Source organism: Mesocryomonas lacus (assembly GCF_055730135.2).
In genome coordinates, this window is record NZ_JBUZWE020000012.1 from 1 (window position 1) to 55,611 (window position 55,611).

The following is a 55,611-nucleotide window of genomic DNA, read 5'->3' on the forward strand; positions in this document are numbered from 1 at the left end:
CCGGTAGTCCTGCTGAATCCGCTCGAAGGTAGCCTCAACGGCTGCCAGCGGGCCCTCCAATACCTGTGCGAAAACGCCGGCGTTAAATAGCAGCGCGCCGGTAATGCCGACGGCCTGGTTGTTGCGGCGGCTGGCCTCGAGGATGGAGTTTACCTCGGCCACGAAGTCCGCGTTGTCTTCCGAGATCTCGTTACGGCTGTAGTAAACGAGCTGGTACAGATTGTCTGACATTCTGGTTCTCACGAAGCGAGGAAACTGGCGATGCTGTCCGCCGACATCGGGCGGCCGGTGAAGAAGCCCTGGACGTGCGTGCAGTGCTCGCCACGGATATGTGCAAGCTGCTCCTGTGTCTCCACGCCCTCTGCGGTGATCGACATGCCAAGGCTCTGTCCAAGGCCAGCGATCGCCTTGAGTATCGCCTCGCTGTCTCCGCCTTCGCTGGCGCCCTGGACGAAGGAGCGGTCGATCTTGATCTTGCTGAAGGGAAACTTCTGGAGGTAGCTGAGCGAGGAATAGCCCGTACCGAAGTCGTCCATCGAGATCTTCACCCCGAGATCGCGGAGGGCGTGCAATGTTCGCAGCACGTTTTCTGTGTTGTCGAGGAGCGCACCTTCGGTGATCTCGATTTCCAGCCTGTGAGGCGGGAGTCCTGCATGAGCGAGCGCCGAGAGCACCGTTTCGACGAGGGCATCGGACTTGAACTGAACAGGTGAGACGTTGACCGCGACCGTCATGTCGTCCGGCCATGTCATGGCCGTGGAGCAAGCAGTGCGGAGCACCCATTCCCCGATCTTGCAGATAAGGCCCGTTTCTTCGGAAAGCGGAATAAAGTCGACCGGTGATACCCGTCCCCGGACGGGATGGTCCCAGCGTATAAGAGCCTCGAACCCCATGACCTTACTCGACTGAAGATCTACGAAGGGCTGGTAGTGGACGTCGAATTGTCGGAGGGCGAGCGCCCTGCGAAGGTCGATCTCAAGCTCCCGGCGGTCACGGAGGGCTGCATCCATCCCAGTTTCAAAGACGCGAAATCGACCGCGTCCAGCGCGCTTGGCTTCGTAGAGGGCGAGATCGCCGTTCCGGAGCAAGTCGCGGGGCCCGTTGCCAGGCTCGGCGATTGCGACACCGACGCTGGCGCCAATGTTTACAGTATGGCCGCCCAACACATAGGTCCTACCGATCAGGTCCACGAGCCGCAAGGCAAGCCGCTCCGTATCTTGCTGATCTACGATACCTGTCTGGACGACCACGAACTCGTCGCCGCCGATACGGGCGACGCAGTCGTCCTTTCGGCAGGCCGAGCGGATCCGGTCCGCCACCTTCTGCAGAAGCAGGTCGCCGATCCCATGGCCGAGAGTGTCGTTGACGATCTTGAACCTATCGAGATCGATACAGTGGACAGCTACGCGTCGCTGCTCTGAGGGAGCAACAGCAAGTGCGTTCTCAAGGCCAACGGTGAGACCGTTGCGTTTCAACAACCCGGTGAGTTCATCCTTCTCGACGACGACAGGTACTGCGTCTGTCTCGTCCGGAAACAGGCTCAACACGCGACCCGTTTTGGTGGCGGCACCAATAAACGCTTTGTAGCGGGAGTTTTCCTTCGAAGTGACCATGAATGGCTTCCCCTCGGCGGCCAGACGGTCGAGCGGGTCCTTGTGTTCGGGAAACACATCCCTGAAACGAAGGCCGACGATCCAGCCCCCGAGCATGCCTTGAGCCGACGCGTTCGCGTATGTCAGTTCCTCGTCGTGGTCCAAAGCCAGTACGGGATGGGACAGACTGTCCAGCACGACATCCGCTTCGGGCGGCAGTCGATTGTCGGTGGCTGCGAGGTGCAGGGCTGTCATGGGGGCCTCTTGTTTGCGATCATTGCTGATCTGCTCCCCATCGACTTTCCCAATCATGAATTAGCCATCGAATTCCTTGCTGAGAGACGGAAGAGAATTGGCGAGGTTAACGACAAGTTGCGCCCCGAAATTCCCGTTGCTTTGCGTAAATCGACCTCTATCTCGGGATAATCGTATATCTGGCTTAGACAGGTCTCTTCCTGGAGGCGTTTGGTGCCATTCGTTGCCGAGACCCGCAGGATTTAATAGTCCCTGGCGAAAACGTTCTTGTCTCACCGATAGATTGTCGATGCTACCGATGGCCTTGAATTGGAGCCGGACAGCCGCGACCTGCGAAGCGCAATGTCTGCTTTGGGAACACCATTGATTGCTCGACAATGACAATTTTGGGTCGAGAGCCGTCCGACCGCTTCCGGACGGCTGCTTCAATAAGCGCTCGAGACCGGACGGGGTGGAGAGCAGCCCCTCAGCCGCTCCCTATCGCCGACGCGTCTCAGCCGCTGATAGGGCGGAAATGTTTTCTGATCTTTGGCTGGGTGACCTTGGCCACGGCAACCGACTAGATGTCGTCTATTCCCGACACTCAACGAGACTGGTCGTGACGGCGGCGAACTAGCGGCACGGCTTCAGTGAAGCCGATCCACTACGCTATCCCTTCGATTACCCTGCCACCCCCACGTCAGCCTGGGTCAGGAAAGCCACGTCGGTAGATAGGCAGGAGCCCGCCCAGTAACGAGCGCTTCGGCGCAGTCGGCAAGGGTGCCAAGCCGCACAGCACAGCCCGACAACCCGGGTCCGTAATGGGCGTACTTGCCCGAGGTGGTGATCACCGTCTTCGCCTCGGCGGGAAACACGGGACGTGAGATCGAGCACCAGCAGAGGTCCGCGATCATCTCGACGCCTGAGGCTAACAGGCGTGATCGCGTGCCGTCGGCTTCGGCGGCGACGAGGACCTGCCGCCCTGCCGTGACGATCGCAGTGACGCGCGGATCCCGGCTTCTGCTTCCGAGCGCGTCCGCAAGGGCCCTGCACTCGTCCAGCGAGGCGTGCGGGCTGCCGATCGCGACGAGGTCGACGTTATCCGGACCCGCGTTCAGTCGCCGCCATCCTGCGGCAAGATCGGCCAGCGCGATGACGGCGTGGGCTGCGTCGGGCAGCGCTGCGCCCGCTGACTCGGGCGTCACGCCTTCGATGTGGAGCATTGGCGCTGCCGACGTCGTGCCGAAAGCCGCGCAGAGCGCCTTGAGGTCGTCTCGGCTCGGGTCGCCCTCGGAGAGACCTCGCAGGAGCGGCACCCCGTCCCGGGCGGCATGGCCGGCCAGATAGCCGATCAGCGGCCACACCGCCGCGTCCGCATCGCGCGGCAAGTGGACGTCGATCACCAAACGGGCGCGACGCTCCGCGTCCAGGAAAGCGCCCGCAAGAGGAGCACGTCCAGTGATGGCAATGCACAGGTCGAGGAAGTCGGGATGCTTGGCGGTGCGCGCGCCGAGGACGCTGTTTGCGAAGATGACGGCGTTGGATTCCGACCAGCCGATGGCCTCCCCTTCGATCGGAGCATCGTCGAGGAGGTAGGGCGCGCAGGTGAAGGTCGGTTGGCACCCCATCCGGACATAGGAGTCGGCAAGCGCTGCGGCCGGCGCGCCGAACGCAGGCGGCACGCCCTGCTGTTCCCAATGCCCACGGTCAACGGAAATGGCATTCATTGTCGTCGGCACGGTGACACGTGCGCCCATCGCTTCCATGGTCTCGGCGAATACGAGGTTGGCGGGGCCGGCATAAATGCAGCCGTCGATGTGAGCGCGCGAAACGTCGATCAGTTCGGTCGCACCTTGCTGGCGCCCCATCGCAACGAGGATACGCATGGCCTGGGCGGCGGCCTTGCCCTTCTCGCCCGCCAGCATTGCCTGGTCGTCCCAGGAGAGGGCCAGCGACGAGTCAGGGGCCGAAACGACCGGGATCTCGGTTCCGTCTGCTAGGATCGCCTGCGGCGTGATCCGCACGAAAGTGCTCGAGGCGACGACGTCGAAAGTGGCTCGGGGGACCCGTAGGACGGGGAGCGTGTGGCCGAACATCTCCACCGCCACGAGGGCACCCAGCGTCGCCACGTCCTCGGGTTCCGAGAAGATAAGGGCCGCCGGCACGCGTCCAGCCAGCGCCAGCTCTAGGATGACGCCCGAGCCCGAGCAGGATCCGCGGCTTGTTGGGACCACCACGACGGCGCCGGCAAGCTCGGCGCCGTGCTGTGGATGACGCGCGTCGATGATGCGGCCCGTCGAAGGATCCACGCCGCCCCAAAAGCTCAAAGCCTCGGACAACGCAACCACGGGTCCCTCCGCGTAGCCGGCCAGGATCGATAGGGCTTCTTGTGCATGGCTCATGTCATCGATCCGATCCCTGGCGCCGCTCGGTAATAGTCTTCAGATCGTGATGGGTGACGCCGGCGTCGTCGGCAAGGTGTCTCGTTCCGCTTCATATCGAGGAAGAGGTAAGGCCCACCGGAACGATGACGTGCCAAGACCCTTCTTACTCGGATCCTTGGAGAAAGCACGATGTCCAACCCAACCAGCACCCACACTACGCCCGACATGCAGAAGATCGGCGACGATCACGGTACGCCCGGTCACCAGGAGCGTCCAATGACGGATGACGAAAAGCTGGAGAAGTCTCTCGAAGACAGCTTTCCGACATCAGACCCGATCCAGCCAAGCCGGATCGATGGTCCCAACAACTGAGTAGAGCCATGGGGATGGATCGGGTGTCGCTCCAGCAACAGCAAAATGCGCTGACTCATGGAGCAAAACGTAACGAGGCTTCGTTGCAGATGAACGTAGGCCGTGGTCACATCGCAGGCCAAGTGTCGGTTTCGACGCCTGGCCTTCTCGCCATCGGCGGTCTGGTGTCGAGCATCCTGTTGTCGGCCGCGGTCATCGTCCTGGCGTCGACACGGAAGCTTCCGGACGGGAGGCTACCAAAGGACCTGCATCGCACCTAACGCGGGCTACGCGCTATTCCCATGAATTGGCCCGGGGACAGCGGTCTCGCCTTCCGGCTCTACGGGTGTCAGGAATATGGTTGCCGCATGCCGCGGACGGGAACGCAGGAATGAACGGGACTGCCGCCTCCACCTTGGCTCTCTTCGCCCTATGCACAGCCGCAGGCGCCGACTGCGGGAACGCAGGCGAGGTTTGGTCATCTATCAACGGTCCACTGGAGGTTCGCGCCTACAAGGGGCCGGGCGTCATCACCAGCGGCCCCTACTTCTTCGATGGTCGTGTCGGGGGCAAGCTCGCGTGGCGCGTGACCGCGGAGTACGCATGCTCGAACGGCGTCCCGTTCTGTTCGGTGACCGTCCCCATGTCGAGCGGCGATCCCGTCACCGCCCCCGAGACCGTGGTCGGGCCGGAAGGCAGCCCCGAATACGTCGTCTTCGCCGATCTCGCCCAGTGGATCGGCTACCGCCGCTTCCATGCGGTGGAGCCGCTGACCGTCAAAGCTGACGTCTTCGACGTGAAGGCGTTCGCCTCGCTCGGCGACGACCCACAGGTCTCGCTCCCCAACTTCCTGAAGATCGCAGGATGCTCCAAGGGGAACGGCGACTACGAGGCGGCTGCCCCGGCGAAGAGCGGGGAGGTGCAACGCTTCGGCGGGTCGATGCCCCCGCAGCCTCCAGGCCCCTTCGACGGCACCTGGAGGACAGGGGAACAGTCCTGCACCGCCACCGAGGGTGATGGGGTTCCCGTGCTCGTCGCGGGCACGAAGCTCAAGATGTACGAGAGCGATTGCGAGATCGGAAAGGCCGCGGCCCGCAAGGGATCCACCAAGGCCGCGATGACCTGCTCCGGCGAGGGCGAGGAGTGGGGCATGAGCCTTGAGCTCGTAAAGAAGGGCGACCGCCTGACGATCGCCTACGAGGGGGACAAGTCGAACGCCTACGAGAGATGCCCGGCGCCCTGAGGGCCTCGGGGTCACGCCAGTCCCAGCGACGGCGCTCTTACTGTTCCTGGTCTTCGCCGCGGTGGTGCCTCACCTTGGGCTCGCGGTCGACGGCGCGCTCCGCGTGGTGCCGATCTACGTCGCCTACGCCGTCTCCGCGCCGGTTATCGGCTGGTTTGTGGACCGGCTGGCGCGCCTGGACGCTCCCGGGGGCAAGGGCGACATCGTTCAGCTCGGCGGCGCGCAACTCCCTCGTCGTGCTGCCTCTGACTTTTGCCGTTCCCGGCGCCATGCCTCTCCTGCCGGCCGTGATCGTCGCCCAGACGGTCATCGAGCTAGTCGCGTCGCTGGTCTACATGCGGGTGATGCCAAGGATGGGACATAGGGAAGCCCTCACGTCCTCCTGAAAGAATGTCGGCTTAATCCGCGCAGAGGCTAGCTTGTGAGACTTCAAGGGGTCGGAAGCGGATAGTTGACCGTCGTTTGAGCTGTGATTGAAGCTCTGTTCAATGCAGCTTCATTGGGTCAAGCGGTCGGCCTTGATAGCTCTGGAGCGGGTTGCAACTTCTCCGATCATTCCGTCACTAAATCGACGAACGCACGAAGCGGCGCGGGCATGAAGCGGCTGGAGAAGTAGAGGCGAGGGCCGTCGTATCTCGGCCACCACTCGCGGAGCAGGGGCACGAGAGCCCCGGACGCAAAATGCGGGTCGAGCCAGTTGCGGAACGAATACAGGATGCCTTGGCCCATCAGGGCATGGTGCATCAAGGCCTCGACGCCGGCTGTGCCAAGGATGATCCGCGCGGGCGGGTCGACGCGGATGGTCTCGTCACCCTTCTCGAACTCCCAAGGGCTCAGCGCCGCCCCGGTGAAGCGGATCCGCAGACAAGCGTGGTTGAGAAGGTCACGCGGATGTTCCGGAACCGGATGTCGGGCAACGTAGGATGGGGCGGCGGCAAGGCCGCTTTCCTGCTGCCGGGGCCCGATCGGCACCGCGATCATGTCCTGTTCCAGGTGCTCCCCGTAGCGGATGCCCGCATCGCAGCCGGCGGCTGTGATGTCGACCAGCCGGTCTTCCACTACGATCTCTACCCGCACTTCGGGGTGGCGCTCGAGGAACCGGTCGATCAGCGGAGGCAGGATGTCCCGCATCACGGCGCCCGGAACGTTGAGCTTCAGACGACCGCGCACGGCGTCATTCGAGTTAGCGACGTCCGTCATGGCCGCAAGGGCCTCGCCGAAGAGGGGCGCCAGACGTGCCGCGAAGGCGGAGCCCGCTTCAGTCGGCACCACGCTGCGCGTCGTTCTCGCCAGGAGCGGGACGCCGATCTGTGCCTCGAGCCGCGATATAGTCTCACTGACCGTGGACGGTGAAAGGCCAAGGCGCCTTGCCGCGACGCGGAAGCCTGCGGCCTCGATCACGGTCAGAAATACTCGCAGGTCGTCGAAGGAAGGGGAGTGCTTATTGATCGGCATGGCGAACAGGCTATTCGCTGGGACGCCGATTATCAAATCCCTACCGAACAGGCAACTTACGCTCATCAGCAAGGAGACCTGGCATGTCCAATGCAACGACCCTACCGAACGCGGCCGCCGCTGGCTGCTTTACCTTTCCCGGCACGTCGCTCTCGGTGAACCGCATGGGCTATGGCGCCATGCAACTGGCCGGACCGCATGTCTTCGGAGAGCCGCGCGATCCCGAGGAAGCGAGGGCCGTCCTCCAGGAAGCGCGACGGCTCGGCATCGACCACATCGATACCAGTGACTTTTACGGGCCGCACGTCACAAACCGCCTCATCCGCGAAGCGCTGCATCCTTACGATGCCGACCTGACGATCATAACCAAGATCGGCGCCTATCGCGATGAGACCGGCGGCTGGATCCTTCAGCGCGACGCCGACTTCCTGCGGCGGTCGGTCGAGGACAACCTGCGCAACCTCGGTCTGGACCGAATGGCGATCGTGAACCTGCGCATGGGCGGCCCCGAGGACGATGTGGCCGCTCCTATGAAGGCTTTGCGCCGGATGCAGGAGGAGGGGCTCCTCGATCATATCGGCATCAGCACGGTGGACGAGCCGCAGCTTGCTATCGCCCGCGAGATCGCACCGATCGTCTGCGTGCAGAACCAGTACAACCTCGTCCACCGCGCCGACGAAGCGATGATCGACGCGCTGGCTGCGGACGGGATCGCCTATGTCCCCTACTTCCCACTCGGCGGCTTCACGCCGCTCCAGACGGATCGCCTCACGTCAGTCGCGACGTCGATGGGGGAGACATCCCAGGCGGTCGCCCTGGCATGGCTTCTCCAGCGCAGCGCCAACATTCTCGTCATCCCCGGCACCTCGCGCCGCGCCCATCTCCACGCAAACGTTGCGGCGGCATCGTTGAAGCTCTCGCCTGATCATGTCCGCCAATTGGACGGGCTTCTCGAAGCAAGTTGACGACGCGCGTAGGTCATGTCGTCGCGTAAGGCTTTTGCCCCTTCGCCTCAAATTCGGTGACATGAATGGCCGCTTCCGAGAATACAGCGGAAGCGGTCTAACTTCCGAGAAGGGTCGATAGCGGAAGGGCCGCTATCCGCCATAGCCACTGGGAAGCCGCAAGGCCGCTTTCGGTCCCGGCGGATGTTCAGTTATACTCGCTAGGTTCTTGCTTAGCAGCGACGCGCAGGCAGGTTACGACCGCCATTTCACATGCAATGACGATTTGCCTGGTGGATGTCGAAGCGCTTTGTCGGGTATTCAATCTGCGGCTTCGATTCCCGCCTGTGGTCAGGATGTTCGGCAGAGGTGTGGCGCAGGCTTGATGCAGTAAAGAACGCTCGGGAGCGTTTTGACGTCACACCGACGTCACATCCCACTGATCTCGCACGCGAACCCATGCGTTTGCGAGGTGTGTTCCAAGCACACTGGGAAGCGCGACTGCGTCCCGCGCTTCAAGGGCTCTCACCATATCGTCATGCTCAGCCACGGCCGCTGCCCACTTTTCCGGCCCTTCGTGCCCGATGAACCGGACGCGTTTCAACCTGGACTGGAGGAGTGCGTGAAGGTTGATGAGCGTGAAATTGTCCGAAGCAGCCACGATGGCCGAATGGATGTTCTGGTTCAGCTTGAAATATTCCAGCCGGTCGCCTTGCGCATAGGCCGCCAGCATCGCGTCGTGGAGGTTACGCACCATGGCAATGTCGGCGTCGCTGGCGTTTCTGCAGGCGAGGGCTCCGGCCAGTTCCTCCATCGCCTTGACGACGAGGAGCATGTCCTGGACCTCCTTGGCGCCAAATCGCTTGACCACGGCACCCTTGCCCAGAACCAGTTCCACCAGCCCCTCGCTCGCAAGGTATTTCAACGCCTCGCGCAGCGGCGTCCGGGAGACGCCGAGTTGCGTTCCCATCTGCGCCTCGTGAATGCGGGCCCCGGGTAGCAACTCACCCTCGATGATCATATCCCGCAGCCGGTTGACGACCTCGCCGTGCAGCGATTGGCGGGAGATTATCCCGGAGGACTTCATGTCGGAGATCAATGTTACGCTTTCGATATCCATCGTCTGCATCTAGGGCCTGGGTGTCATGCGCAGTAGCACGAGCAGAGCGCTAGAGCATCCAATCCCGTTTTCCGATTTCAAAATTTTGTATACCGAATACAAAATGCTTGCCAGTGCGGTGTGGTGTCGCTAGCGTCCGGGTCAGTCAATGGCATCTGGGAGGACGCTGCGATGGCGCTTACTGCAAATCTTCAGGCTCAGTCCGACCGGATCGTGATGGCGCTCGTCATGGGCGATCCGTCGGGCGTCAGCTCGGAGTTGGCCGCCCGCCTGCTGGCAGAAGAAGATCTCGCCCAGTCCGTGCAGTTCGTCGTCGTGGGCGATCGGCGCCTGATCGAGGACGGCGCGCGGACCGCCGGTGTCGATCTCGATCTCGATTACACCACCAATCGTGCGGACCTGACCCCGCGTTCCCACAAGCCGCTGTTCGTGGACCTGCAGAACCTGGCGCTCGCCGATGTCAGCCGCGGCGAGGCGACCCTTGCCGGCGGCAGCTTCGCCACAGAGAACTTCCGCTTCGGCCTAGAGATGGCTCATCGGGGCGAGGCGGCAGCGGTCTGCTTCACGCCCTTCAACAAAAAGGCGATGCGCTACGCCTATCCCGGATATGACGATGAGCTGCGCTTCGTCGCCGATGTGCTGTCCTTCACCGGCAAGGCGCGCGAGTTCAACGTGCTGCAGCAGATCTGGAATGCCCGCGTCACCTCGCATATCCCGCTCTCGGCCGTGTCCGCGGCCATTACCGAGGAGGCCATTCTCGCCGAGCTGGATCTCACGGCTTCCTGCCTGAAGCGGGCCGGTATCGAGCATCCCCGGATTGCCGTGGCCGGCCTCAACCCGCATGCGGGCGACGGCGGAAGCTTCGGCATGGAGGAGATCGACGTGATCGAGCCAGCTGTCGCCCGGGCCAAGGCACTGGGTTTCGACGTCGAGGGACCATTTCCCGCCGACACGGTCTTCCTGCGGGCCGTCAAGGAAGGATTCCACGCTGTGCTGACGATGTACCACGACCAGGGCCAGATCGCGATGAAGATGATGGGCTTCGACAAGGGCGTGACCATGATGGGCGGCCTGCCGTTCCCGCTGTGCACCCCGGCCCACGGCACCGCTTACGACATTGCCGGCAAGGGCATTGCCGATGTCGGCGCCTCGCGCGAGGCGGTGCTGCTGGCGGCCCGCATGGCGCGCCGGGCCAACGAGGGAAAGTCGACGTCGCACTGACGTCGACCCAAGCTGGCCGACCTGCGGGAGAAACCCGGGCGGCCGAAGTTTTGACCAGGGAGGAATGCCGATGCTCAGATCCATCACACTTGCGGCGACTTTTGCACTTGGCGCCGCGTTGCCCGCTCAGGCTTTCGAGCCGAGCCGCCCAGTCGAGTTCGTTGTCACCTCGGGTCCCGGGGGCGGCACCGACACCTTTGCCCGGACGATCCAGATGATCATCGGCAAGCACGACCTCATGAAGGCCTCGGTGATCGTCACGAACAAGGGTGGCGGCTCCGGGGCGGAAGGGTTCGCCTATAGCGCCGCGCATGCCGGCGACGTCCACAAGCTCACCTTCGGGACCAATAACGAGTACCTGCTGCCGAATGTCGCGAAGATGCCCTACAAGCCGGCTGATCTCGTGCCGGTCGCGTCTCTCGCCCTCGACGAATTCCTGATCTGGGTGAACGGCAAGTCCGAGTACAATGATGCCGGCGCCTTCATCGCCGCGGCGAAGGCCGGCAACATGCAGTTCGGCGGCAGCCAGTCCAAGGACACCGACCAGATCCTGGTCTCGATGCTGTCGCAGGCGACCGGTGTCAAGTTTCGCTACATCCCCTTCAATGGCGGCGGCGAGGCGCTGACCCAACTCGCGGGCGGCCACATCGACGCGAACGTCAACAACCCCAACGAAAACCGCGGCCAGTGGGAAGCCGGCCTGGTCAAGCCGCTCTGCGTCTTTCGCGAGGAGCGGCTGCCAAAGAGCGAACCGGTCTACGAAGGAAAGGGCTGGCACGATATCCAGACCTGCAAGGAGGCCGGCATCGCGCTCGACAACTACCGCATGCCGCGCACCGTCTGGCTGCCGGCCGGTGTCGATGCCGAGGTGGTGACCTACTATCGCGACGTGATGAAGAAGGTGTCGGAAACGCCTGAATGGGCGGAGTACATCACCAAGACAGCGCAGAGCGGCGAGTTCATGGCCGGCGACGAGTTCGCCGCCTATGCCGAGAAGGACAGCAAGCGGGTCATCGAGGTGCTCGACCGCGAGGGCTGGCTCGTCAAGTAGGATCCCCGCGGCCGGGGTGCGCTCGCCCTCCGGCCGCTCCCATCTTCAGCGAGGCAGTCATGGAAAATTCGGATCACGGCAAGGGCCTGTCGCGGCATGCGATGGAGATCGCCACCGCCTGCCTGACGGGCGTCGTTGGCCTCGTCGTCTGCTACGGCTCGTGGCAGATCGGCATCGCCTGGGAGGAGACCGGACCGGCGTCGGGTTATTTCCCGTTCTGGATCGGCGTGCTCATCGTCCTCGGCAGCCTCGGCAATCTCGGTCGGGCGCTGGTCCTTAAGCACCATGTCGGCGAGGTCTTCCTCGACCGGCGCCGGCTGGGGCTCGTCGCGTCCTTTTTCCTGCCTGTCCTCGCCTTTGCCGTGCTGTCGGTGTTCGTCGGTCTCTACGTGGGAACGCTGCTCTATATCACCGCGGCGATGATCTTCCAGGGCAAGTATGCGTGGTGGAAATCGCTGCTGTCGGGCCTCGGCGTCGCTCTCGCCTTCTACCTGATCTTCGAGATCGGCTTCCAGGTTCCCCTGCTCAAGGGCCCCGTCGAAGCGATGTTCGGCATCTACTGACGACGTTCGTCCGCCAGCGCCCGCGCTGCCTGCCGCCACGGACTCCGGCTCCCGGGAGGGGATGACATGACAGACAACCTCGGACACTTGATGGACGGCTTCGCCACCGTCCTCAGCACCTATCACCTGATGATCATGATGGTCGGCGTCATGCTGGGTGTCCTGGTCGGTGTCCTGCCGGGGCTCGGTGCCCCGAACGGCGTGTCGTTGCTGCTGCCGCTGACCTTCACCATGGATCCGATCTCGGCGATCATCCTTCTCTCCTGCATGTATTGGGGGGCGCTGTTCGGCGGCTCCACCACCTCCATTCTCTTCAACATCCCCGGCGAGCCGTCATCCGTGGCGACCACCTTTGATGGTTATCCGATGGCGCGACAGGGGCAGGCGACGCGGGCGCTGACGCTCGCCTTCGTCTCCGCCGGCATCGGCGCGCTGGCCGGCGTGGTGATGATCACGCTCCTTTCCGGGTGGGTCGCCGGCTTTGCGCTGCGCTTCTCCTCGCCTGAATTCTTCGGGGTCTACTTCCTCGCCTTTGCCAGCTTCATCGGCATGAGTTCCAATTCACCCTTCAAGACGCTGGTCTCGATGATGCTGGGCTTCGCCTTCGCCACCGTCGGGATGGACACCATGTCCGGCGGCATGCGGCTGACTTTCGGCATGACCGATCTCATCAAGGGCATCAGCTTCCTCATCGCCGTGATGGGCCTCTTCGGCATTGGCGAACTGATGCTCACCATGGAAGAGGGCCTTTCGTTCAAGGGCATCTCCGCCCGCGTTCGGGCCGTGGATGTCTGGAAGACGCTGAAGGAGATGCCCCGTTACTGGGCGCTGATGATCCGTTCGATCTTCATCGGCATCTGGATGGGCATCACTCCCGGCGGCCCGACGGCGGCCTCCTTCATGAGCTACGGCTTCGCCCGGCGCTTTGCCCGCGACCAGTCGCAGTTCGGCAAGGGCGATCCGCGCGGCATCGTCGCGCCGGAGACAGCCGACCACTCCGCCGGCACCTCGGCGCTGCTGCCGATGCTGGCGCTCGGCATCCCGGGCTCGGCCACCGCTGCGGTGATGATGGGCGGCCTGATGATCTGGGGTCTGACCCCGGGCCCCATGCTGTTCATCAACCGGCCTGACTTTGTCTGGAGCCTCGTTGCTTCGATGTATCTCGGCAATGTCGTCGCGGTCATCGTGGTGCTCGCCACGGTGCCGCTCTACGCCTCGATCTTGCGCGTGCCCTTCGCCATCATCGGCCCGATCATCGTCGCGGTGATCATGACCGGCGTCTATCAGGTTGCGAATTCGACCTTCGACTTCTGGCTGCTGCTGGGCTTCGGCCTGCTCGGCTACCTCTTCAAGAAGCTCGAATATCCAATCGCGCCGCTGGTTCTGGCCATGGTGCTGGGATCGAAGGCCGAGGCTGCCTTCCGCCAGTCGCTGCTGATGTCGGAGGGATCGCTCCTGGTGTTCTGGTCGAACCCTCTGGTGGCGACCATCATGAGCCTCGGCGTGATCATGCTGGTCTGGCCCCTGATCTCCAAGGTGATCGGTCTTCGCCGCTCCCGCACCCCGATCGAGAACTGAGAGCCCCTTGAATTATCACAGCTACTTCCCGGCCGGCGCGCGCACCGTCGAGACCTGCGTCGTCGGTACCGGTGGCTTCGGTCGCTCTTTCATCGCCCAGGGCTTGCATGTGCCGCTGATGAACGTCCGGATCGCGGTCGACGTGTCCGCTGCTGCGGCCGCAAGCGCGCTGCGGGCCGTCGGCATTGCCCCGGCGTCTATCGCCAAGTGCGAGGGCCCGTCGGAGGCGACAGCGGCCTGGGAGGCCGGGCACTTCATCGCCGCCGGCGACCTTACCGCAGTCCTGCACCTGCCGATCGATGTCGTCGTCGAGGCGACGGGCCATCCGGAGGCGGGCGCCCGGCATGCGCGCCTTGCCATCGAGGCCAGGCGTCACGTTGCCTTGGTGTCGAAGGAGGTCGACAGCGTCGTCGGTCCGGGCCTTGCCCATCTTGCCGCGGCCCACGGTGTCATCGTAACGCCGGTCGACGGGGACCAACCAAGCCTTCTGATCGGGCTCGTCACGTGGGCGGAAGTGCTGGGCTTCGACATCGTGGCCGCCGGCAAGTCGAGCGAATACGACTTCTGCTTTGATCCGGCGACCGGAGAACTCGCCAGCAACGGCACGACTATCCATGCCCCGGCCTTTGGCGATCTCCTCGACCTTGGCGATCGCCCGGCTGCCGAACTGGTGGCCGCCCGTGCCAAGGCCGCTGCCGCCCTGCCGCAACGCGCCGTTCCCGATCTCTGCGAACTCGGCGTCGCGGCCAATGCCGTCGATCTCGTGCCTGACGTTCCGGCCCTGCACTGCCCGATCCTGCGCACCGGCGAGGTCGCCAGCGTGTTCTCGACCATCGCGGACGGCGGCATTCTTTCCGGCGAGCGCCGCATCGACGTGTTCCATTGCCTGCGTCTGCCGGGCGAGATCAGCTTTGCCGGCGGTGTCTTCGTCGTCGTCCGCTGCCGGGACGGTGCAACGTGGGAAATGCTGCGCGAGAAAGGCCATATCCTGTCGCGCAACGGCCGCACCGCCATGCTCTACATCCCGCGCCATCTTCTCGGCCTGGAAGCGGCGACCAGCATCCTCGAGGTGGCGCTGCGCGGAGTGTCGAGCGGGGCCGAGCGACCATTGCCGCGCCTCGACCTCGTAGCTGTCGCCGAAGCGGACCTTGCGGCCGGGACGCTGCTCTCGGCCGTCGGACATCACCACACGATCGCCGGCGTCGGATCAGCCCTGCAGCCTGCTGGTCCCTTGTCGGTCGATCGCGCCGCCCCCTACTACCTCGTCGCCGACAGGCGCCTCGCACGGCCAGTCGCAGCCGGACAGTTGATCCGCCTCGGCGACATCGACACGGCGGAGAAGTCGGAGCTTCTGGCCCTCCGCCGCTACCAGGACGAAGCTTTGGCGGCAGGCGGTGAGTTGTAGTCAGGGCGCACATCGTCGGAAGCGGACAATCTGCTTTCGGCTCGAACTCACCCCGCTCGCAACCGCCGGCTTGGGTCGGACAGCGGAACGGCGGCTTTGAAGGCGGTTCATCAGAAAGCTGCCATCAAGTGTTCAGCGGACGGCTACGCTGGGTGCAGCGGTCGAAATGAACTGGTGGCAAAAGTGGTGAAACGCCACCAGTTGGTTGGGTGGTTGTTGTAATTGAAAGCACCGAGGGCACCTCCCGCCATTTAACTATCCCGCAACGTTACAACAAAAATCGCGCGAGGATAAATCACGTGCTCTACAGTTCGGCCGGCGACAGGCTCATACAGCATGCGAAGATTCGAAATATTGACCCTGGCGTGACCGCTGCTGTCAAAAAGCCCGAGTGATGTCCGATTGATGCGTCGAAGAACGGTCCAGTGATCGAGATAGCCCGACAATGACAAAATAACTGCGGACTTCGGGTCCTCGACTATCGGTGCAAGCCTTTCAAGGAGATGGGCGAGGGGAGGGCGGTCACCCGGTGACAGGAGACGTCTGCCTGAAATCAACAGGTCATGCTCATCGAGCAGGTGTCGAATGCCAGCGCGCATGATTGCAAACAATGGGTCAGCGTTCAGCCCGCACGCCATGGCCATCGAAAGGCCGACGGTGTCATCGGCAGCCACTGCTAACGCATATAACAACTCTTGCCAGTCTTCTTGGCCGAGCTCACAGCTAGCTGCGGTTGCCAACCGCACCGCGTTGATGATGCTGTATAGCCCGCATAGACCGTCGAGCGAGCCCTGTTGATATGGGGCGATGACCGTGCGTCCCTCGCGCGATCTTGCTCCACGAGAAGGCGGTTCAGCTCCAGGGTGATCCTGTACGGCTTGTTGAAAAAAGCTTGTGCAGCAGGCGGCGCTTGTCCTTCTAATATTCGTCAGCACGCATCACCGTCATAACTCTCGTTGTGACACGAGGATCGGCATTATCCGGAGATCGGTGTTGTCGACGCTTGTCGTAATAATCGATCTTCCAGATTATCTTAATGCCGTCGACCTCGACGATGGCACAATCATGTTCGCCGTATGGGTCGTTCTCGCTTGTGAAATCATCGAAGGCCGAGGTGGCTCTCAATATCCTCGACACCGTTGTCGCTCCTAGCTCTGCAACGCCACCGGTAATGACGACAATTCCTCCCTCGTTACGTTTTCGAAGTTTGTCATTAAGGGCCCTAACATGCTCCGTTCCCCGGACTAACGCGCGACGTGTTTCGGCCATTTCGTTTTCAAGGAACTCGTGTTCGTCCATGTTCATCTCCAAGTTACGGCGGTGGAAAGCGGCTTTCAGTTCATATGTTCATGTTTTGTTCTTGATAGAGCAATTTTAGAAGTCGCCGTTGAGCGTCGTTGTCACCTTCGATGTATCCCTGTGTTGTTTTGATTGAACGGTGACCAGCTAGTTCCTGGACGTCGCGCAGAGATCCACCCGCTCGGTGAATCGTTCGGGCGGCTTCGGTCACGAAGGTCCGACGACCTGAATGCGATGAGCAACCCTCCAACTCCAGGGATTGGTAAAGTCGAGCGAACCAATTGACGACCGATTTAGCCGTCATTGCGCTTCCGCGCTCCGAAAGAATGACATTCGAGGATGCCCTGTTGGAAACTCGTAGAAGCGCGACCAGTGCTTTTGAAAGATCCGCATGGATGGGAATACGGCGACCGCTGGTTCCCTTGGCCGCGCGGCTGGGGAGCTCGATGATGGTGCCAACCTTGCCGCTAGAGTTCGTCACCATCAGCCACGTTAAGTTAGATATTTCGCATGCTCTGAGACCGGCATTGACGCTGAGGCGAAACATCACCTCATTTCGCAGTGGATCACGATGGGACTTCAAGTCATACAAAACTTCTTTGATGTTCTCTCTTGCTAATATCTTAGCCGGAGTACCTTGCATTATGATTCTCCTGGTGTAATTGTCATACATAATAACATTTATTTCAAAAAAGTCAATAACCTCACTAAAATCAGTAATAAAGAGTTTTCTACTGCAAATTGCATAACGAATATTAGATCATAATGGACTCTCTAACTGTGGGTTTATCTTGCTGAACCAAATTTTATTGATCTGCTTTGTTATTGTGGCTTTTCAAATATTAATGTGCCACGATTGGCATCGTTTCGGCGGGCTGCTATTCACCCCTATGGCATGAATGCGCCCATTCGAGCCCTTCAGGCTATCGTCACGGTTGCCCGAAAGCTGCCAATGCTAGCTCTGTCGGAATGTCGGTATTGGGGCTGTTGAAAAGCCTTGCCCCACGAACTGCCCTCGCTCATGCTTCTGTTTTCGGAATGAGCGTTGGTGCTAGGGAATCGTGACAAAGCAAAACCGAGCACCGTCGACGGGCGAAACGACTGCCATAACCGGGTACTGGAAACAGTACGAGTATTCGGCAAGCGTCCTTTTTCGGCTCATGCAAGACGGCGCGCTCGAGGCCATATCGGTCTCTGAACCGGCTGCAGGCATATTCGACGATTTGGTTCTTCATGCCGAGGGGAGCGGCCTTGCCACTCAGGTGAAGAGTGGAAAAAATGCGATCTATGTCTCCCTCGCCACCGAGCTGAAGGGCGCATTGATCGCGGAGATGGCAGCGTCTTGGCTCACTCTGACGGAGCGTTTCCAGACAGGCAGCGTGCAGCTTCGATACATCTTCGCGGGACTGTTCAGCACCTCCGACACCGCTCTTTCGAACACTGATACCGAGGGCGCACGCCACAGTGCTGCGTTTGCCGACTTCATCTCGCACACCGATCTTAACGAATATGCCATCGCCAGCTCGATCTGGAGCGACGCGGTAGCTGATCTTCAAATTCGTTCTGGCCTGGATCAGGCTGCATTTTTGCATTTCTTGCGACACCTCGAAATGAAGGATGAACGGGCACTTCAGGCGAATGCCATTGCCAATTTCGACCGGGCCGACCGGGCAAAGGTCGGAGCGATCCAGAACCTGCTGCCGGCACTCATACGAGCCTCGACTGCCGGTCAGAGATATACCGAGCAGGAACTGATAGAGAAGCTGGGCTGGCGGTCGAGATTAGGGTCAGGACCCATTGATGTGAGGGCGACGATCTGATTCAGGCTCTGTGAGGAGACTGGATATGAGCAATCTGTATTGGCTGACGGACGAGCAGATGGAGCGCCTGCGCCCGTTCTTTCCCAAGAGCCACGGCAAGCCGAGGGTCGACGACCGGCGGGTTCTGAGCGGCATCATCTTCGTCAATCGCAATGGGCTGCGGTGGCGGGATGCGCCGAAGGACTATGGTCCTGCAAAGACGTTGTACAACCGTTGGAAACGCTGGGGTGCAATGGGGATCTTCGTGCGCATGATGGAAGGGTTGGCTGCCGCGGGGGCCGAGCCGAAGACGGTGATGATTGATGCGACCTACCTGAAAGCGCATCGCACGGCATCGAGCCTGCGGGTCAAAAAGGGGGGCTTGGACGCCTGATCGGCCGCACCAAAGGGGGCTTGAACACCAAGCTCCACGCCGTCACCGATGCGAACGGCCGCCCCTTGAGCTTCTTCATGACCGCGGCCAGGTCAGCGACTATACGGGTGCGGCAGCGCTGCTGGACGATGTGCCGAAGGCACAATGGCTGCTCGGTGATCGCGGCTATGATGCCGACTGGTTCAGAGATGCCCTGCAGGCAAAGGGCATCCAGGCCTGCATTCCAGGTCGCAGATCGCGGCTTGAGCCCGTCAGGTACGACAAGCGTCGCTACAGGCGCCGCAGCCGTATCGAGATCATGTTTGGACGCCTGAAGGACTGGCGACGCGTTGCAACCCGCTACGACCGATGTCCAACCGTCTTCTTCTCCGCCATCGCGCTCGCGGCCACCGTCATATTCTGGCTATGACCAATGAGTCCTGACCCTAGCTCAGTTTAGATACGGCTGCGGCAGCCACAACGTCATCCGCATCCACTCGTTCTCCGGCACCATTGTTGAGGCATCGTACCAAGGCTGCGCAAGGTTGCTCGTCAGTGCCAACCGCCGAGCCTCCAGCCAATGATCGAGATCATGGCCATGCGGTTGGCCTGCTACGAGCCAGAGCCTGTGCGCGATGGGGCGGATTAGGTCGTCCAGCATGTGGTCGGCTCCGGGTCTGACGCAGCGGAAGATGCCACAACAGAATCCTGCGACAAGCCGGACGGACGGAGTAGCAGGCATGCGTACGAAAAGGGGATGGGATCGGGTCGGGCCGAAATGCCCCGGACCGCGACCGATCCATTGAACCTTCCTGGAAGATTTGCGGTTGTCGAAAGACCGCAATCTGGAAACTCGCATGGCATACTCGAAATCCCGCACGCTCACCCGAGATTCCGTCCTCGCGCTCATCCAAGCCGGTGCACCGATCACAATGCTGGATCTCGTGATGCGGATGTACGGGCACTCGGATGAGGCATTCGTCTGCCGCGTCCGGAGCCAGATCTCGACGCTGCGGACTGATGGTCACGACGTCGTCTATGACCGGAAGACCGGTACCTATTCGTTGCGGCCCGCTGCTTGAGCCTCGCCAGCAACATTCGGGCGTTGCGGGTGGCAGGGCATCTTACTGTCGACGAGCTACATCAGCTGACTCATGTTCCGGCGACGGTGATCAGGAGCATCGAGAACGGTTCGATCATCGGATCGCCTGGGCAGGTTCAGGCGATCGCTCGACATTTCGGAGTGAGCGAGGAATTGCTGCGGGACAAGTGATTTCGCAAGGTCGGTTGACCCTTGCGCGTCCGATTGAGACGCTACTCGCCACTAGCAGCGGGAAGCGATTCAAAAAATTCACAAGTGGACGGGTTAGGCGGAAGCGAACTGTCCCACCGTCACCACCTCATGGTGGGGTCCCCGGCCAATCACTGACCGACCACCTGCAGACCTGCCGAGGCGCTCCGTCTTAAGACCCGACGGCGTGGAGGCCGAACCTCATGACCCAATACACTGCCACCGTTCCGATCTACCTGAACTTCGACAGTCTGATCCTGGACACCGACACCAAGATCGCGCTCACCCGCATCGTCGCCCGCGGTAAGGTCGGAAGCTAATTCCATGTTGCGGTGCTGTTCATGACCTACCAGCAAGCCGACATTTTCGGGGAATCCCAGCCGGATCTTTTCGGTGGTGATACCGCTCCGGCATTCGAGGCGAAGCCTGATCCCAACAGGATCAGGACACGCCTGCTTCGCATCATCGCAGAAGCACAGGCAGCCGACGCCATGCCGTGGACGAAATCCAAGGAAAAGCTGTATCGCGCCATGGTGCCGCAGCTAGCACTCGGCCTTCCTGAAGACGAATCCTCTCAGCTCAAATTCGAATTTGAGCGAGAGATGCAGCGTCTGGCCCTAGCCGCCTAGCACATCCCTCGATCGACCCGAATTACCCCTCTCCGCATCCTCGCACGAAAAAAGTTCGCTGGCAGCGAACAAAGTTCTTGAACGAGGTGGGGCATGGGGCTATATCTGGTGTGTCGAACAGGAGGGGATAGTCATCACTATCTGCGGCGCGAATGCCGCGTGGAAGGCCGCAAGCCTTCTAACCATTAGCCGGCAGGACGGGACCATGTGGTGTCCGGACCGCAGGCGCGGGCGAGCCCCCTATGGCCGGGGGCTCGCCGTACAGGCAGGGTTTACCGCTCTCGCCCCTACGTCTTCACCGCGATGGCACTCAGACAATTCGGTCTGAGTGGTGAAGAAGGAGCGTAACGATGGAAACATCGAAGCAAGTCGACCGAGAGCGGCGGCAGAGTGAACGGAAAAAGGTTTCCTGGGCAGGCCGGCTAGTCCGACCTCGGACTCTTCGAGTCCTGTTCGGGACCGGTGCAGCGATCCTACGGGCGCTGTGGTGGGCCTTCAAGCTCATCGACTTTTTCCGGGAATAAAACCGCCCTGTTTTGTATGCCCAAAGAAAGGAGAAAAATGATCAACGAAGCCCTTCGGCTCATTCGTGTTTATCACGACATGAAGCAGACTGAGGCTGCGGACAAGCTGGGTATCTCTAAATCGTATATCTCGGAAATCGAGAAGGGTATCAAGACACCAACCCTAGAGCTCATCACGAAATACGCGCAGACCTTCGGTGTTCCTTCTTCCTCCATCTTGTTCTTTTCGGAGAGCTTGGACAACGGAAAGACATACGAACAGGCTCGCACTCACGTCGCCTCGAAAATCATATCTCTTATGAAATTCCTGGAAGAGAAATCGGGTAAGGTCGATGCCTGAGAACCGCTATCCGCTACATCAGTCACCGTTCTACAAACTGAAAACCCGCAAGAAGCTTGCGAGCCTGCTCGGGATAGATACCGACATGCTCAGGCGCCTCGCGAACACGGCTGACGGACTCTACAAGGAGTTCGATATCGCCAAGAAGTCTGGCGGCAAGCGGGGCGTTGAAAGCCCTGCCGATGGCCTGAAGGCCGTACAAAGCAGAATCGCGACTAAACTCGGACGCATCGAGCCTCCGGATTACCTGTTTTGTCCGGTGAAGGGGCGGTGCTACGTCCGGAATGCGGCCCAGCATCGCGGTCAACGGGTCGTGCATTGCCTCGATGTCCGCAAATATTTTCCGAGCACTACCTTCGAGCGAGTGCTCTGGTTCTGGCGCAGCATCATGCAATGCGAGGATGACGTTGCATGGCACCTAGCCAAGATCGCGACCTTCAAAGGGCATTTGCCGACCGGTAGCCCCCTGAGTCCGATCCTTGCCTATTTCGCCCACTACGACGTTTGGCAGTCGATCGGCAGCATCTGCAAGGCAAATGGGTACATCCTGACCGTCTACATCGACGATGTAACGATCTCGGGAAACCACATATCGGCAAAGGTGCTTTGGTCGATCAAGAACGCGATCCATCGCTCTGGGCTCCGATACCACAAGGAAAAGACCTTCATCGACCGACCGGCGGAAATCACCGGTATCATCGTGAACGGCGACCGCATGCTCGTGCCAAATCGACAGCATCAAAAGCTCTACAGAGCGAAGGGTGAACTTCGAAAAGCGATCGGCTCGGCTCAGCAAAAGATACAGCGGGACAAAGTTCTCGGACTGAGTAGCCAAGCCGCCCAAGTGAAAAAAGTCATGATGTCCGCCCCCTACTCCCCGTTATAAAAAGCGGGGGGTAGGGAGGAAAAGCCGTGCTATTTGGCCGGAATGGTCATCTGGCCCACCACGCCGGGGAAGGCAGCATTTTCCTTCTCGCGCCATGCGAATTTCACCGTGAGTTCGCAGCTGGTCTGCTGAGCTATGTGCCGGGCGGCACGCCATGCGCCGTTGGCATCCTGCCCCTGCACTGAAACTCCCGTTCCGATCAGCGGACGATAGCCCTCGTCCTGCTTATCTCCGGCAACGTGCTTCACGACCATCAGGCTCTTAAAGTGGGCATCGTCCTTCGCTCGCGCCTTGGCTTCGCGGACGGCGGTATAGAGCAGTCCGTTCCAGTTGTCCTGCCCGCGCCCGAGCTGCTTCCCGGCGAAGAAGACGCCGAGGATCTTGGCATGGGTCAGATCCGGCGGGGTGTCGGCATTGAACGTCCGAACAGCCTGCGCCTCGGCGAGAAGGGCCGGGGCAACATCGGCATCGCCGTTCTCGAAGTAGTCGATCATGCGGGCGATGACGCTCTCGATCGTATCAACGAGCGGGATCGCGTGGGACTGAAGGCGCTTGAACGTCTCGCTGCTGATTTCGATGGAAGAGGCCATTTCTCATTCTCCTACGGCTGATAACCTTAATAGAGCCTATAAGCCTTATAAGGTCAATAAGATTAATATGGAGGATATGGATTATTATCGGTATTAACGGATCTGACCGCTCTTCACATTGATATCGGTTTCGACAGATTGACCGGGACCTATGAATATGTTCCCTATTTGTTCCTTTCGCTCGAGAAAAACGAAGGGATTTAGGAATGTTGGCGCGTGTTCGGATCGAAGCGGAGATCATTGTTCCGATCTTCGCCCATGGCCTCTGTGCGGGCTTTCCGTCGCCGGCAGACGACTTCCTCGACGAAGGGATCGACCTTACGCGGCTGATCGTCCGCAACCCGCCAGCAACGTTCCTCTGGAAGGTGGACGGCCACTCGATGCGGGACGCCGGGATCTACGACGGGGATCTTCTCGTGGTGGACCGGAGCCTGACGCCTCGGCACGGTGACGTGGTAGTGGTGATACTGCACGGGGAACGGAGCCTGAAGCGGCTGCACCTCGACGGCGGGCGGCCCCGGCTGTCGTTCGAGAACCGGGACATGCCGGCGTTCGAGGTTCCGGAGATAGCCGAGATCGAGATCTGGGGCGTTGCCAGGTGCAACGTCCACTGGCTCCGCAAGCCGATCGCAAGACGATGACGGGTAGCGTGCTCGCCCTGATCGACGGGAACAGCTTCTACTGTTCCTGCGAGCGCGTCTTCGATCCGAAGCTCGCCGGGCGCCCGGTTATCGTCCTGTCAAACAACGACGGCTGCGCGGTCGCGAGGACGAGCGAGGCGAAGGCGCTGGGGATCGGCATGGGCGATCCATACTTCAAGATCCGCGACCTGTGCGAAGCCGAAGGCGTGGCCGTCTTCTCGTCAAACTACACGCTCTATGGCGACATGTCGGCGAGGATGAACGCGATCTACCGGGAATGGTGCCCGGACGTTGAAATCTACTCGATCGATGAAAGCTTCCTTGACTTGACCGGGTTCGCCCGCCGGGATCTCGACGCATATGCGCGGGATCTCCGATCGACGGTGCTGCAATGGACAGGCGTTCCGACCTGCGTCGGCCTCGGCCCGACGAAGACGCTCGCCAAGCTGGCGAACCACATCGCGAAAAAGAACGCCGATCTCGGGGGGGTCTGCGACCTGACCGAAGAGGCGGCACGCTCGACCTGGCTGTCGCGGATCGAGGTCGGCGAGGTGTGGGGCATAGGCTCCGCCTCGGAAAGGAAGCTGATCGGAATCGGTGTCGGGACCGTCGCGCAACTCCGGGATCTGGATCTGCAACTGGCCCGGCGGATGCTGTCGGTGGTAGGGGAAAGAACGGTCCTTGAACTGCGCGGCGTCCAATGCCTTGCCCTAGAACACGTCGCTCCGCAGCGCAAAGGTTGTGCCGTGACGCGATCCTTCGGCAAGCCGGTGACGACGCTCGCCGGGATGCTGGAAGCCGTGGCGGCCTATGCCACTCGGGCAGGGGAGAAGTTGCGCCGGCACGGCCTCGAAACGTCGCACTTGTCCGTGTTCATGCACACCTCGGAATTCCGTCCGAAAGATCCGCGCTATGCCGGATCGACGACGGTGCATCTGCCGGAAGCCTCGAACGACACGCTCGACCTGATCAGAGCCGCGCAGCGGGGCGCCCGATCCGTGTTCCGGGAGGGGTATAGGTACGCCAAGGCCGGGATCATCATGGATGATCTTGTGAAGGCTGGTATGGCACCGCGACCCCTGTTCGACCGTCGCGACCGGGAACAGTCGGAACGGCTGATGAACGCCATCGACGCGGTGAACGGGAAGTTCGGACGAGGCACGATCGCGCCCGCCGCCGCCGGCATCAAAAAGGAGTGGGCGACGAAATTCGACATGCGGTCGCCCCGCTACACCACACGGATAGGGGAATTGCCGAAGGTCCGGGCAAGCTAATGTGAATGCGTCATAGGCCAGTCCGGCAAGGATGCCGATCACTCGGCGTCAATGATATGATGAGTTGTTGATCAACAGAACTCGAACCTCAGAGCACGATGAAAAAGCGACTGAACGACAAGGTACTGAAGCGCGGTGATATCATTCTGACAACCAGCGACGCTGGAATCAGTAAATTCATACGCGCCGCTACCAACAGCCCGATTTCACATGCCATGCTGTATGTCGATAACTGCTCCGTTATCGATGCGACGGGAGATGGAGTGCACTCGGCGAACACACAGCGACTGTTCTTCGAGCCACACAACGCCGTATTCGCCCTAAGACTTGAGGGCGGCTTGGACCCTTCGACCGCAATCAAAATCTGCAATTATGTCAGAGAACATGTAGGCAGCGAATACGCGACATGGGAAGCGGGTAGGGCAGGGCTGGGACTAGGGAAGAAAGGCACCGCCAAACAATTCTGCAGCCGTCTAGTAGCACAGGCCTACGCTGCCGAAGGCATCAATCTCGTCAAGAACACCAATTTCTGCTCGCCCAAGAAATTCTTGAAGAGCAAGAAGTTGATCGAAGTCGCAGATGCCACCGTATATGTAACCGATGAGGAATTTCAGGCTTGGCAGAAGCATCCGGGTGGCCTATACCTGATGCGTCAGTCTACTAATTACATTTTAGACGGCGCTCGGAAGCTTGATAGGTCTATTCAAAGTCTTAGTGACGTTAATCAAATTGTATTAGATCATCGAGAGCACGACGATGCAATTGCACAGCTTTACATAGCGTCTGGATTTCTTGATGTTTGGAAAGTGGATCATGATATCCACCCATGGCACTACAATACGAGGCTTATGGACGATGCAGGTAATCAACACCTCGACGATGTACGATGGTATTGTGAGAAAACAATGGATGAGGGCTCTCGTACAGATAATCGATATGTAACGAATGCAAATATCTATCAATACTATCAATCAATGAGACCTAGAAATACATTTAAAATGCTCATGGATTTTTATCAGATGTTGGCAAAAAATCATGTAAAACGCCTCGATACAGCAGAAGATTGGCTCAAGCGTAACCCGTAGGTGCAATCTTTTAGAATGCTTATTCGCTGACGTACCTTGCAGGGTCATAAATTAGGTAAGATGAAGAGAGGGGGCGGTAAAACCGCCCCCTTGCGTATCAGATGATGCAGATGCCCATGAAAATCAGAAGGGCGACAAAAAGAAACGCCCCCGTCAGAATGGCGAGAGGCGTAGTCGCTTGAAACTCGATATCTTTCAATGACTTGAATGAAAAGTGAAGCATGAAATTAGTTTCCTATATTATGTCCTTTTTAAAATTTCCGATTAGAAATTATTAAATTGACCTATTTCGACGGGGCGCCATTGCTTACCGTACAAGAATAGTATGACATAATTTTGACCAAAAGTCAAGTAAAATGATATAGGGTCAAGCAACAGGTCACTATTTTCTGCCCGTTGCTGTCGATCAGAACGATTGGCCTCTAGCACGGGAAAAGCCGCACCTCGTGGTGCGGCCTGTCCTTCAGCCGTTTGCGATCGTCCTCCCCGCGATCGCCGCTACGCCGGCATAGTGGGAGAGGGGGTAGACGCCCTTGAACATCGGATCGAGGACGCCGCCCCGGTCGTGCACCTCGTTGAGGCTGACGAAGCGGACTTCCGGTCGTCCGTCGCCATCGTCGCAAAGGCCGTAAGCCTTGTCGGGATTCTCCGGGTGCGTCTCCGTCAGGAGGAAGGATGCACCGGTCTGGGGGATGAAGATCCTGATCAGGGGCTTCGGGTTGCGGTCGTCGTCGAAGACGATCCGCGTTCTTCCATTCAGCGCAAGGCACGTGCGCTGGATCGGGGTGAAGGAAAAAGGGCTCAACGCCCCTCTCCCTCTTTTTCGGTCTTCTCGCGAAGCACCAGCCGTCCGGAGAACGGAACCGCCGACAGGGTGATGTTGAAGCCCTTGCAGTCGCCGTGCGCCCATGCGGCGCCGAGTTTTGTCCAGAAAGCGCTTTCGCCTTCACCTTCGACGACGAAGACACCGTGGGTCGGGGCGTTGCTGCGGGCGGTCGTGGTGTTGGTCTTGCTCATTTCGTCTGCTCCTTTCGGCTCGCCCAATGCGACCGTTTCGGCGGCAAATGACGACGGGAAAGGGAGGGACTAGCTGTCTACCGAAGGCACGCTCGCGCTCGGACATAAGCGGTCCTGATCGACCGGCGTAGAAGCCAACCGATACAAACGGCGCTGGGTAAAACCGATTCCTGGAGCGTTCTTGAAATGAGCGGCACCCGCAACCGCCGATACAACCCCCTCAATTGAGGGGTGCAGTCTAAGGGGATGCCCCGCTCTGGATCTTGCTGCGCTGCCCGTCACGGCAGGAAGGAATCTACTACCTGTTCGCCGGCCATGCCGGGCTGCCTGTCATCGTGAGAGACAGGGAAGAAAGGGGGTCTTGGGACTATTCGTCGCCACCCCAATCCGACAAAGCCAGCGCCCTGCCACATGGCATGAACAAGCGGGCTTCGGCATCGAGTCTCTGCATCTGGTAGTCGGTACAGGCCTGCCCCTCGTAGACCGCGATACCGCGCTCGAAAACGCGGGTGAGACAGTAACGGAGACTGTCGCATACGGTCGGATCGAAAAGCTGGGTGACCACGAAGTCGCCGTCTCTCGCCACCAAAACCGCCGGGTGCAACGTGGACGGCAATTCCTTGGTCCAGAGGTCCACGGCCTCGCTCTCCGTCACCGGTACTATCGAGGCCGATCACAACGGCTCCGCGATGAAGATCGTCGCCGATGGCCGCGATCTCAGCATCTCCTATCTGCGACCCCGTGCCGGCTTGCTGAAGGCCGGTTTCGAGCCGGGCATGCAGCTCGTCGCCGCTACCATCCAGCCGGGCGGCCACATCGTCGGGCAGGCCCGGGCATTCTCTTCGAAGTGCGACAGGTGGGCGACCTACGGCGTCGAAGGCACGTTCCACACGGGAGCCGGCGTCATCGAGCTTGTGGCGCCGAAGGGCGGGCCGACGTGGGCCGGCAAGCTGCTGCATGACGGCAAGCGTGCACGCGGCATAGTAGGCGACAATCGGCATGGTGGCGCCGATCTGATCGGCCCAAGCCGGGTAGTCCGCAGTCTGCACGAACCAGTTTTCGGCGATGATCGACATGACGGTAGGAGCGTCGGTGTCGGGCGATCTCCTCGCCGGCGCACAGGATCACCACCTCGTCGACGAAGCCTTTGACCAGAACATCGCGAAAGCCGAACTGCGTCGGCACCGAGTAGTCGTTGCAGCGATAGCGAACCAGAGCCGTGGACGAGACCCGTGCTGCCCGCTTCTCGCAGGGCTCCAGCGCCACCGCGGGCAGATCCCGGAACGTAGCGACGTCGGCGACAAGGCGTTCGCCGATCGTCTCGCTGTGGCGTCCAGCGATCTCGCCCTGCCGTTGCCGGCAGCGCTCCGCCAACATGGCATTCAGATCGTCGAAGCTCGCCGCCTGCGGGATCGGCGTCATGAAGTTCGACCGGGCATACTTCACCAGCCCTTCGACCTTGCCCTTGTCGTTCCCCTTGCCCGGCCGCCCGAAGCGGTCCCGGAACAGGTAATGGCTCTGGAGTTCGGTGAAGGCCCGAGTGCGCTCCCGCTTGCCGTCGCCGCAGATCTTGGCCACCGCGATCGTGGTGTTGTCGTAGAGGATCGACAGCGGCACGCCGCCAAAGAAGGCGAAGGCCGATACATGCCCGTCGAGAAAGGCTTCCGTCGTCTCCCTCGGGAAGGCCTTGACGAACGGCGCATCCGACTGCGGCACGTCCATGCAGAAGTAATGGATCTTCTGCCGGATGCCGCCGATCACGCCCACAGCCTCGCCGAAGTCGACCTGGGCATGACCGGGTGGGTGCGCCAGTGGAACGAAGGTCTCGCGCAGGCGCCCCCGGGCGATCCGCACATGGTCCTTCACCACCGTGTAGCCGCCGGCATAGCCGTGCTCATCCCGCAGCCGCTCGAAGATCCGCTTGGCCGTGTGACGCTGCTTAACCGGCGCCGCTCCGTCCGCTGACAGGATCGCATCGATCACCGGCAGCAGCGTTCCCAGCTTCGGCTTGGCCACCGGCTTCGTGCGCGTGTAGCCCGGCGGCAGTGAGAACCGGCACATCTTCGAGATCGTCTCGCTGCTCAAACCGAACACCCGAGCCGCATCGCGCTGGCTGTTGCGCTCGATCATCACGAAGTGCCGAACGGCGGCGTAAACTTCCACGGCAAACATTCCCGGCCGCCCTCCGAAAAAGAGAACAGCCTAACCACTGGCCGGATTTTACTCCGCCGCACTCGGCATCATGCCGGCGCTCCTGTGGCCTGGTTTGTCACCGCCGTGCACACATCAGCGCGGAACATGCGGAAACCCTCCCGCAGACAGCACCAAGCCAGCACCGTCTGTGTCCGGTCGGTGTAGATGACGGCCAATGGCAAGATCTCTCGCTCGCTGACCGCCTGATCCTTGTCGGCATAGTCGATGTGCAGCGCCTCCTCCCTCCAACAGGCGCCGCGAACGGTCTCCATGTGGGGCGATGCCTCATAGCGTGGTGTTGGTCGGAAAACCTGCGATATCGCATGCAGGAGATACTGCTCGCGATCGTCCGGGAGCGTCGCGGTGATTTTGGCGAGGACCGAGGCCGCCGCCTCCGCCAGAACCGGATCGCCCATGCTGCGCACCTCGGCCATGCCGAAGGCGATCGCCTCGATCTCGGCCCGGTCGAAGGTCTGAGGAGGAAGGGCGTAATCCTCGACCAGCCTGTAGTCATACCCCCGCTCGCCCTCGATCCGCGCTCCGGCCAGGCGGAGCGCGTCGATGTCGCGGTAGAGCGAGCGAACCGAAACCTCCGTCGCCTTGGCCAGGCGAGCAGCGGTGATCGGGGCCCCCATGCTGCGCATCGCTTGGAGCAGCCGGAACAAGAGATCCGATCGGGCCATCGTTCCTTTGCCTCCAACTGCCGCAAACTGTCAGTTGGGCTGGTCTAGCCTGCTCCCTGTCGAACCTGAAGGGAAACATGCCATGACCATCAAGACCGTCACTCACCTGAACTTCCGCGGCGAAGCCCGTGAGGCGCTCGAAGTCTATCAGTCCGTGTTCGGCGGACGTTTGACGCTCTTTACCTTCACCGACGCCGAGGCCGTGACCGACCCGTCGGAAGCGGACCAGGTGATCTGGGGCGAAGTCGCATCCGAGGACGGCTTCCATGTAATGGCGATGGACGTGCCCGCTGCAAGAGCCTGGGACCCGGGAACGATCCCCGTCTTCGTCTCCGTCCGCGGCGACGATGCGGACCAAGTCAGACGTTACTGGGAGGCCCTGTCGGCCGGAGCGGCGATCGTCCAGCCGCTCGGTCCGGCCAGTTTCTCGCCGCTCTACGGGATGTTGCGGGATCGGTTCGGCATCACGTGGATCATGGACGTCCAGGTGCCCGTTTCCTGATTAGCGGTGATGGGGATCGGCATGGAACAGCGGCCGTGAGGCTCATGCACTTCCGGCCGCTTTGGGGGCTGGTCTCGATGGGGCGAAATGGTCTGAGAAGGGCCGACAGCGGAATAGCGGCTTTGAAGGCGGTTCATCATAAAGCCGCCATCAAGCGTTTAGCGGTCCGCTCCGCTGGGTGATGCGGTTGAAAGGAATTGGTGGCAAAAGTGGTAAAATGCCACGAGTGCGGTTGCGCCACCAGCCGCCCCGCCTAGGCCCGGCGCGGGCGCCGCCACACCGAACGCCGGTCGTCCAGGATTGTAGTCACCCTGCTCCTATCGACCGCGCCTATTCAAACATTTGCGTGAGGGTGGCGGCGCAGATCAAAAAACCTGATTGGAGGAGGGCTGATGTCGCGATGGCGCCCCTGTGGGGTCGAGAATGGCGTTCGTTTGGTGGGCCTACCCTCTGGCTAGTCTGACGAGGCTTGTGCCACCCCTACGCTTTCAGTTGACGTCAAGATGTCACTCCCACGATCGGCCGACTGTAGTGCCGCGTCGTAGCGCGTGCAGCGGTCTGAGCTACCGTTATGCGGCGGCGCTGCTGAAGCAGCTGTTGAACGTGCCCGGCGAAACGACGAGATGCTGCCAGGCAAACCACACGAAGTCATCAGGGCAATGCTGTTTGATGATCGATGTGATGCCTTCCGCCGATCGCACGTGGGACATTTATCCCAGAAGCCATCCCGTGGGCTAGTAAGTCGGCCTTGTGCGGATGGGGAGCAGTAATTTAAAGAGATGACTGGGAGAAATTTGATCGCTCCCGATTATTGATGTTAATTCCTAGATCGAACTGATTAGATCCGCTCTTAAGATCATATACCTATTCCTCTTTCCCCCAATCGAGATTGCTCGGGTAGGTAATCCGTGCGGTTGTCCACTCAAATGCGCCGAAGAGGAGCAAATGATTTGCTTTAGGTGAAGGAAGTCAGATTCATTCTGAGATAAGCTTCGGGCAAAATCTAGTGAAACAGCATAGACCAACCCATCGCTCTTGAGTGTTCGGCGAAAACCAACGTTTCTGTCGAAGTTAGCCGGCGGGTTATCGGTTTTCTCGATCAAGGGGAATTGCGCTTCATTCAAGATAGCCGATCGGAATTTCTCCACCGACTCAAAGTGGCTTTCGGCAGTGCTTTTGAATATCGCCCTCGCGTTTCGGTACATGGTTCGCACGGCGCTAACCAGTTCGCGGCGCGTGCAATCCAGCACGCCGGCTCGGCGAGCTTCGAATCCACCTGCTAAGACGTATCCAAACTTCTTCGCGAAACGCTCCTCCCACGGATCCTGTGGCGAAAACCGCTTCACGAACGCCAACGTGTTCCTTTTGAAATTGGCTTCAACCCTTTTTAGATGGCGCCTAACAAAATCAATGAAAAATGGCATTGCAGCACCGTAATTGACCGTAATAGTGTTTTCTATTGCGGCCGCCAGCGCTTTATTCTGAGCAATATCTACCCCTTCCTGATTCTCATAAGAGAATATTCCCCCATCCTTTAATGATGGACACGGTACGTCAATGTATCGGGCTCTTGCTCCATTATCACGATCTCCGCGTGTGATCACCTCTAATGATTGCTCCTTAGTTGTGAGGCTAAAAAGGTTCCAATTCATTTGTTCGAGCAAGCTGTTCTTGGATTTGGCGTATATGCTTCGATTTCGCGATCGGCCTGACGTGAGCAAGTGCGACAGTGCGTTAATCTCCATTGCTGCGCGCTTTTCAGCAATGGGAGGCATCTCGTTCAGAAGGGCAACCGTTCCGCTCGCGGATGCGAGGGTTTCCTGCAAACCACTGTCAGTTTGATCGAAACCGCTCAGGTCAAGCTCGCCGGCGCGACCAAAGATAGACGCAACGAGCCTCAGAGATAGCGTCTTGCCCGTTCCACTCTCTCCAGACAGATGGAAAGCACCGGTCTCGTCCACCTTCAGGAGAGCGGCGATCGGGGCAGCAAAGCCAACCGAGCAGACGAACCTCAGGATGGCCGAGTGTGATAGCGGTTCTTTGATGCCTGCCTTCCAACGCTCCAAGGTGCCCGCCGTTAGGCCGCGTGAACTATCGCCGTCCGACTTCTTCCAGTCGAATGTGGGTCCATTGGGATTCCCTAGCGATGCTCGAGCCAAGACAAAAGTTTGTTCGTGCCATCCTGCCCTGCGCGTGATCCGACGGAACTCGGAGTACGCGGCTTTTTTGCAAAGGGCTTCGATTTCGTCCTTATCCACCAGGGTGCTGTCAGCGCCTTTATCGACGAGTGTGCGTTGCAACGACGAGGGTGAGAGAAGTTCGCTCTTCGGTACAACGACAATCTTCTGATAACCTTGCTGGTCCCGGAAACTTATTTCCACGGAGGTCTCGTCGGTATCTACATTGTCGATGTGACCCAAAAAACGAATTTGCGCTCCAGCCATTTGCGTTTCTTGCGCATGCCGATGGGTCTTAGGCCCCACTGCACACTGCACACCGCACACCGACATTTCGTCGCTGCTTTCGTCGAAGCGCTGCATCTCTCGACGACGGATAGGTGCTATTTTCCCGACCTTCGACGAGCGCCGGTGAGGAGATGGACTTTCGGGTGTGTAGAGGCCTTTGTTCTGATGGGCGCTCCCTGCAAGCCGATCAAATTCACTAGTTTTCACAGTTTTCTTCATGATTTTCCTCATTATATACAGTAAATATCCAGATTCTTGCCAAAAACTCATGAACAGAATAAACTCGTATTTTTCAATCCGTAATTCAATGCCAAGTCCTTTTCGCGGTATTTGTCGATCCAGACTAGATAAGTGCATTCCATCGACTTGCGGAGGCGTCGGCGATGATGGGGGTAAATCTTTTTCGGATTTCCTTTCCGTGCGACGCTGTAAAGGTATGTCTTGTGTAAATATGCGACAACCCGCGGCAAATCTCGGTCAATCTGGGAAATTCGCTTTCGTACACGGACCCTCACAAAGTCCTTTTTCCACTTCTCCGTCAGAGCGGTCAGGTGTTTTTGACCAAGACCTACCGTGATGAGATGGAAGTGGGGCTGAATAAGCTCCCACCCTTCATCGTACTCAAGGTCGAGCCGTCCCATCATAAGGCAGGGAATTTTATTTAAGCCGATGCGATCGAGCTGCCGTCGAAACCTATCCAAAAGCGTACGAGGATTGAGAAGTCCAAGGTCAACAAACTGCAGGCTATCGCTGGGGTTGATGGTGGTGACGAAATCTGGATCAGCGGCTTTCAGCTTTTCCAGCGTGTGCAAACGCTGTGCAGCGTAGTATCGACGGCTCAACCGTTCGCATTCTGGGCATGCCATCGAATGACATCGCTTGAGGTAGCGACAAGCTTTCAAACGAAGCGAGAGCTCATATGCTCCCGCCTCAGGTGCCCTTTCGAGTCGCCAAACCCTACCAAGTCGTTCTTTGCTGGCCTCACGGCGAGTTTCAAAGGCAAGACGACACCGGCCACGTGTATCCAGGTGAGCTACGACGAGGTAGCGAAGATCAAGCCGAGTGGGCAGGGGGTAACTCCGTCGCCTACGGACGGGGCGGCTCATGCTTTAGACCCATCAGAGGTGCTAAAATGAAGATTCCGGGCTTCGTATTCTTCAACATCGATCAACCTATAGCGTACTCCTCCACCAATTTTAAGAAAAGCAACAAATCCCCCAATGACTCTTCTATTTTGAAGAGTTTTTACTGACATAGCCCAACGCCGAGAAAGCTCGCGTTCATCCATATGAATAATCGTAACTTCCGAAACTGCCTTCTTACGCTCATCATATTTTTCAGTCATCATCACATATCCTTATGTTGCGATGACGAAAATTTACCGGAATCTGACGTATGTGATAGACGAATTAACGCTGAATTTTTTCAGATAATTTCGTCAATTTATACTCCAGGCAGTTTTTCAGTCTTTGCTGAGGGTTGATGCCGGGTGGAAAGTCCGAACGCGCCGTTTTGATCTTCCCAAACTTAAGCGTGTCCGCTGGGGTTCCTGGGCGCTCCCAGGAACCCCAGCGGTGCGTGATCGCTGACGCTTCTCCCGATGTTCGGGAGAGGAGTTTCTGTGCTTAAGCTTGGGGAGGTGATGATGATCCAGTATTAGCAGCGACAGGGCGTGTCGTCTCCGACGATCGCCGACGCGACAGGTGCCGACCGCAGAACGGTAAGCAAGAATTTCGAGCGCGGGATAGAGGCCCGACATACGGCTGTGGCAAGCGGCGAAAGGCGGTCATCGGTCCCTTGACGGCCTATCTTAGCGAACGTGTCATCCGCTATCATAATTGTTTATCAAGGCGTTTCGGCTGACGACATATTGCTGCGGTTCCGGCCAGGCCAAATTGAGCAGTGCTCCACGTCGAGCAAGCTGATGAGAGGATCCTGGCTCAGGGGAGGGACGGAACCCAGCGTCGTTTACCTGGCCGGCTGCACGGCCCATTCATTGTCTTCCTTGAGCCGCAAGGCGCCAACGAGGAGCAGGATAGCCTCGTCGCTCGGGAAGATGCCTGCGGCGTCGGTGCAACGCTTGCTCTCGCCGTTCATGCGCTCGATTCGTACGAGTTGTGCGGCTTGGCGATGCGCCTTATGGAAGGTCATGTAGACCGGCAAGTCGGGCTTGGCCTCATTGGGTTGGTAGGGAGCTTGAGGACATTTGGCCGGATCGAGTCGGCAACGGGGCGCCATTCCAGGCTTGCCGCCTCTGGCGCCTTCCCCAGCGAAGGCTAAGGCTAAGGCTAAGGCGGTAAGGGGACGGATCGACTGGCTGTTCTCGACGTCCTTGGCTTCAACAGTTTAATCAAGGTGTGGCTCGTTATTCACCAAGACCTGCCAAAATCGTACATTTCCACGTCGATCGTGTCAAAGCATGCCCAAAGCCTCTATAGCATATCAACATTATTCGACGAGCCTAAGTGGGGCACGTTTTTATGATAATATTTTATTACTTCTAGATGATAACCCCGCTCGATACGCGTTTTTCGAAAGGGAAAGCCGCTCTTTGTAGATCTTTACAATAGTATCTCTTATAAAATTTATCCTTCTGATTGTATCACCAGCGCTCATTTTCTTTGGTCGACCGGGCTTGTGAAGATTGAAATAATCCCAATAATCGGGAATATATCTTTCGGGAAATTTAATAAATAAAATTCTTCCAGTCGCAATAAGTATCTGATTGAATTCACCTTTTGTTATTTTTTTGTCCAAAGTGCTCTCGTTGAATTGAGCAGACGCTTCCATTATACATTGATTCATAACGTTATGGTTGTAGCGAGTATTCGCAAGGGCCTTGCCTCTGGCTTTTATTTTACTGCTCAGCCAACGATCAAATGATCTTTTATTAACTAATACGCGATGCCTTTTGTCTGATGAGCCCTCAATCCGTCTGCAGTATCCTGTATAAAAAATAGAGGTAATTTGTGATGACCAAATCGCATCCGGCGGAGTTTTAGGTACGCAAGATCCTCCGATAAGCCTTGCTCTTATAATTTTGCTTTCTAGTCCAGTTCTTAAGAATTTAATTACCTGCTTATAATGTTTAGAGAGGCGGATGCATTCATCGAGGTCGTGAGTAGGCTCTGTTGCTGAAGGCTGGCAAATATACTTCTTACCGTCGCGCACCAGCCGATATTTTAAAAATCTTTCATCCTTAAACCGGAACGGAATTTCCGGAAGGGCTAGCCAAGCTTGCCACTTATCCGCATTAATCCACATTCCGACTTCGTGAATAGCCTCGTCTAAGCCAATATAATTGATTGGCTTTGCCTTGTTCCGTGCAGCCACAAATCGAAAAACACGGTCGTGCTGATCAACCGTTTCAGTTTTGATCAAAGTGGACCCGCTTGCCGGCTTGGGTGTCTCGTCTGCCTGCTCTACGGTCATTTATCCGCCCAATCCTACTACAGCCAATTCTAGGCGGGTTGCTGGAACCAACGATCACGGTTTTAGTCATGTCTATCCTGGCCTTTGACTGGTGTCGATCAGGCGGCAAAGCGGAAGCTAATGCCCAGTAGCAGGTCTCATTGTTTCATAAACCGTACTGCAACCTCCGTGTTGTGCCCAAGCGCGTCACCCCGAGCGCGAGCAGTTCGGCAATGGTTGCAAAGCTGTTAATACCGCCCGACACGTGAATGTCGATCATTCCATCAACGTCACCCGATCGACGCAACCTCTCTTGGCGTCGTAGGAGAGGAGGTCCATCCTGTTCAGGTCTCGAAAGAGGCTAGACCGCTGGCGGCAAAGATCGACGCAACCTCCTAGTTTTCGTGTCAACGAGATGGATGATCTCGATGCGAACCTTGACTAAAACCTGCGCGACCGCGGTAGCGGCTGCAGCGATCTCACCGGGAATGTAAGCGTTGTCGCTTTATTTCAGGAGACCTAACTTCGTTCTCAGGTCGAGTTCTCGGCCTTCGGTTTCTTTAAGCTTCTGCCCTAAGGTAATTTTAACTGCCTTCGCATCGCCAACTGAGGAGTGAAATTCCAGAGGGCGCTAGCGGCAATATAGCCATATTCGCACCCGATGGCATCGAACGACTTTACGTTGGCTTCCGCACAGAAGACTTTAGCCGCGCTAATATCAATGAAAGCTGCGAAATCTGCGGGCCCAAGCGAGCGGACCGCTGTATTGGAATCTTGCGCCACTTTTATTCCTTAGAAGCTTTTATTTTCTGCTCAAGGCGATGTGGCGATGAAACCGATACAATCCAGTTGAGATTCCGAGCCTGAGGTAGGAAACAGTCGCCTCATTCAGCAGGACAATGGAGGAGTCGCGGCGAGGGACACCGCTCAGGCGCCGGCAGGCAAGTAGCTAGGCCGTAGCTAGCTCGTTGCGGCCGATGCAGTCGCTTAAAAGGAAATTCGAAAACCTAATACGAAAACAAGAGGTTAAATGGTGGTCGCGCACAGGATCGAACTGTGGACCCCCTCGGTGTGAACGAGGTGCTCTCCCACTGAGCTACGCGACCATCCGCAGCGCCGGGGCGCTGGTGAGGGTGGGCGGATATAAGGGCAAGGGGGGTGTCAGGTCAATCCGCCCGCCGAGCGGTTTTTGCAGGCCGTAGGGAACGCGAGGATCGGCCTCGGTGGCGCTGCCGTATGTCGTCCTGTTCATCGGCGGGACGCGCTGGGCCGGGATCAGCCGTGGCGGCCGGTCAGGCGGTCGGCGAGGGGGGCGTCGAGAAGGGCGTAGTCGGAGAGGATGATGGTGGCATCGGCTCTGGCGCGCGCGTCGGGGGCGTAGCCGAAGTCGACGAGGACGCACGGCACGCCGGCGGCGAGGGCGGCATCGGTGTCGGTCGCGGTATCGCCGACGAGGAAGGCGGCGCCGCCGCCCGCCCGCTCGATCGTGCCGAGCAGGTGGCGCGGATCGGGCTTGCGGCCGGCGAAGGTGTCGGCGCCGCAGATCGCCGCGAAGCGGTCGGCGAGGCCGAGCATGCCCAGCAGCTTCACCGCCAGCCGCTCGGTCTTGTTGGTGCAGACGGCGAGGCGGTAGCCGGCCGCTGCCAGTCGGTCTATCGCAGCGACGACGCCGGGCAAGGGCGCCGAGAGATCGGCGATGTGGGCTTCATAGTCGGCAAGGAAGACCACGAACTGGCGTTCCATCTCGGCTTCCACCAGCGGATGGCCGAGCCGGTCATAGGCGTGCTGCAGCATCACCCGCGCGCCGTGTCCGGCGTGCGGGCGCACTTCCGTCAGCGTGGTCGGGGGCAGCCCGGCGCCGATCAGGCAGGCGTTCAGGCTGTTGGCGAGGTCCGGCGCGGTGTCGACGAGGGTGCCGTCGAGGTCGAACACGGCGATCGGCTGCGGCATTCTGGTTTCCTGTCGTTCCGTGGGGCCGTTGCCCGTTGACCGGCTTGATGCGCAATCGCCATGGGGTCGTCAAGCCGCGGCGCGATCGAGCGGCAGGGCAGTCGATCGCGGCCCCGCCGCACCCGTGAAACCAAGGCAGCCATTCGACAGCCCCGGCGTTTCGCGATAGAGCCGAGGGCAAGGCCGGTGGAGGGCCGGTTTCAGGGAGACATCTATGAGCGACGCCGCCAGCCTGAAGGATAGTGCCGCGCGGGCGGCTCTCGCGCATGTCGAGGACGGCATGCGGCTCGGCATCGGCACCGGCTCGACCGCCGAGGCCTTCATCCGGGCGCTCGGCGAGCGCGTTGCCGGCGGGCTGAGGGTGACGGGTGTCGCCACTTCCGAACGCACGGCGGCGCTGTGCGCAAGCCTGTCGATCCCGATCGTGACGCTGGAGGAGATGCCGGAACTCGACCTCACCATCGACGGGGCGGACGAGCTCGACGCGGACCTTCGCCTTGTCAAGGGCGGCGGCGGCGCGCTGCTGCGCGAGAAGATTGTGGCCGCCGCCTCCGCGCGGATGATCGTCATCGCCGACGCCTCGAAGCGTGTCGAAACGCTCGGTGCCTTTCCGCTGCCGATCGAAATCAACGGTTTCGGCCTGATGGCGACGTTTCTCGCCGTGCGCCGAGAGGCCGGGCGGCTCGGCCTTGGCGGGGAAATGACGCTCCGCCACCGGGAGGGCGCGCCGTTCATCACCGACAGCGGGCACCTCATCCTCGACGCATCATTTGGCCGCATTCCGGACCCAGAAGCGCTGTCGCGCGCGCTTCACGCCATTCCCGGTGTCGTCGAACACGGTCTGTTCCTAGGATTGGCCACGATGGCGATCCTGGCGGGCGAGGCCGGGATCGAGACCCTCGAAGCGCCCTGACGCTTGCGCGGGGGCCGCTCGCGGGGGCTTGCGGACCGCGCCGAACAGGGCCATGCAAGGGCATGCTTCCGGCTGCACGTCGCGCCCGGCGCCCGGCGCCGGCCATGTGACTTGCTAGACGCCCGAACGATTGGGTAGGGATCCGTCCTCGACGGAACGACAAACGGATGGAGACAGGGCTTTCATGGTTCTCAACGATATGATGCGTCGCGGAATGCTCGCACTGGCAGCCGTCGGCCTCATGGCGGGCGTGCCGGCCCTGGCCCAGGAAGCCACGGCGTCGCATCTGGCTGCCGCCCGCGCCGCCATCGATGCGATCGACTCGACCGAGCAGTTCGACAACATCCTCATGAACGCTGCCACGCAGATCAAGTCGGACCTGATCGGCAGCAATCCGAACATGCAGTCGGAAATCTCCGACATGGTCGACGAGCGGGCGATCGCGCTCGCCCCGCGCCGCGGCGATCTCGAGAACGAGGTGGCCCGCACCTATGCCAAGCTCTTCACCGAGCAGGAACTCAAGGAAATCGCCGCCTTTTACGGCTCGCCCACCGGCCAGAAGCTGTTGAAGCAAGGCCCCGTCGCCTCGCGCGAGATGATGGCCGCCGCCGACGTCTGGTCGAACGGCATCGTCCGCGACCTGCGCACCAGCGCCGCCGAAGGCATGACCGCGATGCTGCCGCAGCCGGCCGGTGCCACCGCGCCGCTGACCGATCCTGCGACGCCGGCCACCGGTTCGTCGGCGCAATAGGCTCGGTCACCAGCGCGTCGCGCTCCCGAAAGTGAACGAGGCGGCCCCGCAAGGCCGCCTTTTTCGTGCCATCGAGCACCCTATCTCAGGCAGGCGTCCGGACCTTTCGGGCCGGCGCCATGCCCCCGCATCATCCTGCCGGCAAAGGGATCCGCCTTGAGCGAACATTACGACTACGACCTCTTCGTCATCGGCGGCGGCTCCGGCGGCGTGCGCGCGGCGCGGCGAACCGCGGCGCTCGGCCATCGCGTCGCCATTGCCGAGGAGTTCCGCTACGGCGGCACCTGCGTCATCCGCGGCTGCGTGCCGAAGAAGCTCTTCGTCTACGCCTCGAAATTCTCCGAGGATTTTGAGGACGCCGAGGGCTTTGGCTGGTCCGTCGGGCCGACGCGCTTTGATTGGCCGACGCTCATCGCCAACAAGGACCGCGAGATCGATCGGCTGGAGAAAGCCTATCGGGGCAATCTGGAGAAGGCCGGCGTGGAGGTGCTGGTCAGTCGCGCCGTGCTGGAAGACCGTCACACCATTCGCCTGACGGCGACGGGCCAGACCGTAACGGCGGAGAAGATCCTGATCGCCGTCGGCGGCCGCGCCAATCCGCATCCCGGCCTGCCCGGCGCCGAGCACTGCATCACCTCGAACGAGGCGTTCCACCTCAAACGCTTGCCGAAGGCGATCGCGATCCTCGGCGGCGGCTACATCGCGGTCGAGTTCGCCAACATCTTCCACGGGCTCGGCGTCGAGACGACGCTGATCTACCGCGGCAAGGAAATCCTCCAGGGCTTCGACGACGATTTGCGAACCGGCCTGCACCAGGCGATGGCGAAGAAGGGCATCCGCATCCGCTGCGAAGAGATGATCGCGGAGGTCTCGATGAAGGCCGACGGCCGCCTCAACGCCCGGCTCGGCGGCGGCGAGGTGCTGGACGTCGACGAGGTGATGCTGGCCATCGGCCGCAAGGCGAACACGGAGAACCTCGGGTGCTCCGCGGCAGGTGTCGACCTCGACGAGCGCGGGGCGGTCGTTGTCGACGACTATTCCCGCACTAGCGTCGACAACATCTGGGCGCTCGGTGACGTCACCCAGCGTCTGCAACTGACCCCGGTGGCGATCCACGAGGCGATGTGCTTCGTCGACACGGTTTTCCGCGACCGCCCGACGAAGCCGGATCTCGACAATGTCGCGACTGCGGTGTTCTCGCAGCCGGAGATCGGCACCGTCGGGCTGACCGAGGAGCAGGCCGGCAAGGCCTTTGCCGATGTCGAGGTTTACCGGGCGCAGTTCCGGCCGATGCGGCATGTCCTCGCGGGGCGGGACGAGCCGATGCTGATGAAGCTCGTCGTCGATGCCGCCTCGCGCAAGGTCGTCGGCGCGCATATCCTCGGCCCGGATGCCGGTGAGATGAGCCAGTTGCTCGGCATCGCTGTCAAGGCGGGCGTCACCAAAGACGATTTCGACCGCACCATGGCCGTGCACCCGACCATGGCCGAGGAACTCGTCACCATGTACGATCCGACCTACCGCCTGAAGGACGGCGTCCGGGTCTAGATCCCGGCGTCCCACGGGGCTCGCCGCATGCCGCTGCGGTGGGCCGCGAAGGGCGGCCAAGCCGAGAGCAGCCATGCTAATCCACGACGACCATCCCGATTTCGAGACGCTCTCCGGTGACGGCCGGGTCGTCGCCTATTTCGGCTACGGCTCGCTGGTCAACAAGGCGACGCTGCGCACGCGCTTCCTGGCGATCCGCCGGGCCGAGGTGATGGGCTGGCGGCGGTTCTGGCTGCCGCGCCCCGGCGGTATTGCGCTCCTGTCCGTCCGGCCCGACCGGGGCCATGCGACGCAAGGGGTCGTGGTCTACGATCATGCCGACAACCTCGCCGCGGTCGACCTGCGCGAGGCCGGTTACATCCGGCGCGATGTCGCGGCCCCGGCGATCGAGGCGGCTCCGCGAGTGAAGGCAAAAGTGCATATCTACGAGGCCATCCACCCAGAGGTCGACGCCGCCGATACGGGCGCCACCATTCTCCAGTCCTATCTCGACGCCGTGCTGCAGGGTTTTCTGTCGCTCTACGGGCGCGACGGCGTCGCGCGGTTCGTCGCGGAGACCGAGGGGTTCGAGACCGACATCCTCGCCGACCGCCATGCGCCGCGCTATCCCCGCGCCGTAGCACTCTGCGACGGGGAGGCGAACCTCTTCGACGGTCTGGTGACGGCGCGCGGCGCGATGCTGCGGCCGATGGGCTGAGCTCCCGCAAGGGTGCAGCGCACGGTGACAATCCCCGCCAATCATGTCTATAAGCCGGCGAGGGGGTGTCGCTCTTTTCCGCACGGCGCCCGATCCCCAGTTACGCAACGACAGGCTCGCCACGGCGACCTACGACCGGCGTCAAGACCGGTGCCACACGTCTGAAAGAGAGAACAGCATGGCCAAGGACTGGACTCCCGCAAGCTGGCGCTCGAAGCCCGTCGAGCAGATGCCGGACTTCCCCGATGCCACGGCGCTCGCCGAGACCGAGAAGCGCCTGGCCAGCTTCCCGCCGCTGGTGTTTGCGGGTGAGGCCCGCAAGCTCACGAGGGCATTGGGTGAGGTGGCCGAGGGTCGCGCGTTCCTGCTTCAGGGCGGCGATTGCGCCGAAAGCTTCGCCGAGCATGGCGCCGACAACATCCGCGACTTCTTCCGCGCCTTCCTGCAGATGGCGGTGGTGCTGACCTTCGGCGCCTCCTCGCCAGTGGTGAAGGTCGGCCGCATCGCCGGCCAGTTCGCCAAGCCGCGCTCGTCCGGTATGGAGACCGTCGGCGGCGTCTCGCTGCCGTCCTACCGCGGCGACATCGTCAACGGCATCGAGTTCGACGAGGCCTCGCGCATCCCGAACCCCGAGCGCCAGATCGAAGCGTACCGGCAGTCGGCGGCGACGCTGAACCTGCTCCGCGCCTTCGCGCAGGGCGGCTATGCCAATCTCGACAACGTTCACCAGTGGATGCTGGGCTTCCTGTCCGGCAGCCCGCAGGCGGAACGCTACGGCCATCTCGCCGACAAGATTTCGGAGACGATGAACTTCATGCGGGCGATCGGCATCACCGCCGACACGCATCCGGCACTGCGCGAGACCGAGTTCTTCACCAGCCACGAGGCGCTGCTGCTCGGCTACGAGCAGGCGATGACCCGCGTCGATTCGACCTCGGGCGACTGGTACGCGACCTCCGGCCACATGATCTGGATCGGCGATCGCACGCGCCAGCTGAACAACGCGCATGTCGAGTACTGCCGCGGCATCAAGAACCCGATCGGCCTGAAATGCGGCCCGTCGATGGATGCCGATGGCCTCCTGAAGCTGATCGACGTGCTGAACCCCGAGAACAAGTCGGGCCGGCTGACGCTGATCACCCGCTTCGGCCATGACAAGGTGGAGGCGAACCTGCCGCGGCTGATCCGCGCGGTTGAGAAGGAGGGCCGCAAGGTCGTCTGGTCATGCGATCCGATGCACGGCAACACCATCACGCTGAACAACTACAAGACGCGGCCGTTCGACCGCATCCTGACGGAGGTGCAGACCTTCTTCGACGTGCACCGCGCGGAAGGCACCCACGCCGGCGGCATCCACATCGAAATGACGGGCAAGGACGTCACCGAATGCACCGGCGGCTCGCGCCCGGTTCTCGCCGAGGACCTGTCGGACCGCTACCACACGCATTGCGACCCGCGCCTCAACGCCACCCAGGCGCTGGAACTCGCCTTCCTCGTCGCCGAGCTGCTGAAGAAGGACATCGAGGCGCACGCACCGAAGCAGGTTGCCAACCTCTGATGGGCTGACGCTTCGGCCGAGAGGCATTCGATGAAATGACAAAAGGGCTGCCGAAAGGCAGCCCTTTTTGCTAAGCAAATTATCAAGCTATTGGATTTGCTTGCAGGAATACGTTCAGGCGTTGAACCAGTCTGTTCAATCGGACTGGAAGAGACTGCACGGATCCGTTTGGCCACTTCAACACAGTGCAGCGTAAAGCGACCCGAACGCTCTTCTTCCGCGCGGTATCCTTAGTCGCGCTATTCCTCGCCATCGCCTCTCGGCCGCGTCTTCGACCTGACGTGGACAGGTTCCGCTTCCCCCGTCGCCGTCCTGCTACCGCGCACCCGCGCCATGAAAATCGGCCCCCACTGCCGCCAGGCGAACCAGGCCGACAGGGCGATGGCGATGACAATAAGGGTGATGCCGACGCCGCGCTCCATCAGTTCTAGCCGGGCGAAGACCGTGCCGATGGAGTAGCCGAAGACGTAGCCGATGGTGGTGAACAGTCCGGCCCAGATGCCCGCGCCGATGAAGTTCAGCACCAGAAAGCGCGGAATGCTGATCGAGGACAGGCCGAGCGCGATCAGGCCCGGCATGCGCAGGCCGTAGATATAGCGGTTCACGATGACGAAGAAGGCTTGGTACTTGTCGACCAGCCTCAGCGCCTTCGCGAACTTCGGCTTGGCCTTCCAGCGCGAGACCCAGCGGTGGCCGGACCAGAAGCGCGAGAACAGGAAGACCGCGAGATCGCCAAGGAACGAGCCGGTGAAGGCCAAGAGGGCGATCGTCTCCAGCGGATAGGAACCGCGATAGGCGAGGAACCCGCCGATGATGGCGAAGACCTCGCCTTCGAAGAACGTCCCGACGAAGACGATGATGAGGCCATATTGGCTGATCAGGCTCAGAATTTCGTACACGTGCGCCCCGCTGGATCGCCCGGCGTTCCCCCGGGTCGTCTGCCGTTACTTCGCGAAGGCGGCGAAAGTCTCAGTGCCCTCACGTTTTCCTTGCGGTCCGGCTGGGCAAACCGCAAGCGTGGATGCTGGCCAGCGACCGCGCCGGAGCGCCCTATGTCGGTGCTTTCTGTGGATTTGCAAACAGCGATCGGGTTCGCACGCCCCTGGTGCGTGAGCAGCAGGATGCTCCCGCTTGGTTAGAATGCCAACTTTTAGCCGTCGACCTGCGCCGTCCGGGCCCCAAGGCTCGCCTCGATCGCCGCCAGCCTTGCGGCGATGATCTGCAGCGTCTCGGCCACCTTCTGCGCGTCTTCGCGGCGCATCTCGTCGAGCTTGTCGTGCAGCGCGAGGATCTCGATCTCGGCCTTGAGGTTGATCTCGTAGTCGTGGCTGGCGTCGAGCCGGTCACGGTCGGCGGCGCGGTTCTGCGACATCATGATGATCGGCGCCTGGATCGCCGCGATCATCGACAGCACGAGGTTGAGGAAGATGAAGGGGTAGGGGTCGAATGCCTCCTGCGACAGGATGACGGTGTTCAGGATGACCCAGGCGACGAGGAAGCCGAGGAAGCAGAGGATGAAGCTCCAGGACCCGCCGACGCGGGCAATGCCGTCCGCCAGCCGCCCACCGAGCGAGGTCTGCGCGGTGAAGCTTGCATTGACGTCGCGGGCGATCGTCGTGCCGCTGAGGGCGCTGTCCAGCACCCGGCGTTCGTTGGGCTTCAGGAGGTCGAGCGAGCGCCCGATCCAGCCTCTCGCCTTGGCGTCGGTGAAACCCTTGCGCATCGCATTCTCCTTGCCTGCCGCCGCAAAACGGGCCCCGGCATTGCCGCGGTTTCCGTTCGGGCTCGCGCCGCCGGTTCCCGCTTGATATGAGGCGGGTCATGCACCTGCCATATCCCCTTCGAAAGGGAAGCAGGATGAAATCTTGGCAAGGAGCCTCGCGTGACGCCAAACCGACTGAAGCTCGCCGTGGCCCAGCTCAACCCGGTGCTCGGCGACATCGCCGGCAACCTGGCGCTCGCCCGGAAGGGGCGCGCACAGGCTGCGGCGAAGGATGCCGACCTCGTGCTCTTCACGGAGCTTTTCATCTCCGGCTATCCGCCGGAGGACCTCGTGCTGAAGCCGGCCTTCGTCGCCGAGTGCATGGCGGCGGTGGAGACCCTGGCGCTGGAGACCGCCGATGGCGGTCCCGGCATGATTATCGGCTGCCCGCTGCGCACCGAGGCCGGCCTCTACAACGCCGTGGCAATCCTCGACGGCGGCAAGGTTCTGGCCTGGCGCTCGAAGGTGGACCTGCCGAACTACGGCGAGTTCGACGAGAAGCGCGTCTTCCAGGCCGGTGACATGCCGGGCCCGGTGAACTTCCGCGGCATCCGGCTCGGCATTCCCGTCTGCGAGGATATCTGGGGCCAGCTCGGCGTCTGTGAGACGCTGGCCGAGTCTGGCGCCGAGATCCTGCTCGTGCCGAACGGCTCGCCTTTCTACAAAGAAAAGCTCGACGTCCGTCATCAGGTGGTGCTGCGCCAAGTGATCGAGACCGACCTGCCCATGGTCTACGCCAACATGCTGGGCGGGCAGGACGACCTCCTCTTCGATGGCGGCTCCTTCGCCTTCCAGGCCGACCGCTCGCTCGCCTTCCAACTGCCGGCCTTCGACGCCGTTGTGGCGGTGACCGACTGGGTGCGCGGCGACGAAGGCTGGGTCTGCGAGAACGGCCCGGTGGCGACGATCCCCGCGCTCGACGAATCCGTCTGGCGCGCCTGCGTCCTTGGCTTCCAGGACTACGTCAACAAGAACGGCTTCAAGAGCGTCGTGCTCGGCATGTCCGGCGGCATTGATTCGGCCGTGGTCGCGGCGATGGCGGTCGATGCGCTCGGCAAGGACCGCGTCCATTGCGTGATGATGCCTTACCGCTACACCGCCGCTACCAGCCTCGAGGATGCGGAAGCCTGCGCCCGGGCGCTCGGCGTGCGCTACGACGTGGTCGAGATCGCCGCGCCGGTGGAGGGCTTCACCGCCGCGCTCGCAGGCCTCTTCGAGGGCCGCCCGGCGGATGTCACCGAGGAGAACCTGCAGAGCCGCGCCCGCGGCGTCATCCTGATGGCGATCTCGAACAAGTTCGGCGCGATGGTCGCGACCACCGGCAACAAGAGCGAGATGTCGGTCGGCTACGCCACGCTCTACGGCGACATGAACGGCGGCTTCAACCCGATCAAGGACCTCTACAAGACCGAGGTGTTCCGCCTCGCGCACTGGCGCAACGCCAACGTGCCGAACGGCTCGCTCGGCCGCGGTGGCATCGTCATTCCCGAGCGCATCATCACCAAGCCGCCCTCGGCCGAGCTGCGCGAGGACCAGAAGGACGAGGATTCGCTGCCGCCCTACGAGATCCTCGACGCCATCCTCGAGCACCTCGTCGAGCATGACGGCAGCGTCGACGCGCTGGTCGAGCGCGGCTTCGACCGTGACACGGTCAAGCACATCGAGCGGCTGCTGTACATCGCCGAGTACAAGCGCCGGCAGTCGGCGCCGGGGGTGAAGGTGACGCGCAAGAATTTCGGCCGCGACCGCCGCTACCCCATCACCAACCGCTACCGCGACGGGGCCTGAGCCATGGACGAGATCTCGCTGGATTCGATCGCCGCCGCCTCGCTGGTGCTCGCGGTGCTGTTCGCGCTGCGCTACTTCCTCGCCATGCGCCGCATCTTCCAGGAGGTGCCGAAGCCCGAGGGTTTTGGTCTCGTCGGCTATTTCAAGGCGCCGCAGCGCGGCGCCTATGGCGAGGACATGGAGCCGAACCGGCGCTATGCCTCGCGCCAGTTCCACCAGGGCGCGGTGTTTCTCGTCGTCGGCCTCGGCCTCTTCGCCTACCTTCTCGTCACGGGAACGCCGATCACGCTGGGCCAGGGGATTTGAGCGCGCCGCGCGCGTCGTCCCGCCTCACCACACAGGAAACCGCCCGATGAGCCCGACCGTCCGCTTCGCCCCGTCGCCGACCGGCCATATCCACATCGGCAACCTCAGAACCGCTCTGTTCAACTGGCTGCTCGCCAAGGAGAACGGCGCCGGCGGGCACTTCATCCTGCGCTATGACGATACCGACATCGCCCGGTCGCGCGTCGAGTACGCCGACTCGATCCTTGAGGACCTTGTCTGGCTCGGCCTCCATCCGGACGCCGTCTACCGCCAGTCCGAGCGCATCGGCCATTACGACGCGGCGGTCACGCTGCTGCAGCAGAAAGGCCTGCTCTATCCCTGCTACGAGACGGCCGAGGAACTTGACCGCAAGCGCAAGCGCCTAGCCGCGCGTGGGCTGCCGCCGGTCTATGGCCGAGATGCGCTGCGGCTGAACGAGCTGGAGCGGCAGGAACTGGAAGCCGCAGGCCGGCAGCCGCACTGGCGGTTTCTCCTGCCGAACTTTGCCAGTGATCCCAGTCAGCCGGTCCGCACCGAGGTCAGCTGGAACGACCTCGTCCGCGGGCCGCAGAGCGTCGACCTCGCCTCGCTGTCGGATCCGGTGCTCGTGCGCGAGGACGGCAGCTATCTCTACACGCTGCCGTCCGTCGTCGACGACGGCGCGATGGGCATCACCCACGTCGTCCGCGGCGACGATCACGTGACCAATACCGGTGTCCAGATCGCGCTTTCCAAGGCGCTTGGGCTTAAGGTGCCAGAATACGGCCACCACAACCTCCTGACGACGCTCGACGGCGAGGGCCTGTCAAAACGCTCCGGCGCGCTGTCGCTGCGCTCGCTGCGGGCGGATGGTATCGAGCCGATGGCCGTCGCCTCGCTCGCCGCCCTCGTCGGGCTCTCCGGCTCGATCGAAGCGGTGCCGAGCCTGTCCGCGCTGGGGGAGCGGGTGAAGCTCTCGGACGTCTCCTCTTCGGCCTCGAAGTTCGACCCGGCCGAGGTCGAGCGGCTGAACGCCGAGCTGGTGCACGGCTATGGCTACGCCGACGTCGCCGAGCGCCTGGCCGGCATGGGCGTGCCGGAGGATCGGGCGGAAGCCTTCTGGCTGGCCGTGCGCGCCAACTGCGCGCGGGTGTCGGATGCGGCGGTCTGGCGCGACATCGTGTTCGGCGATCTGCCGATCGAAGCGGGGACGGTGGCCGAGCCTGCTTCGGCCGCTTCGACAGAAGAGGACCGCGCCTTCCTCGCCACAGCCTTCGATCTGCTGCCGCCCGAGCCATGGTCGCACGACACCTGGAAGGCGTGGACCGCCGCGGTGAAGACCGCCACCGGCCGCAAGGGCAAGCCCCTTTTCATGCCGCTCCGTCAGGCGCTGACGGGCCTCGACCACGGCCCGGAACTGGCGGATTTGCTGCCGTTGATCGGGCGCGAGCAGGCGCTGGCGCGGCGGCCGTAAGCGGAAGGGCGAGAGGCAAGGAAAAGGGGTGCGGGCAGGGCAACGGAGCGCAAACCCCTCCGTTTCGTCATCCCGGGCTTGACCCGGGATCCATTCCAAACCGTTGAACGTGACTGGTTCGGTAGACCTTCCCGATCATTCTGCACGGGACTGCAAACCTCTGCGCGGAGGCATGGGTCCCGGCTTAAGGCCGGGATGACGAACCTGAGAGGTTTGCTGCACGAGAACGCAAAGGTTCTTGGCACGACGCGTCGAGGTAGCCCGTAGCGCAAGGGGCGCGGGGCGCAGACGCCTCAGCTTCGTCATCCCGGGCTTGACCCGGGATCCATTCCGAATCGCTGAACACCGTTGATTCGGTAGACCTTCCCGATCATTCTGCACCGGACTGCTAGCCTCTGCGCAGAGGCATGGGTCCCGGCTCAAGGCCGGGATAACGAACCGGAAAAGCGCGCTCCCAGCCTCAACCTTCTCACCCCCGCTGCACCGCCTCCGCCACCGCGATCGCGGCCATGTTGACCACGCCGCGCGACGTCACCGACGGCGTCAGCACGTGGGCGGGCGAGGCGGCGCCCAGCAGGATGGGGCCGACATGCAGCGAATCCGTCATCGCCTTTACGACGTTGAGGGTGATGTTGGCTGCGTCGAGGTTCGGGAAGATCAGGAGGTTCGCCTCGCCCGAGAGTGTCGAGTTCGGCATGACCTTGCGGCGCAGGGCTTCGTTGAGGGCAACGTCGCCGTGCATCTCGCCATCGAGCTCTAGGTCGGGCATGCGCTCGCGCACCAGTTTCAGCGCCTGGCGCATCTTCTTGGTCTGCGGCGTCTCGTCCGAGCCGAAGTTCGAGTGGGAGACGAAGGCGCCTTTCGGCTCGATGCCGAAGCGGCGGATCTCGGTGGCGGCGTGGACCGTCATTTCCGCGAGGTCCTCGGCGCTCGGGTCGCGCTGCACATAGGTGTCGAGGAAGAATTTCGCGCCTTGCTGAGAGATAAGAAGGCTCATCGCGGCGAACTTGTTGGTGCCGGGCTCAACGCCGATGACCTGGCGGATGTCGACGAGGTGCGGCGAATAGCGGCCCTCGAGGCCGCAGATCATCACGTCGGCCTCGCCGCGCGAGACCGAGACGGCGGCGATGACAGTGGTGTTGGTGCGCACCACCGTGCGCGCGGTGTCGGGGTTGACGCCCTTGCGGCCGACCTTCTCGAAATAGTGGTCGACATAGTCGCGGTAGCGCGGATCATCCTCGGGGTTCACCACCTCGAAATCTGTGCCGGGGCGGATGCGCAGGCCGTAGCGTTCTAGCCGGCTGGCGATGACGGCGGGACGGCCGACGAGGATCGGCACGCCGATCTTGTCCTCCAGCATCACCTGCGCGGCGCGCAGCACCCGCTCGTCCTCGCCGTCGGCGAAGATCACCCGCTTGCCGCTGTTCTTGGCGATCTGGAAGATCGGCTTCATGATCAGCCCGGTGCGGAAGACGAACCGGTTGAGGATGTCCATGTAGGCGCCGAAATCCTCGATCGGCCGCGAGGCGACGCCGGTCGCCGCCGCCGCCTTCGCCACGGCCGGGGCAATCTTCAGAATCAGCCGGGGGTCGAAGGGCGAGGGGATGATGTATTCGGGTCCGAAGATCGGCGTCTCCGAGCCGTAGGCTTTTGCGGCGACTTCCGAGACCTCCTCGCGGGCGAGCGCCGCAATGGCGTCGACGGCGGCGATCTTCATCTCCTCGTTGATCGTCGTCGCGCCGCAGTCGAGCGCGCCACGGAAGATGTAGGGGAAGCAGAGGACGTTGTTGACCTGGTTCGGGAAGTCCGAGCGCCCGGTGCAGATCATCGCATCCGGCCGGACCGCGCGCGCGAGGCTCGGCATGATCTCCGGCGTCGGATTGGCCAGCGCCATGATCAGCGGACGCGCCGCCATCTTCTCGAGGAGTTCAGGCTTCAAGACGCCGCCGGCCGACAGGCCGAGGAAGATGTCGGCACCCTCGATCGCCTCGCTCAGCGTGCGCATCTCGGTATCGCGCGCGTAAACCTCCATCCAGCGGTCGGTGCGCTTGCCGCGGCCGATATAGACGACGCCGTCGATGTCGGTGGCGGTAATGTTCTCGAGCTTCGCGCCCAATGCGACGAGAAGGTTGAGGCAGGCGATGGCGGCAGCGCCCGCGCCCGAGGAGACGATCTTGACGTCCTCGATCTTCTTGCCGTTGAGCTCCAGCGCGTTGCGCACGGCGGCGGCGACGATGATGGCGGTACCGTGCTGGTCGTCGTGGAAGACCGGGATCTTCATCCGCTTGCGCAGCTGCTCCTCGACCTCGAAGCATTCCGGGGACTTGATGTCCTCGAGGTTGATGCCACCGAAGGTCGGCTCCAGCGCTGCGACCACCTCGACGATGTGGTCGATCTCGGTGGCATCGATCTCGATGTCGAAGACATCGATGTCGGCGAACTTCTTGAACAGGACGCCCTTGCCCTCCATCACCGGCTTGGAGGCGAGGGGGCCGATATTGCCGAGGCCGAGAACCGCGCTGCCGTTCGACAGCACGGCGACGAGATTGGCGCGGCTGGTGTAGACGGCGGCGAGCGAGGGATCGGCGGCGATGGCGAGGCACGGGGCGGCGACGCCGGGGGAGTAGGCGAGCGCGAGGTCGCGCTGGTTGCCGAGCGGCTTGGTCGGCTGGATCGCGACCTTACCGGGCTTCGGATAGCGGTGGTAGAACAGCGCCTGCTCGTCGAGATCGCCCGTGTTCGGCCTGGCGTCGGTGCTATTTTCGGACATGGCGTCCCCCGTTCATTTCAGCTGCTGCGGCCGTCTTAGACGAAGTCGAACCGTTCTGGAAATTGCCGCCTGGCATTTTGTCGGGAGTTTCGCTTTGCCGTCGACGTAGGCCCCTCCGAGTGCCGTTCGATCGGCTGCCACCCTGCTCTCAGCCATCGTCGTCAGCCTGCACCGTCACACGCATGCAATGAGAATCGGCCATTGGCAGGAGGGCGAGGGGAGCGAACAGGATGGCGACCATGCATCAGCTGACCACGGCGCGACACTTCCGCACGCTGTTCATCTCCGACGTGCATCTCGGCTCCAAGGCCGCCCAGGCCGAGCTCTTGATCGACTTCCTCCGCCTGCACGACTGCGAGAAGCTCTATCTCGTCGGCGACATCGTCGACGGCTGGCGGCTGAAGCGGGCTTGGCACTGGCCGCAGGCGCACAATGACGTCGTCCAGAAGCTGCTGCGTAAAGCGCGCAAGGGGTGCGACGTCGTCTATATCCCCGGCAATCACGACGAGTTCCTGCGCGACTTTCCCGGCCAGCACTTCGGCGGCATCGAGGTCAAGCAGAACGATGTCCATGTGACCGCCGACGGAAGGCGCTTCCTTGTGATGCATGGCGATGAGTTCGACGTCGTCGTGCGCAATGCCCGGCTCATCGCCTATCTCGGCGACTGGGCCTACGACACCGCCATCGCCGTCAACGTCGTCTTCAACAAGCTGCGCCGGGCGCTGGGCTTTCCCTACTGGTCGCTGTCGTCCTGGGCCAAGCTCAAGGTCAAGAACGCCGTCAACTTCATCGGCGCCTTCGAGACGCTGCTGGCCGAAGAGGCGGTGCGGCACGGCTGCGACGGCATCATCTGCGGCCACATCCACCATGCGCAGATCGCTCGGCGCGGCGGCGTCGAATACATCAATACCGGCGACTGGGTGGAAAGCTGCACCGCGGTCGGCGAGCGCCATGACGGCTCGTTCGAGCTGATCTACTGGACGGCGGCGGCCAGCAAGGCGCGCGCGCAGGCGGAGGCTCTGGCCGACGGCATCGCCGCCATGCCGGCCGCCGAGCGCCAGACTTCTGCGGTGGAGGCAGCCTGATGCGGATCCTGATCGCCACCGACGCCTGGACGCCGCAGATCAACGGCGTGGTGCGCACGCTGTCGAGCCTTGCCGACGAGCTGCGCGGCCGCGGCCACGACGTGCTCGTCGTCTCGCCGCAGGATTTTCGCACCGTGCCGATGCCGACCTATCCGGAGATCCGTCTGGCACTGGCGAGTTCCTACCGGTTGGGGCGGATCATCGCCGAGTTCAAGCCGCAGGCCATCCACATCGCCACCGAAGGGCCAATCGGCATGGCGACACGCCGGGCCGCCATCGCCGCCGGTCGGAGCTTCACCACGAGCTTCCACACCCGTTTTCCGGAATACCTGCGCCAGCGCGTGCCGATCCCCGAACGCTTCAGCTATGCCTACCTCCGCCGTTTCCATGCCGCGGCCAGCGCGTGCCTGGTGCCGACCGAGGCGGTTCGGCGGGACCTTGCCGAGCGCGGCTTTAAGAACCTCGTCACCTGGACGCGCGGCGTCGACACCTCGGTGTTCAAGCCGCGCGAGCCGATCGATTTCGGTCTGCCCGGCCCGATCTTCCTCACCGTCTCGCGCGTCGCGCCGGAGAAGAACCTAGAAGCCTTCCTGATGCTCGACCTGCCGGGATCGAAGGTCGTCGTCGGCGACGGCCCGGCTTTGGCGGAACTGCGGCAGCGCTATCCAAAAGTGCATTTCGCGGGGTCGCAGACCGGTGAGATGCTGGCGCGCCACTATTCCAGCGCCGACGTTTTCGTTTTCCCGTCTAAGACCGATACTTTCGGCATCGTGCTGATCGAGGCGCTGGCCTGCGGGGTTCCGGTCGCCGCCTACCCGGAGCCCGGCCCGCTCGACGTGATCGCCGGCACCCGCGCCGGCTGCATCTCCGACGACCTGCGCACCGCTTGCCTCGCCGCCCTAGGTCTCGACCGGGCGGAGGCACTCGACCGCTCGCGCGCCTTCACCTGGTCCACCTGCGCCGACATCTTCATCGACACCGTCTCGGCCCGCCCACCGGTTGCCGTACCGCTGCCGATGGCGGGGTAGGGCCGAGTCTATCCCCATAGAGCCGGAGTTGGCGGGGCGACCGTCTCGCCATCGTAGACCAGTCCGTCGGGTCGGTCCGACGCCAGCAGCAGCGGGCCGTCGAGGTCGATCAGGTCGGCGGTCTGGCCGAGCAGGACCGCCGGAGCCATCGCGAGCGAGCTCGAGACCATGCAGCCGACCATCACCCCGAAGCCGTGCCGGCGGGCTTCCGTTACGAGATGCAGCGCCTCAGTCAGCCCGCCGGTCTTGTCGAGCTTGACGTTCACGAAGTCGTAGCGGCCGACCAGCGCGGCGAGATCCTGCGTCTCGTGCAGCGATTCGTCGGCGCAGACCGGTACCGGATGGGCGAGGGTGGCAAGCGCGCCGTCCTGGCCGACCGGCAGCGGCTGCTCGATGAGAACGGCGCCGGCAGAGGCTGCGGCCTGCATGTTCTCGGCAAGGTTTTCCGCCGTCCAGCCTTCGTTGGCGTCGAGAATCAGCCGCGCTCCTGCGGCGGCCGCGTGCACGGCGCGGATGCGGGCGATGTCGCCCTCGGGCGCGCCGAGCTTGATCTTGAGGAGACCCCGGCCGCCTGCTGCCCGCGTTGCCGAGGCCATCGCCTCGGGGGGTCCGAGCGATATCGTATAGGCAGTCTCCAGCGCTCTCGGCGGCGACGGGCAGACCAGCGCCGCGACGGAGGCGCCGTCCAGCTTCGCCTCGAGATCCCACAGCGCGCAATCGACGGCGTTCCGGGCGGCGCCTGCCGGCATGGAAGCCTGCAATTCCTTGCGCGACAGGCCTTTCTCGATCAGCGGACGCACCGCTTCGATCGCCGCCGTCACGCTCTCGACCGTCTCCCCGTAGCGGGCATAGGGAACGCATTCGCCGCGGCCGCGCTTATCGCCGTCGGAAAGCGTGGCGACGACGACGACCGCCTCGGTTTTCGACCCCCTGGAAATGGTGAAGGCCGTGGCGAGCTGAAAGCGCTCGACTGTGACTGAAAGACGACGCGGCATGAAAATTCCTCGGCCTGTTCGAGCTCATCGCGGATTGCGATGACAAACCGTGTATGGACGGTTAACGACGCCGCGCGCTAGGGAGCGCCGCAACGTCGGGCGGGCGCCGCCGGGCATGTCAGGCCACGGACGCTTCTTGGCATAAGGTGTCCGAGTATCGGGCGATAGAAGGTTTCGACCACAGGCATGACGGACAACCCAGCCGCCGAGACACGCGCCGACAAGGATGGGCGCCGCACAACGGCGCCTGCCCTGGTCGCTGACAAGGGTGAAGGCGGCCTCGTGCTGACTCTTTCCGGCGACTGGCTGGCACGGACCATCGGCAGCATCGAGAAGACGGTTTCTGATACGGGCAAGTCCGACCTCGGCAAGTCCGTAACGATGGACCTCGGCAGCGTCGGGCGGGTCGATACCGCCGGCGCGCTGCTGGTTGAAAAAATGTCGCGCCAGCTTTCCGACGGCGGTCGCTCGGTCGAGATGTCGGGCGTGCGGGAGAAGGACGGGGCGCTGTTCGAGGCGGTGCGTTCCGCGATCGACCGGGCGCGCCCGGAGCCCGAGGTTGCCAAGCGCAACCGCGTGGTCGCCGCGCTCGACGGAATCGGGCGCGGCGTCTACGGGCTCTATGACGAGGTCGTCGTCGGCCTTAACATCATCGGCTCCTCGATTTACGGCGCCGGCCGCCGCGTCACCGGCAAGACGCAGCTACGCTTGCCGGCGATCATCACCCAGATGGACAGGATGGGCGTTCGCGCGGTGCCCATTATCGCGCTGATGAGCTTCCTGATCGGTGCGGTCATCGCCCAGCAGGGCGCCTTCCAGCTGCGGAACTTCGGCGCCGAGATCTTCGTCGTCGATCTCGTCGGA

At 61.7% G+C, this 55,611-nt stretch carries 54 protein-coding genes, 1 tRNA gene and 3 pseudogenes (1 of these 58 only partly in view); 30 read left to right on the top strand and 28 right to left on the bottom strand.

Going from position 1 to position 55,611, the window contains the following annotated elements; translation table 11 throughout:
• The 3 genes from ACZLZY_RS18085 to lhpI all read right to left on the bottom strand — a co-directional run.
• Positions 1-231 (bottom strand): BLUF domain-containing protein (locus tag ACZLZY_RS18085; protein WP_472934960.1); only part of this gene is annotated, 231 nt, incomplete at its 3' end.
• Positions 232-239: 8 nt separating this feature from the next.
• Entirely contained in the window at positions 240-1,847 is a 1,608-nt protein-coding gene (locus ACZLZY_RS18090; protein ID WP_472934961.1) for a putative bifunctional diguanylate cyclase/phosphodiesterase, read from the bottom strand.
• A 689-nt stretch (positions 1,848-2,536) separates the two neighbouring features.
• Positions 2,537-4,228 (bottom strand): cis-3-hydroxy-L-proline dehydratase, encoded by a 1,692-nt coding sequence (lhpI, locus tag ACZLZY_RS18095; RefSeq protein ID WP_472934962.1) that lies wholly within the window; start codon positions 4,226-4,228, stop codon positions 2,537-2,539.
• Positions 4,229-4,399: 171 nt separating this feature from the next.
• On the opposite strand from lhpI, the gene ACZLZY_RS18100 reads away from it, so the two are divergent.
• Positions 4,400-4,582, top strand: coding sequence for a hypothetical protein (locus ACZLZY_RS18100; protein ID WP_472934963.1), 183 nt, complete (start codon positions 4,400-4,402; stop codon positions 4,580-4,582).
• Between the two features lie 370 nt (positions 4,583-4,952).
• Positions 4,953-5,804 (top strand): hypothetical protein, encoded by an 852-nt coding sequence (locus ACZLZY_RS18105; RefSeq protein ID WP_472934964.1) that lies wholly within the window; start codon positions 4,953-4,955, stop codon positions 5,802-5,804.
• A gap of 37 nt (positions 5,805-5,841) precedes the next feature.
• Here ACZLZY_RS18105 and ACZLZY_RS18110 read toward each other — a convergent pair whose 3' ends face one another.
• Complete coding sequence (locus ACZLZY_RS18110) at positions 5,842-6,114, bottom strand: hypothetical protein (RefSeq protein WP_472934965.1); 273 nt, start codon at positions 6,112-6,114, stop codon at positions 5,842-5,844.
• A 242-nt stretch (positions 6,115-6,356) separates the two neighbouring features.
• Positions 6,357-7,325, bottom strand: coding sequence for a LysR substrate-binding domain-containing protein (locus ACZLZY_RS18115; protein ID WP_496253594.1), 969 nt, complete (start codon positions 7,323-7,325; stop codon positions 6,357-6,359).
• 17 nt (positions 7,326-7,342) lie between these two features.
• On the opposite strand from ACZLZY_RS18115, the gene ACZLZY_RS18120 reads away from it, so the two are divergent.
• A complete protein-coding gene (locus tag ACZLZY_RS18120) occupies positions 7,343-8,224 on the top strand; it encodes an oxidoreductase (protein WP_472934967.1) in 882 nt (293 codons plus the stop codon).
• A 397-nt stretch (positions 8,225-8,621) separates the two neighbouring features.
• On the opposite strand, the gene ACZLZY_RS18125 is transcribed toward ACZLZY_RS18120, so the two are convergent.
• Positions 8,622-9,323, bottom strand: coding sequence for a GntR family transcriptional regulator (locus ACZLZY_RS18125; protein WP_472934968.1), 702 nt, complete (start codon positions 9,321-9,323; stop codon positions 8,622-8,624).
• 171 nt (positions 9,324-9,494) lie between these two features.
• Here ACZLZY_RS18125 and ACZLZY_RS18130 point away from each other — a divergent pair, with 171 nt between their 5' ends.
• The 5 genes from ACZLZY_RS18130 to ACZLZY_RS18150 all read left to right on the top strand — a co-directional run bounded on the left by ACZLZY_RS18130 (position 9,495) and on the right by ACZLZY_RS18150 (position 15,141).
• A complete protein-coding gene (locus ACZLZY_RS18130; RefSeq protein ID WP_472934969.1) occupies positions 9,495-10,544 on the top strand; it encodes a 4-hydroxythreonine-4-phosphate dehydrogenase PdxA in 1,050 nt (349 codons plus the stop codon).
• A 70-nt stretch (positions 10,545-10,614) separates the two neighbouring features.
• Positions 10,615-11,595, top strand: coding sequence for a Bug family tripartite tricarboxylate transporter substrate binding protein (locus ACZLZY_RS18135; protein WP_472934970.1), 981 nt, complete (start codon positions 10,615-10,617; stop codon positions 11,593-11,595).
• A gap of 59 nt (positions 11,596-11,654) precedes the next feature.
• Complete coding sequence (locus tag ACZLZY_RS18140; protein WP_472934971.1) at positions 11,655-12,158, top strand: tripartite tricarboxylate transporter TctB family protein; 504 nt, start codon at positions 11,655-11,657, stop codon at positions 12,156-12,158.
• A gap of 66 nt (positions 12,159-12,224) precedes the next feature.
• Positions 12,225-13,736 (top strand): tripartite tricarboxylate transporter permease, encoded by a 1,512-nt coding sequence (locus tag ACZLZY_RS18145; RefSeq protein WP_472934972.1) that lies wholly within the window; start codon positions 12,225-12,227, stop codon positions 13,734-13,736.
• Between the two features lie 7 nt (positions 13,737-13,743).
• Positions 13,744-15,141: a flagellar biosynthesis protein FlgA gene (locus ACZLZY_RS18150; RefSeq protein ID WP_472934973.1), complete on the top strand. Its 1,398-nt coding sequence runs from the start codon at positions 13,744-13,746 to the stop codon at positions 15,139-15,141.
• A gap of 251 nt (positions 15,142-15,392) precedes the next feature.
• On the opposite strand, the gene ACZLZY_RS18155 is transcribed toward ACZLZY_RS18150, so the two are convergent.
• The 3 genes from ACZLZY_RS18155 to ACZLZY_RS18165 are packed head-to-tail and all read right to left on the bottom strand — an operon-like array spanning position 15,393 to position 17,083.
• A complete protein-coding gene (locus ACZLZY_RS18155) occupies positions 15,393-16,076 on the bottom strand; it encodes a hypothetical protein (RefSeq protein WP_472934974.1) in 684 nt (227 codons plus the stop codon).
• Entirely contained in the window at positions 16,060-16,440 is a 381-nt protein-coding gene (locus ACZLZY_RS18160; protein WP_472934975.1) for a DUF3768 domain-containing protein, read from the bottom strand. The genes ACZLZY_RS18155 and ACZLZY_RS18160 overlap by 17 nt, the downstream gene beginning before the upstream one ends.
• Before the next feature lie 40 nt (positions 16,441-16,480).
• Positions 16,481-17,083: a tyrosine-type recombinase/integrase gene (locus tag ACZLZY_RS18165; protein ID WP_472934976.1), complete on the bottom strand. Its 603-nt coding sequence runs from the start codon at positions 17,081-17,083 to the stop codon at positions 16,481-16,483.
• A gap of 418 nt (positions 17,084-17,501) precedes the next feature.
• On the opposite strand from ACZLZY_RS18165, the gene ACZLZY_RS18170 reads away from it, so the two are divergent.
• The gene (locus ACZLZY_RS18170) at positions 17,502-18,260 is read left to right on the top strand and encodes a hypothetical protein (RefSeq protein ID WP_472934977.1); all 759 of its coding nucleotides are present in this window, start codon (positions 17,502-17,504) and stop codon (positions 18,258-18,260) included.
• A 25-nt stretch (positions 18,261-18,285) separates the two neighbouring features.
• Positions 18,286-19,042 (top strand): annotated as a pseudogene (locus ACZLZY_RS18175) (IS5 family transposase).
• A gap of 21 nt (positions 19,043-19,063) precedes the next feature.
• On the opposite strand, the gene ACZLZY_RS18180 reads toward ACZLZY_RS18175, so the two are convergent.
• Entirely contained in the window at positions 19,064-19,273 is a 210-nt protein-coding gene (locus ACZLZY_RS18180; protein ID WP_472934978.1) for a DUF2934 domain-containing protein, read from the bottom strand.
• Positions 19,274-19,469: 196 nt separating this feature from the next.
• On the opposite strand from ACZLZY_RS18180, the gene ACZLZY_RS18185 reads away from it, so the two are divergent.
• The 5 genes from ACZLZY_RS18185 (at position 19,470) to ACZLZY_RS18205 (ending at position 22,282) form a co-directional block, all read left to right on the top strand.
• On the top strand, positions 19,470-19,694 hold the full coding sequence (locus tag ACZLZY_RS18185; protein WP_472934979.1) for a hypothetical protein: 225 nt from the start codon (positions 19,470-19,472) through the stop codon (positions 19,692-19,694).
• Complete coding sequence (locus ACZLZY_RS18190; protein WP_472934980.1) at positions 19,691-19,885, top strand: helix-turn-helix domain-containing protein; 195 nt, start codon at positions 19,691-19,693, stop codon at positions 19,883-19,885. Before ACZLZY_RS18185 ends, ACZLZY_RS18190 begins: the two co-directional genes overlap by 4 nt.
• Positions 19,886-20,244: 359 nt before the next feature.
• Positions 20,245-20,532 (top strand): hypothetical protein, encoded by a 288-nt coding sequence (locus ACZLZY_RS18195; RefSeq protein ID WP_472934981.1) that lies wholly within the window; start codon positions 20,245-20,247, stop codon positions 20,530-20,532.
• 561 nt (positions 20,533-21,093) lie between these two features.
• Entirely contained in the window at positions 21,094-21,396 is a 303-nt protein-coding gene (locus ACZLZY_RS18200; protein WP_472934982.1) for a helix-turn-helix transcriptional regulator, read from the top strand.
• Positions 21,389-22,282, top strand: coding sequence for a reverse transcriptase family protein (locus ACZLZY_RS18205; RefSeq protein ID WP_472934983.1), 894 nt, complete (start codon positions 21,389-21,391; stop codon positions 22,280-22,282). Before ACZLZY_RS18200 ends, ACZLZY_RS18205 begins: the two co-directional genes overlap by 8 nt.
• A gap of 29 nt (positions 22,283-22,311) precedes the next feature.
• Here ACZLZY_RS18205 and ACZLZY_RS18210 read toward each other — a convergent pair whose 3' ends face one another.
• A complete protein-coding gene (locus ACZLZY_RS18210) occupies positions 22,312-22,872 on the bottom strand; it encodes a T4SS efffector SepA family protein (protein WP_472934984.1) in 561 nt (186 codons plus the stop codon).
• 206 nt (positions 22,873-23,078) lie between these two features.
• Here ACZLZY_RS18210 and ACZLZY_RS18215 point away from each other — a divergent pair, with 206 nt between their 5' ends.
• The 3 genes from ACZLZY_RS18215 to ACZLZY_RS18225 all read left to right on the top strand — a co-directional run bounded on the left by ACZLZY_RS18215 (position 23,079) and on the right by ACZLZY_RS18225 (position 25,872).
• A complete protein-coding gene (locus ACZLZY_RS18215) occupies positions 23,079-23,513 on the top strand; it encodes a LexA family protein (protein ID WP_472934985.1) in 435 nt (144 codons plus the stop codon).
• Positions 23,510-24,787 carry a Y-family DNA polymerase gene (locus ACZLZY_RS18220; RefSeq protein ID WP_472934986.1) on the top strand — a complete coding sequence of 426 codons (1,278 nt, stop codon included), beginning with the start codon at positions 23,510-23,512 and terminating at the stop codon, positions 24,785-24,787. The genes ACZLZY_RS18215 and ACZLZY_RS18220 overlap by 4 nt, the downstream gene beginning before the upstream one ends.
• Positions 24,788-24,885: 98 nt before the next feature.
• On the top strand, positions 24,886-25,872 hold the full coding sequence (locus ACZLZY_RS18225; protein WP_472934987.1) for a YiiX/YebB-like N1pC/P60 family cysteine hydrolase: 987 nt from the start codon (positions 24,886-24,888) through the stop codon (positions 25,870-25,872).
• Positions 25,873-26,335: 463 nt separating this feature from the next.
• On the opposite strand, the gene ACZLZY_RS18230 is transcribed toward ACZLZY_RS18225, so the two are convergent.
• From ACZLZY_RS18230 to ACZLZY_RS18250, 5 genes and pseudogenes are all read right to left on the bottom strand, one after another.
• Positions 26,336-26,677, bottom strand: coding sequence for a DUF2958 domain-containing protein (locus ACZLZY_RS18230; protein ID WP_472934988.1), 342 nt, complete (start codon positions 26,675-26,677; stop codon positions 26,336-26,338).
• Positions 26,674-26,889 carry a hypothetical protein gene (locus tag ACZLZY_RS18235; protein WP_472934989.1) on the bottom strand — a complete coding sequence of 72 codons (216 nt, stop codon included), beginning with the start codon at positions 26,887-26,889 and terminating at the stop codon, positions 26,674-26,676. Before ACZLZY_RS18235 ends, ACZLZY_RS18230 begins: the two co-directional genes overlap by 4 nt.
• A 367-nt stretch (positions 26,890-27,256) precedes the next feature.
• A complete protein-coding gene (locus tag ACZLZY_RS18240) occupies positions 27,257-27,526 on the bottom strand; it encodes a hypothetical protein (protein WP_472934990.1) in 270 nt (89 codons plus the stop codon).
• 443 nt (positions 27,527-27,969) lie between these two features.
• Positions 27,970-29,061 (bottom strand): annotated as a pseudogene (istA, locus tag ACZLZY_RS18245) (IS21 family transposase); the annotation flags it as partial.
• A gap of 68 nt (positions 29,062-29,129) precedes the next feature.
• A complete protein-coding gene (locus ACZLZY_RS18250) occupies positions 29,130-29,765 on the bottom strand; it encodes a helix-turn-helix transcriptional regulator (RefSeq protein ID WP_472934991.1) in 636 nt (211 codons plus the stop codon).
• An 82-nt stretch (positions 29,766-29,847) separates the two neighbouring features.
• On the opposite strand from ACZLZY_RS18250, the gene ACZLZY_RS18255 reads away from it, so the two are divergent.
• On the top strand, positions 29,848-30,267 hold the full coding sequence (locus ACZLZY_RS18255; protein WP_472934992.1) for a VOC family protein: 420 nt from the start codon (positions 29,848-29,850) through the stop codon (positions 30,265-30,267).
• Between the two features lie 824 nt (positions 30,268-31,091).
• Here ACZLZY_RS18255 and ACZLZY_RS18260 read toward each other — a convergent pair.
• The 8 genes and pseudogenes from ACZLZY_RS18260 to ACZLZY_RS18295 all read right to left on the bottom strand — a co-directional run.
• Positions 31,092-32,951 (bottom strand): DUF927 domain-containing protein, encoded by a 1,860-nt coding sequence (locus tag ACZLZY_RS18260; RefSeq protein ID WP_472934993.1) that lies wholly within the window; start codon positions 32,949-32,951, stop codon positions 31,092-31,094.
• A 47-nt stretch (positions 32,952-32,998) separates the two neighbouring features.
• Positions 32,999-33,574 carry a hypothetical protein gene (locus ACZLZY_RS18265; protein WP_472934994.1) on the bottom strand — a complete coding sequence of 192 codons (576 nt, stop codon included), beginning with the start codon at positions 33,572-33,574 and terminating at the stop codon, positions 32,999-33,001.
• A gap of 260 nt (positions 33,575-33,834) precedes the next feature.
• Entirely contained in the window at positions 33,835-34,080 is a 246-nt protein-coding gene (locus tag ACZLZY_RS18270; RefSeq protein WP_472934995.1) for a hypothetical protein, read from the bottom strand.
• Positions 34,081-34,700: 620 nt separating this feature from the next.
• Complete coding sequence (locus tag ACZLZY_RS18275) at positions 34,701-34,895, bottom strand: transposase (RefSeq protein ID WP_472934996.1); 195 nt, start codon at positions 34,893-34,895, stop codon at positions 34,701-34,703.
• 315 nt (positions 34,896-35,210) lie between these two features.
• Positions 35,211-36,164: a protein-tyrosine phosphatase family protein gene (locus tag ACZLZY_RS18280; RefSeq protein ID WP_472934997.1), complete on the bottom strand. Its 954-nt coding sequence runs from the start codon at positions 36,162-36,164 to the stop codon at positions 35,211-35,213.
• A gap of 1,010 nt (positions 36,165-37,174) precedes the next feature.
• Positions 37,175-37,249, bottom strand: a tRNA-Val gene (locus ACZLZY_RS18285).
• Positions 37,240-37,395: a hypothetical protein gene (locus ACZLZY_RS18290; protein ID WP_472935180.1), complete on the bottom strand. Its 156-nt coding sequence runs from the start codon at positions 37,393-37,395 to the stop codon at positions 37,240-37,242. Before ACZLZY_RS18290 ends, ACZLZY_RS18285 begins: the two co-directional genes overlap by 10 nt.
• 13 nt (positions 37,396-37,408) lie before the next feature.
• Positions 37,409-38,093: pseudogene (locus ACZLZY_RS18295) on the bottom strand (HAD-IA family hydrolase); the annotation flags it as partial.
• A gap of 214 nt (positions 38,094-38,307) precedes the next feature.
• On the opposite strand from ACZLZY_RS18295, the gene rpiA reads away from it, so the two are divergent.
• The 5 genes from rpiA (at position 38,308) to ACZLZY_RS18320 (ending at position 43,560) form a co-directional block, all read left to right on the top strand.
• On the top strand, positions 38,308-39,006 hold the full coding sequence (rpiA, locus tag ACZLZY_RS18300) for a ribose-5-phosphate isomerase RpiA (protein WP_472934998.1): 699 nt from the start codon (positions 38,308-38,310) through the stop codon (positions 39,004-39,006).
• Positions 39,007-39,190: 184 nt separating this feature from the next.
• A complete protein-coding gene (locus tag ACZLZY_RS18305) occupies positions 39,191-39,757 on the top strand; it encodes a DUF2059 domain-containing protein (protein ID WP_472934999.1) in 567 nt (188 codons plus the stop codon).
• Positions 39,758-39,913: 156 nt separating this feature from the next.
• Positions 39,914-41,305 carry a glutathione-disulfide reductase gene (gene gor, locus ACZLZY_RS18310; RefSeq protein WP_472935000.1) on the top strand — a complete coding sequence of 464 codons (1,392 nt, stop codon included), beginning with the start codon at positions 39,914-39,916 and terminating at the stop codon, positions 41,303-41,305.
• Between the two features lie 73 nt (positions 41,306-41,378).
• Complete coding sequence (locus ACZLZY_RS18315; RefSeq protein ID WP_472935001.1) at positions 41,379-42,002, top strand: gamma-glutamylcyclotransferase family protein; 624 nt, start codon at positions 41,379-41,381, stop codon at positions 42,000-42,002.
• Between the two features lie 178 nt (positions 42,003-42,180).
• Positions 42,181-43,560 carry a class II 3-deoxy-7-phosphoheptulonate synthase gene (locus ACZLZY_RS18320; protein WP_472935002.1) on the top strand — a complete coding sequence of 460 codons (1,380 nt, stop codon included), beginning with the start codon at positions 42,181-42,183 and terminating at the stop codon, positions 43,558-43,560.
• A 239-nt stretch (positions 43,561-43,799) separates the two neighbouring features.
• On the opposite strand, the gene ACZLZY_RS18325 is transcribed toward ACZLZY_RS18320, so the two are convergent.
• Positions 43,800-44,459 carry a DedA family protein gene (locus ACZLZY_RS18325; protein WP_472935003.1) on the bottom strand — a complete coding sequence of 220 codons (660 nt, stop codon included), beginning with the start codon at positions 44,457-44,459 and terminating at the stop codon, positions 43,800-43,802.
• A gap of 251 nt (positions 44,460-44,710) precedes the next feature.
• Entirely contained in the window at positions 44,711-45,283 is a 573-nt protein-coding gene (locus ACZLZY_RS18330; protein ID WP_472935004.1) for a DUF1003 domain-containing protein, read from the bottom strand.
• A gap of 159 nt (positions 45,284-45,442) precedes the next feature.
• On the opposite strand from ACZLZY_RS18330, the gene ACZLZY_RS18335 reads away from it, so the two are divergent.
• From ACZLZY_RS18335 to gltX, 3 genes are read left to right on the top strand one after another with little or no spacing between them, the layout of a single operon-like run.
• Positions 45,443-47,110: an NAD+ synthase gene (locus ACZLZY_RS18335; RefSeq protein WP_472935005.1), complete on the top strand. Its 1,668-nt coding sequence runs from the start codon at positions 45,443-45,445 to the stop codon at positions 47,108-47,110.
• A gap of 3 nt (positions 47,111-47,113) precedes the next feature.
• On the top strand, positions 47,114-47,416 hold the full coding sequence (locus ACZLZY_RS18340) for a hypothetical protein (RefSeq protein ID WP_472935006.1): 303 nt from the start codon (positions 47,114-47,116) through the stop codon (positions 47,414-47,416).
• A gap of 46 nt (positions 47,417-47,462) precedes the next feature.
• The gene (gene gltX, locus ACZLZY_RS18345) at positions 47,463-48,869 is read left to right on the top strand and encodes a glutamate--tRNA ligase (RefSeq protein WP_472935007.1); all 1,407 of its coding nucleotides are present in this window, start codon (positions 47,463-47,465) and stop codon (positions 48,867-48,869) included.
• A gap of 469 nt (positions 48,870-49,338) precedes the next feature.
• On the opposite strand, the gene ACZLZY_RS18350 is transcribed toward gltX, so the two are convergent.
• The gene (locus ACZLZY_RS18350; RefSeq protein ID WP_472935008.1) at positions 49,339-51,639 is read right to left on the bottom strand and encodes an NADP-dependent malic enzyme; all 2,301 of its coding nucleotides are present in this window, start codon (positions 51,637-51,639) and stop codon (positions 49,339-49,341) included.
• A 230-nt stretch (positions 51,640-51,869) separates the two neighbouring features.
• Here ACZLZY_RS18350 and ACZLZY_RS18355 point away from each other — a divergent pair, with 230 nt between their 5' ends.
• Positions 51,870-52,724 carry a UDP-2,3-diacylglucosamine diphosphatase gene (locus ACZLZY_RS18355; RefSeq protein WP_472935009.1) on the top strand — a complete coding sequence of 285 codons (855 nt, stop codon included), beginning with the start codon at positions 51,870-51,872 and terminating at the stop codon, positions 52,722-52,724.
• Positions 52,724-53,752, top strand: a complete 1,029-nt coding sequence (locus tag ACZLZY_RS18360; RefSeq protein ID WP_472935010.1) for a glycosyltransferase family 4 protein — start codon at positions 52,724-52,726, stop codon at positions 53,750-53,752. The genes ACZLZY_RS18355 and ACZLZY_RS18360 overlap by 1 nt, the downstream gene beginning before the upstream one ends.
• A gap of 8 nt (positions 53,753-53,760) precedes the next feature.
• On the opposite strand, the gene dgcA is transcribed toward ACZLZY_RS18360, so the two are convergent.
• The gene (dgcA, locus tag ACZLZY_RS18365; RefSeq protein ID WP_472935011.1) at positions 53,761-54,747 is read right to left on the bottom strand and encodes an N-acetyl-D-Glu racemase DgcA; all 987 of its coding nucleotides are present in this window, start codon (positions 54,745-54,747) and stop codon (positions 53,761-53,763) included.
• A gap of 186 nt (positions 54,748-54,933) precedes the next feature.
• Here dgcA and ACZLZY_RS18370 point away from each other — a divergent pair, with 186 nt between their 5' ends.
• On the top strand, positions 54,934-55,611 hold the 5' portion of the coding sequence (locus ACZLZY_RS18370) for an ABC transporter permease (RefSeq protein ID WP_472935012.1). Its footprint extends 510 nt past the window's final position; only the first 678 of its 1,188 coding nucleotides appear in the window; the start codon lies at positions 54,934-54,936; its stop codon lies beyond the right edge, outside the window.

What these genes read in the sequence shown, in the direction of transcription:
- ACZLZY_RS18315 (WP_472935001.1), top strand. Translation starts at nt 41,379, where the DNA reads ATGCTAATCCACGACGACCATCCCGATTTCGAGACGCTCTCCGGTGAC.
- ACZLZY_RS18090 (WP_472934961.1), bottom strand. Translation starts at nt 1,847, where the DNA reads ATGACAGCCCTGCACCTCGCAGCCACCGACAATCGACTGCCGCCCGAA.
- ACZLZY_RS18355 (WP_472935009.1), top strand. Translation starts at nt 51,870, where the DNA reads ATGGCGACCATGCATCAGCTGACCACGGCGCGACACTTCCGCACGCTG.
- ACZLZY_RS18195 (WP_472934981.1), top strand. Translation starts at nt 20,245, where the DNA reads ATGACCTACCAGCAAGCCGACATTTTCGGGGAATCCCAGCCGGATCTT.
- ACZLZY_RS18250 (WP_472934991.1), bottom strand. Translation starts at nt 29,765, where the DNA reads ATGGCCCGATCGGATCTCTTGTTCCGGCTGCTCCAAGCGATGCGCAGC.
- ACZLZY_RS18290 (WP_472935180.1), bottom strand. Translation starts at nt 37,395, where the DNA reads ATGAACAGGACGACATACGGCAGCGCCACCGAGGCCGATCCTCGCGTT.
- ACZLZY_RS18110 (WP_472934965.1), bottom strand. Translation starts at nt 6,114, where the DNA reads ATGACCGTCTGGGCGACGATCACGGCCGGCAGGAGAGGCATGGCGCCG.
- ACZLZY_RS18140 (WP_472934971.1), top strand. Translation starts at nt 11,655, where the DNA reads ATGGAAAATTCGGATCACGGCAAGGGCCTGTCGCGGCATGCGATGGAG.
- ACZLZY_RS18255 (WP_472934992.1), top strand. Translation starts at nt 29,848, where the DNA reads ATGACCATCAAGACCGTCACTCACCTGAACTTCCGCGGCGAAGCCCGT.
- ACZLZY_RS18145 (WP_472934972.1), top strand. Translation starts at nt 12,225, where the DNA reads ATGACAGACAACCTCGGACACTTGATGGACGGCTTCGCCACCGTCCTC.
- ACZLZY_RS18320 (WP_472935002.1), top strand. Translation starts at nt 42,181, where the DNA reads ATGGCCAAGGACTGGACTCCCGCAAGCTGGCGCTCGAAGCCCGTCGAG.
- ACZLZY_RS18160 (WP_472934975.1), bottom strand. Translation starts at nt 16,440, where the DNA reads ATGGACGAACACGAGTTCCTTGAAAACGAAATGGCCGAAACACGTCGC.
- ACZLZY_RS18100 (WP_472934963.1), top strand. Translation starts at nt 4,400, where the DNA reads ATGTCCAACCCAACCAGCACCCACACTACGCCCGACATGCAGAAGATC.
- ACZLZY_RS18120 (WP_472934967.1), top strand. Translation starts at nt 7,343, where the DNA reads ATGTCCAATGCAACGACCCTACCGAACGCGGCCGCCGCTGGCTGCTTT.
- ACZLZY_RS18225 (WP_472934987.1), top strand. Translation starts at nt 24,886, where the DNA reads ATGAAAAAGCGACTGAACGACAAGGTACTGAAGCGCGGTGATATCATT.
- ACZLZY_RS18125 (WP_472934968.1), bottom strand. Translation starts at nt 9,323, where the DNA reads ATGGATATCGAAAGCGTAACATTGATCTCCGACATGAAGTCCTCCGGG.
- ACZLZY_RS18130 (WP_472934969.1), top strand. Translation starts at nt 9,495, where the DNA reads ATGGCGCTTACTGCAAATCTTCAGGCTCAGTCCGACCGGATCGTGATG.
- ACZLZY_RS18280 (WP_472934997.1), bottom strand. Translation starts at nt 36,164, where the DNA reads ATGACCGTAGAGCAGGCAGACGAGACACCCAAGCCGGCAAGCGGGTCC.
- ACZLZY_RS18305 (WP_472934999.1), top strand. Translation starts at nt 39,191, where the DNA reads ATGGTTCTCAACGATATGATGCGTCGCGGAATGCTCGCACTGGCAGCC.
- ACZLZY_RS18360 (WP_472935010.1), top strand. Translation starts at nt 52,724, where the DNA reads ATGCGGATCCTGATCGCCACCGACGCCTGGACGCCGCAGATCAACGGC.
- dgcA (WP_472935011.1), bottom strand. Translation starts at nt 54,747, where the DNA reads ATGCCGCGTCGTCTTTCAGTCACAGTCGAGCGCTTTCAGCTCGCCACG.
- ACZLZY_RS18235 (WP_472934989.1), bottom strand. Translation starts at nt 26,889, where the DNA reads ATGAGCAAGACCAACACCACGACCGCCCGCAGCAACGCCCCGACCCAC.
- ACZLZY_RS18260 (WP_472934993.1), bottom strand. Translation starts at nt 32,951, where the DNA reads ATGAAGAAAACTGTGAAAACTAGTGAATTTGATCGGCTTGCAGGGAGC.
- ACZLZY_RS18135 (WP_472934970.1), top strand. Translation starts at nt 10,615, where the DNA reads ATGCTCAGATCCATCACACTTGCGGCGACTTTTGCACTTGGCGCCGCG.
- ACZLZY_RS18105 (WP_472934964.1), top strand. Translation starts at nt 4,953, where the DNA reads ATGAACGGGACTGCCGCCTCCACCTTGGCTCTCTTCGCCCTATGCACA.
- ACZLZY_RS18215 (WP_472934985.1), top strand. Translation starts at nt 23,079, where the DNA reads ATGTTGGCGCGTGTTCGGATCGAAGCGGAGATCATTGTTCCGATCTTC.
- ACZLZY_RS18205 (WP_472934983.1), top strand. Translation starts at nt 21,389, where the DNA reads ATGCCTGAGAACCGCTATCCGCTACATCAGTCACCGTTCTACAAACTG.
- ACZLZY_RS18180 (WP_472934978.1), bottom strand. Translation starts at nt 19,273, where the DNA reads ATGCTGGACGACCTAATCCGCCCCATCGCGCACAGGCTCTGGCTCGTA.
- ACZLZY_RS18115 (WP_496253594.1), bottom strand. Translation starts at nt 7,325, where the DNA reads ATGAGCGTAAGTTGCCTGTTCGGTAGGGATTTGATAATCGGCGTCCCA.
- ACZLZY_RS18165 (WP_472934976.1), bottom strand. Translation starts at nt 17,083, where the DNA reads ATGCAAGGTACTCCGGCTAAGATATTAGCAAGAGAGAACATCAAAGAA.
- rpiA (WP_472934998.1), top strand. Translation starts at nt 38,308, where the DNA reads ATGAGCGACGCCGCCAGCCTGAAGGATAGTGCCGCGCGGGCGGCTCTC.
- ACZLZY_RS18210 (WP_472934984.1), bottom strand. Translation starts at nt 22,872, where the DNA reads ATGGCCTCTTCCATCGAAATCAGCAGCGAGACGTTCAAGCGCCTTCAG.
- ACZLZY_RS18185 (WP_472934979.1), top strand. Translation starts at nt 19,470, where the DNA reads ATGGCATACTCGAAATCCCGCACGCTCACCCGAGATTCCGTCCTCGCG.
- ACZLZY_RS18200 (WP_472934982.1), top strand. Translation starts at nt 21,094, where the DNA reads ATGATCAACGAAGCCCTTCGGCTCATTCGTGTTTATCACGACATGAAG.
- ACZLZY_RS18220 (WP_472934986.1), top strand. Translation starts at nt 23,510, where the DNA reads ATGACGGGTAGCGTGCTCGCCCTGATCGACGGGAACAGCTTCTACTGT.
- ACZLZY_RS18270 (WP_472934995.1), bottom strand. Translation starts at nt 34,080, where the DNA reads ATGATGACTGAAAAATATGATGAGCGTAAGAAGGCAGTTTCGGAAGTT.
- lhpI (WP_472934962.1), bottom strand. Translation starts at nt 4,228, where the DNA reads ATGAGCCATGCACAAGAAGCCCTATCGATCCTGGCCGGCTACGCGGAG.
- ACZLZY_RS18330 (WP_472935004.1), bottom strand. Translation starts at nt 45,283, where the DNA reads ATGCGCAAGGGTTTCACCGACGCCAAGGCGAGAGGCTGGATCGGGCGC.
- gltX (WP_472935007.1), top strand. Translation starts at nt 47,463, where the DNA reads ATGAGCCCGACCGTCCGCTTCGCCCCGTCGCCGACCGGCCATATCCAC.
- ACZLZY_RS18340 (WP_472935006.1), top strand. Translation starts at nt 47,114, where the DNA reads ATGGACGAGATCTCGCTGGATTCGATCGCCGCCGCCTCGCTGGTGCTC.
- ACZLZY_RS18350 (WP_472935008.1), bottom strand. Translation starts at nt 51,639, where the DNA reads ATGTCCGAAAATAGCACCGACGCCAGGCCGAACACGGGCGATCTCGAC.